General features: G+C 51.6%; 49 protein-coding genes and 4 pseudogenes. 29 read left to right on the plus strand and 24 right to left on the minus strand.

Going from position 1 to position 57,671, the window contains the following annotated elements; translation table 11 throughout:
• The 9 genes from ETV65_RS13435 to tssG form a co-directional block, all read left to right on the plus strand.
• The coding region (locus ETV65_RS13435) for a type VI secretion system Vgr family protein (RefSeq protein ID WP_129953335.1) at positions 1 to 1,304 on the plus strand (1,304 nt) is incomplete at its 5' end.
• An 18-nt stretch (positions 1,305 to 1,322) separates the two neighbouring features.
• A complete protein-coding gene (locus ETV65_RS13440; RefSeq protein ID WP_129953336.1) occupies positions 1,323 to 2,273 on the plus strand; it encodes a hypothetical protein in 951 nt (316 codons plus the stop codon).
• Positions 2,274 to 2,275: 2 nt separating this feature from the next.
• Positions 2,276 to 3,142: a hypothetical protein gene (locus tag ETV65_RS13445; protein ID WP_129953337.1), complete on the plus strand. Its 867-nt coding sequence runs from the start codon at positions 2,276 to 2,278 to the stop codon at positions 3,140 to 3,142.
• Positions 3,143 to 3,145: 3 nt separating this feature from the next.
• Entirely contained in the window at positions 3,146 to 5,173 is a 2,028-nt protein-coding gene (locus tag ETV65_RS13450) for a hypothetical protein (RefSeq protein WP_129953338.1), read from the plus strand.
• Positions 5,170 to 5,427 (plus strand): PAAR domain-containing protein, encoded by a 258-nt coding sequence (locus tag ETV65_RS13455; protein ID WP_129953339.1) that lies wholly within the window; start codon positions 5,170 to 5,172, stop codon positions 5,425 to 5,427. The genes ETV65_RS13450 and ETV65_RS13455 overlap by 4 nt, the downstream gene beginning before the upstream one ends.
• Positions 5,427 to 6,866, plus strand: a complete 1,440-nt coding sequence (locus tag ETV65_RS13460; protein WP_129953340.1) for a hypothetical protein — start codon at positions 5,427 to 5,429, stop codon at positions 6,864 to 6,866. Before ETV65_RS13455 ends, ETV65_RS13460 begins: the two co-directional genes overlap by 1 nt.
• Before the next feature lie 2 nt (positions 6,867 to 6,868).
• Entirely contained in the window at positions 6,869 to 9,967 is a 3,099-nt protein-coding gene (locus ETV65_RS13465) for an ImcF-related family protein (protein WP_129953341.1), read from the plus strand.
• 13 nt (positions 9,968 to 9,980) lie between these two features.
• On the plus strand, positions 9,981 to 11,756 hold the full coding sequence (tssF, locus tag ETV65_RS13470) for a type VI secretion system baseplate subunit TssF (protein WP_129953342.1): 1,776 nt from the start codon (positions 9,981 to 9,983) through the stop codon (positions 11,754 to 11,756).
• The gene (gene tssG, locus ETV65_RS13475) at positions 11,756 to 12,790 is read left to right on the plus strand and encodes a type VI secretion system baseplate subunit TssG (protein ID WP_129953343.1); all 1,035 of its coding nucleotides are present in this window, start codon (positions 11,756 to 11,758) and stop codon (positions 12,788 to 12,790) included. Before tssF ends, tssG begins: the two co-directional genes overlap by 1 nt.
• Before the next feature lie 105 nt (positions 12,791 to 12,895).
• Here the strand turns inward: tssG and ETV65_RS13480 are convergent, their stop codons facing one another.
• The 7 genes from ETV65_RS13480 to ETV65_RS13510 form a co-directional block, all read right to left on the minus strand.
• A complete protein-coding gene (locus ETV65_RS13480) occupies positions 12,896 to 13,147 on the minus strand; it encodes a hypothetical protein (RefSeq protein WP_129953344.1) in 252 nt (83 codons plus the stop codon).
• A 444-nt stretch (positions 13,148 to 13,591) separates the two neighbouring features.
• Positions 13,592 to 14,362 carry an ABC transporter ATP-binding protein gene (locus ETV65_RS13485; protein ID WP_129953727.1) on the minus strand — a complete coding sequence of 257 codons (771 nt, stop codon included), beginning with the start codon at positions 14,360 to 14,362 and terminating at the stop codon, positions 13,592 to 13,594.
• Between the two features lie 24 nt (positions 14,363 to 14,386).
• The gene (locus tag ETV65_RS13490; RefSeq protein ID WP_129953728.1) at positions 14,387 to 15,253 is read right to left on the minus strand and encodes an ABC transporter ATP-binding protein; all 867 of its coding nucleotides are present in this window, start codon (positions 15,251 to 15,253) and stop codon (positions 14,387 to 14,389) included.
• Positions 15,225 to 16,130, minus strand: coding sequence for an ABC transporter permease (locus ETV65_RS13495; RefSeq protein WP_129953345.1), 906 nt, complete (start codon positions 16,128 to 16,130; stop codon positions 15,225 to 15,227). The genes ETV65_RS13490 and ETV65_RS13495 overlap by 29 nt, the downstream gene beginning before the upstream one ends.
• The gene (locus ETV65_RS13500) at positions 16,127 to 17,143 is read right to left on the minus strand and encodes an ABC transporter permease (protein ID WP_129953729.1); all 1,017 of its coding nucleotides are present in this window, start codon (positions 17,141 to 17,143) and stop codon (positions 16,127 to 16,129) included. Before ETV65_RS13500 ends, ETV65_RS13495 begins: the two co-directional genes overlap by 4 nt.
• Positions 17,144 to 17,184: 41 nt before the next feature.
• A complete protein-coding gene (locus ETV65_RS13505; protein ID WP_129953730.1) occupies positions 17,185 to 18,780 on the minus strand; it encodes an ABC transporter substrate-binding protein in 1,596 nt (531 codons plus the stop codon).
• 99 nt (positions 18,781 to 18,879) lie between these two features.
• Positions 18,880 to 20,034: a mandelate racemase family protein gene (locus ETV65_RS13510; protein WP_129953346.1), complete on the minus strand. Its 1,155-nt coding sequence runs from the start codon at positions 20,032 to 20,034 to the stop codon at positions 18,880 to 18,882.
• A gap of 388 nt (positions 20,035 to 20,422) precedes the next feature.
• On the opposite strand from ETV65_RS13510, the gene exoX reads away from it, so the two are divergent.
• On the plus strand, positions 20,423 to 21,085 hold the full coding sequence (gene exoX / locus ETV65_RS13515; protein ID WP_129953347.1) for an exodeoxyribonuclease X: 663 nt from the start codon (positions 20,423 to 20,425) through the stop codon (positions 21,083 to 21,085).
• Positions 21,086 to 21,247: 162 nt separating this feature from the next.
• Positions 21,248 to 22,321, plus strand: a complete 1,074-nt coding sequence (locus ETV65_RS13520; RefSeq protein ID WP_129953348.1) for a hypothetical protein — start codon at positions 21,248 to 21,250, stop codon at positions 22,319 to 22,321.
• A 78-nt stretch (positions 22,322 to 22,399) separates the two neighbouring features.
• On the opposite strand, the gene ETV65_RS13525 is transcribed toward ETV65_RS13520, so the two are convergent.
• Positions 22,400 to 23,308, minus strand: a complete 909-nt coding sequence (locus ETV65_RS13525) for a LysR family transcriptional regulator (RefSeq protein WP_129953349.1) — start codon at positions 23,306 to 23,308, stop codon at positions 22,400 to 22,402.
• Positions 23,309 to 23,442: 134 nt separating this feature from the next.
• Between ETV65_RS13525 and ETV65_RS13530 the strand changes: the two genes are divergently transcribed.
• Positions 23,443 to 24,861 carry an MFS transporter gene (locus tag ETV65_RS13530; RefSeq protein ID WP_129953350.1) on the plus strand — a complete coding sequence of 473 codons (1,419 nt, stop codon included), beginning with the start codon at positions 23,443 to 23,445 and terminating at the stop codon, positions 24,859 to 24,861.
• Positions 24,862 to 24,891: 30 nt separating this feature from the next.
• Positions 24,892 to 25,131 carry a DUF1272 domain-containing protein gene (locus tag ETV65_RS13535; protein WP_129953351.1) on the plus strand — a complete coding sequence of 80 codons (240 nt, stop codon included), beginning with the start codon at positions 24,892 to 24,894 and terminating at the stop codon, positions 25,129 to 25,131.
• 6 nt (positions 25,132 to 25,137) lie between these two features.
• Here the strand turns inward: ETV65_RS13535 and ETV65_RS13540 are convergent, their stop codons facing one another.
• Positions 25,138 to 25,518 (minus strand): DUF4440 domain-containing protein, encoded by a 381-nt coding sequence (locus tag ETV65_RS13540; protein ID WP_129953352.1) that lies wholly within the window; start codon positions 25,516 to 25,518, stop codon positions 25,138 to 25,140.
• A gap of 137 nt (positions 25,519 to 25,655) precedes the next feature.
• Here ETV65_RS13540 and ETV65_RS13545 point away from each other — a divergent pair, with 137 nt between their 5' ends.
• Complete coding sequence (locus ETV65_RS13545) at positions 25,656 to 26,300, plus strand: hypothetical protein (RefSeq protein WP_129953353.1); 645 nt, start codon at positions 25,656 to 25,658, stop codon at positions 26,298 to 26,300.
• A gap of 6 nt (positions 26,301 to 26,306) precedes the next feature.
• Here ETV65_RS13545 and ETV65_RS13550 read toward each other — a convergent pair whose 3' ends face one another.
• Complete coding sequence (locus tag ETV65_RS13550; protein WP_129953354.1) at positions 26,307 to 26,669, minus strand: DUF596 domain-containing protein; 363 nt, start codon at positions 26,667 to 26,669, stop codon at positions 26,307 to 26,309.
• A gap of 214 nt (positions 26,670 to 26,883) precedes the next feature.
• On the opposite strand from ETV65_RS13550, the gene ETV65_RS13555 reads away from it, so the two are divergent.
• Complete coding sequence (locus tag ETV65_RS13555) at positions 26,884 to 27,342, plus strand: acyltransferase (RefSeq protein WP_129953355.1); 459 nt, start codon at positions 26,884 to 26,886, stop codon at positions 27,340 to 27,342.
• A gap of 8 nt (positions 27,343 to 27,350) precedes the next feature.
• Positions 27,351 to 27,512, plus strand: coding sequence for an SH3 domain-containing protein (locus ETV65_RS13560; protein ID WP_240782853.1), 162 nt, complete (start codon positions 27,351 to 27,353; stop codon positions 27,510 to 27,512).
• Between the two features lie 79 nt (positions 27,513 to 27,591).
• Here the strand turns inward: ETV65_RS13560 and ETV65_RS13565 are convergent, their stop codons facing one another.
• Both ETV65_RS13565 and pqqU read right to left on the minus strand, forming a co-directional pair.
• Positions 27,592 to 29,991: a glucose/quinate/shikimate family membrane-bound PQQ-dependent dehydrogenase gene (locus ETV65_RS13565; RefSeq protein WP_129953356.1), complete on the minus strand. Its 2,400-nt coding sequence runs from the start codon at positions 29,989 to 29,991 to the stop codon at positions 27,592 to 27,594.
• Positions 29,992 to 30,190: 199 nt separating this feature from the next.
• Positions 30,191 to 32,344, minus strand: coding sequence for a TonB-dependent receptor PqqU (gene pqqU, locus ETV65_RS13570; protein ID WP_129953357.1), 2,154 nt, complete (start codon positions 32,342 to 32,344; stop codon positions 30,191 to 30,193).
• 787 nt (positions 32,345 to 33,131) lie between these two features.
• Here pqqU and ETV65_RS13575 point away from each other — a divergent pair.
• Positions 33,132 to 33,890 carry an alpha/beta hydrolase gene (locus ETV65_RS13575; RefSeq protein WP_129953358.1) on the plus strand — a complete coding sequence of 253 codons (759 nt, stop codon included), beginning with the start codon at positions 33,132 to 33,134 and terminating at the stop codon, positions 33,888 to 33,890.
• A 19-nt stretch (positions 33,891 to 33,909) separates the two neighbouring features.
• Here the strand turns inward: ETV65_RS13575 and ETV65_RS13580 are convergent, their stop codons facing one another.
• The 4 genes from ETV65_RS13580 to rhaS (ETV65_RS13595) form a co-directional block, all read right to left on the minus strand.
• Positions 33,910 to 34,986: a hypothetical protein gene (locus ETV65_RS13580; RefSeq protein WP_129953359.1), complete on the minus strand. Its 1,077-nt coding sequence runs from the start codon at positions 34,984 to 34,986 to the stop codon at positions 33,910 to 33,912.
• Positions 34,987 to 35,126: 140 nt separating this feature from the next.
• Positions 35,127 to 35,708: an LUD domain-containing protein gene (locus ETV65_RS13585; RefSeq protein ID WP_129953360.1), complete on the minus strand. Its 582-nt coding sequence runs from the start codon at positions 35,706 to 35,708 to the stop codon at positions 35,127 to 35,129.
• A gap of 72 nt (positions 35,709 to 35,780) precedes the next feature.
• Positions 35,781 to 37,220 carry an aldehyde dehydrogenase gene (gene aldA, locus ETV65_RS13590; protein WP_129953361.1) on the minus strand — a complete coding sequence of 480 codons (1,440 nt, stop codon included), beginning with the start codon at positions 37,218 to 37,220 and terminating at the stop codon, positions 35,781 to 35,783.
• A gap of 187 nt (positions 37,221 to 37,407) precedes the next feature.
• The gene (gene rhaS / locus ETV65_RS13595) at positions 37,408 to 38,226 is read right to left on the minus strand and encodes an HTH-type transcriptional activator RhaS (protein ID WP_129953362.1); all 819 of its coding nucleotides are present in this window, start codon (positions 38,224 to 38,226) and stop codon (positions 37,408 to 37,410) included.
• A 391-nt stretch (positions 38,227 to 38,617) separates the two neighbouring features.
• Between rhaS (ETV65_RS13595) and rhaS (ETV65_RS13600) the strand changes: the two genes are divergently transcribed.
• The 4 genes from rhaS (ETV65_RS13600) to ETV65_RS13615 all read left to right on the plus strand — a co-directional run bounded on the left by rhaS (ETV65_RS13600) (position 38,618) and on the right by ETV65_RS13615 (position 43,222).
• Positions 38,618 to 39,610, plus strand: a complete 993-nt coding sequence (gene rhaS / locus ETV65_RS13600; RefSeq protein ID WP_129953363.1) for a rhamnose ABC transporter substrate-binding protein — start codon at positions 38,618 to 38,620, stop codon at positions 39,608 to 39,610.
• A 68-nt stretch (positions 39,611 to 39,678) separates the two neighbouring features.
• Entirely contained in the window at positions 39,679 to 41,193 is a 1,515-nt protein-coding gene (locus tag ETV65_RS13605; protein ID WP_129953364.1) for a sugar ABC transporter ATP-binding protein, read from the plus strand.
• A complete protein-coding gene (locus ETV65_RS13610) occupies positions 41,190 to 42,203 on the plus strand; it encodes an ABC transporter permease (RefSeq protein ID WP_129953365.1) in 1,014 nt (337 codons plus the stop codon). The genes ETV65_RS13605 and ETV65_RS13610 overlap by 4 nt, the downstream gene beginning before the upstream one ends.
• A gap of 56 nt (positions 42,204 to 42,259) precedes the next feature.
• Positions 42,260 to 43,222: an ABC transporter permease gene (locus ETV65_RS13615; protein ID WP_129953731.1), complete on the plus strand. Its 963-nt coding sequence runs from the start codon at positions 42,260 to 42,262 to the stop codon at positions 43,220 to 43,222.
• A 192-nt stretch (positions 43,223 to 43,414) separates the two neighbouring features.
• On the opposite strand, the pseudogene ETV65_RS25180 reads toward ETV65_RS13615, so the two are convergent.
• A pseudogene (locus ETV65_RS25180) lies at positions 43,415 to 43,522 on the minus strand (Fic family protein); the annotation flags it as partial.
• 82 nt (positions 43,523 to 43,604) lie between these two features.
• On the opposite strand from ETV65_RS25180, the gene panE reads away from it, so the two are divergent.
• Together panE and ETV65_RS13630 are read left to right on the plus strand one after the other, a co-directional pair.
• Entirely contained in the window at positions 43,605 to 44,528 is a 924-nt protein-coding gene (gene panE / locus ETV65_RS13625) for a 2-dehydropantoate 2-reductase (RefSeq protein WP_129953366.1), read from the plus strand.
• A 301-nt stretch (positions 44,529 to 44,829) separates the two neighbouring features.
• A pseudogene (locus ETV65_RS13630) lies at positions 44,830 to 45,000 on the plus strand (type VI secretion system tube protein Hcp); the annotation flags it as partial.
• A gap of 21 nt (positions 45,001 to 45,021) precedes the next feature.
• On the opposite strand, the gene ETV65_RS13635 reads toward ETV65_RS13630, so the two are convergent.
• From ETV65_RS13635 to ETV65_RS13655, 5 genes and pseudogenes are all read right to left on the minus strand, one after another.
• Positions 45,022 to 45,366, minus strand: a complete 345-nt coding sequence (locus tag ETV65_RS13635; RefSeq protein WP_129953367.1) for a DUF1493 family protein — start codon at positions 45,364 to 45,366, stop codon at positions 45,022 to 45,024.
• Positions 45,351 to 45,811 (minus strand): annotated as a pseudogene (locus ETV65_RS13640) (STM2901 family protein). The gene ETV65_RS13635 and the pseudogene ETV65_RS13640 overlap by 16 nt, the downstream one beginning before the upstream one ends.
• A 161-nt stretch (positions 45,812 to 45,972) precedes the next feature.
• Entirely contained in the window at positions 45,973 to 46,506 is a 534-nt protein-coding gene (cybB, locus tag ETV65_RS13645) for a cytochrome b561 (RefSeq protein ID WP_129953368.1), read from the minus strand.
• Between the two features lie 209 nt (positions 46,507 to 46,715).
• A complete protein-coding gene (locus tag ETV65_RS13650) occupies positions 46,716 to 47,123 on the minus strand; it encodes an H-NS family nucleoid-associated regulatory protein (protein ID WP_129953369.1) in 408 nt (135 codons plus the stop codon).
• A gap of 558 nt (positions 47,124 to 47,681) precedes the next feature.
• Positions 47,682 to 48,055: pseudogene (locus tag ETV65_RS13655) on the minus strand (LysR substrate-binding domain-containing protein); the annotation flags it as partial.
• 294 nt (positions 48,056 to 48,349) lie between these two features.
• Between ETV65_RS13655 and ETV65_RS13660 the strand changes: the two are divergent.
• The 3 genes from ETV65_RS13660 (at position 48,350) to ETV65_RS13670 (ending at position 50,116) form a co-directional block, all read left to right on the plus strand.
• Entirely contained in the window at positions 48,350 to 48,655 is a 306-nt protein-coding gene (locus ETV65_RS13660) for a DUF1471 domain-containing protein (RefSeq protein WP_129953370.1), read from the plus strand.
• 574 nt (positions 48,656 to 49,229) lie between these two features.
• Entirely contained in the window at positions 49,230 to 49,490 is a 261-nt protein-coding gene (locus ETV65_RS13665; protein ID WP_129953371.1) for a helix-turn-helix transcriptional regulator, read from the plus strand.
• Between the two features lie 323 nt (positions 49,491 to 49,813).
• On the plus strand, positions 49,814 to 50,116 hold the full coding sequence (locus ETV65_RS13670; protein WP_129953372.1) for a TM2 domain-containing protein: 303 nt from the start codon (positions 49,814 to 49,816) through the stop codon (positions 50,114 to 50,116).
• A 140-nt stretch (positions 50,117 to 50,256) separates the two neighbouring features.
• Here ETV65_RS13670 and fabV read toward each other — a convergent pair whose 3' ends face one another.
• The gene (gene fabV / locus ETV65_RS13675; RefSeq protein WP_129953373.1) at positions 50,257 to 51,453 is read right to left on the minus strand and encodes an enoyl-ACP reductase FabV; all 1,197 of its coding nucleotides are present in this window, start codon (positions 51,451 to 51,453) and stop codon (positions 50,257 to 50,259) included.
• 352 nt (positions 51,454 to 51,805) lie between these two features.
• Between fabV and ETV65_RS13680 the strand changes: the two genes are divergently transcribed.
• The gene (locus ETV65_RS13680; RefSeq protein ID WP_129953374.1) at positions 51,806 to 53,263 is read left to right on the plus strand and encodes a sugar porter family MFS transporter; all 1,458 of its coding nucleotides are present in this window, start codon (positions 51,806 to 51,808) and stop codon (positions 53,261 to 53,263) included.
• 240 nt (positions 53,264 to 53,503) lie between these two features.
• Here the strand turns inward: ETV65_RS13680 and ETV65_RS13685 are convergent, their stop codons facing one another.
• Positions 53,504 to 54,772: a 4-aminobutyrate--2-oxoglutarate transaminase gene (locus ETV65_RS13685; RefSeq protein WP_129953375.1), complete on the minus strand. Its 1,269-nt coding sequence runs from the start codon at positions 54,770 to 54,772 to the stop codon at positions 53,504 to 53,506.
• 1,817 nt (positions 54,773 to 56,589) lie between these two features.
• On the opposite strand from ETV65_RS13685, the gene parA reads away from it, so the two are divergent.
• Together parA and ETV65_RS13695 are read left to right on the plus strand one after the other, a co-directional pair.
• Entirely contained in the window at positions 56,590 to 57,216 is a 627-nt protein-coding gene (gene parA, locus ETV65_RS13690) for a ParA family partition ATPase (RefSeq protein WP_120164068.1), read from the plus strand.
• On the plus strand, positions 57,213 to 57,422 hold the full coding sequence (locus tag ETV65_RS13695) for a plasmid partition protein ParG (RefSeq protein ID WP_014341719.1): 210 nt from the start codon (positions 57,213 to 57,215) through the stop codon (positions 57,420 to 57,422). Before parA ends, ETV65_RS13695 begins: the two co-directional genes overlap by 4 nt.
• Positions 57,423 to 57,671 lie beyond the last annotated feature (249 nt).

The raw sequence follows: 57,671 nt of genomic DNA on the forward strand, positions 1-57,671 counted from the left end.
ATCCGGATGAACCTTACGCCCATATCAGCGCCGACGGTTTGTACCGCGCCCGGTTTGGTTTCGACCGCACCGAATGGCAGAAAGGCTTTGAGAGCTGCTGGCTGCGTCTGGCAAAACCCTATTCCGGGGATACCTGCGGCTTCCATATGCCGCTGCTGGATTCCACCGGCGTGGCGATTGCCTTCGAGAACGGCGACGTTGACCGGCCGTACATTGCTTATGCGCTGCACGATTCACGGCATCCGGACCCTGTGGCGCTGCCGAACTACAAGCGGAACGTTATCCGCACGCCTTCTGGAAATAAGTTAAGACTTGATGATTCACGAGGCAAAGAACACATCAAGCTTTCCACACCGGCCAGCGGCAAAAGCCAGCTGAACCTGGGTGCGCTGGTCGATGACAAGCGTAAAGATCGCGGTCACGGCGCCGAGCTGCGCACCGACGACTGGGTGGCCGTTCGTGGCGGCAAGGGTGTGTTTATTTCCGCCGATGTGCAGGCTTGTGCCGGAGGTCAGCAACTGGACATGCAACAGGCCAAAGCACTTCTTTCCAGTGCGATGGTAGAAATGCAGAGCCTGTCGGCCAGTGCTCAACAGGCCCAGGCATTAGCCGCAGACATCGACCGGCAACAGACGCTGTTACAGCAGAAACTCGACAAACTTCAGCAGGCCGTTTTGCTTTTAAGCGCACCAAAAGGCGTCGGTATTGTCAGCGGGGACAGTATGCAATTGTACGCGCAAGACAGCCTGACGCTGACCGCCGGTAAGCAGGTGGATATCGGCGCGACGAAGAAATTCACCGTCGCCGCCGGTGAGCAAATCAGCCTCTACAGCCGTCAGGGAACCAAAATGTTTGCCGCCAAAGGCGACATTGACGTTCAGGCGCAGGGCGGGAAATTCACCACCTGGTCAACGGACGATACGCATATTGCCAGTGGCAAAAAAATGACGGTGACAGCACAGGACGAGCTGGTTCTGGTCTGCGGCGGAGCCTACATCAAGCTGAAAGGCGGTAACGTTGAAATTGGCGGGCCGGGGAAAATGCTGGTGAAAAATGGCGGCATCGTCAAGCAGGGCTCGGCCAGCATGCAGAGCGCGATGAAATCGTTCGAGCCGGAACAGTTCAATGAAGGGTTTGTCGTTACTCATCCGCTCAACGGCAAACCACTGGCTTCCCAGAAATATAAAATCACGCTGGATGACGGACAGATCATTGAAGGGCTGACTGATGAAAAAGGCATGACCTCTCTCACTCAATCACAAGCCGTGCAGGATATGGTCATTTCGTTACTGGATGGCGAATAAGGACTTCAAGGACCGAATATGAAAAAAATAACTAAATTAATCGTCAGCGCGCTCAGTCTTTCTGCGGTGATAAGTATGACAGGTTGTGCTGTTGGCCCCTGGGGAGGGCTGGCTATAGGTAACCCTTTTTCCGGAATAGCGGAAGCTCGTCAGGCTCGAGAATATAATGAAAGGCAAGAAGCTTTAAAAATTGAGGCTACTAAGAAGCAACAATTGGCTGCAACAATCTATAACCCGCCGCAGGTGATTTATCGTATCGATAAAAATCGCTATCTCACGCTGGAGGATTATTCGAACTGCGATGACGGGTCTATTTATTATCACAATGATAACAAGAAGATAAAAACGAAGCTTTGGTTCCTCTCTAAGGGAACAATGAACTATAAGGGCAAGTTTATCTGGGCAGCGAAAAACGACGACATGCTGGCGATTCCATTTGTTCGTGGTGATAACGATGCATGCGGGGACTCGCTAAGAGGTTGTGCTTACAGCATCTTGTCAGCCAGTAATGATGGTGGGAAAAAATTCAGTGATATTAAATTTGGTGCAAGTAATAGCTCAGATTCTGAAGAGTACACAATAGTTATGACTGACGATGCTATATATATCAAAAGTGACAGATACCCCACTGATAAATATGAAATTAATGACTCCGGCGAGTTTTATAATGTGAGGCAAGCCTGGATTCAGGATGAATTTTATGAAGAAATGTTGAAGTTAGGTGTTCCGGAGGATGTTTTGGATAAAGCCCATCCTTTAGGATTCTCATTCCTTTGGCTAAAAGATAAATATCATTACTCTGATGCCCAAGTGGATGCGCTGGGTATAAAAGCCGGCATTCTGTTTGATAAATACAATGATTCACCGCATACAGAAAAACTCCCCGATATAAAGAAAAATAATGAAGCCAGCAATCAATTTACCTGCAATGCCGCAATGGTCCCTTCTCAGCTAACAAATCAAGGATGACCATGAAAAAGCTAACTTTACTCGCAGGTGCATTAGTATTCTCGCTGACCAGCCTGAATGGCTGTGCGGTGACACCGCCTCCGGTGCAAACATCCACGCAGCCAGGAAAGGTGGCAGTACAACCCATCCATAACCCGCCACAGGTGATTTATCGTATCGATAAAAATCGGTATCTCACGCTAGAGGATTATTCGAATTGTGATGATGGTTCAATTTATTATCACAATGATAACAAGAAGATAAAAACGAAGCTTTGGTTCCTCTCTAAGGGAACAATGAACTATAAGGGCAAGTTTATCTGGGCAGCGAAAAACGACGACATGCTGGCGCTACCGTTAGTGAGTGGAGATAACGATGCATGCGGGGACCCGCTCCGGGGTTGTGCTTACAGTATCTTGTCAGCCAGTAATAATGGCGGAAAAAATTTTAGTGATATTAAGTTTGGGGCAATTAATAGCTCAATCTCTAAAAATTATACCATCGTTGTGACTGATGACGCTATCTATATCAAAAATGAAGGATATACCGCTGATAAATACATGGTCAATAGCACAGATGCATTCATACAGCCACGAGAGATTTTAATAAACGATATTTTTTACAAAAAAATGCTGACGATAGGTATCCCTCAAGATGTATTAGATAAGGAAAACCCTTTAGGAATAAGTGGTAGATTGTTATCAACAAAATATTCTTATACGGCCGAACAACTTTCTGAACTTGGTAGTAAAATAAGCATAATATATTATGACATAAGAAATAAAACACCCGAGGATGTAATTCCTAGCTTGGAGTTATCTTCTCAGATTACAACTCACTTTAGTTGTAATCTCGATTTACTTCCCCGCCAATCTGAAAATCAAGGATGATTTATGTCTGAAGCCTATCAACACGATCAACCTACTCGCTTACTGAACAGTGAAACGACACCTAATGGTATTCAACAAGCCAGAAGTACTATGAGTCCGCAAAATGTTTGTGTTCGGGGGGAGATCAGAAAAGGGATCCAACTTCCCGGCTTGGTTATCTTTGTTCACGGCGTAAACTCGGAAGGTGAATGGTACACACCAGCGGAAGAAAACCTTTGTGAAGGGCTTAATCAGCGTCTTGGCCTGAAAGGCACAAATTTTGCCCTAAAACCCAATGCATATAATGAAGGCGGCATCTTTCCGGCAAAGATTACTAAAAGTGAACGTTCTCCAATTATTCGGTTTTACTGGGGATACTGCGCAAAACCAGGTACCGAAAAAGATTTCGCCATTCCGCTCAGAACAGAAAAAGGGATTAGCTATAATGATCTCAATGATGAACAGATAAAAAACAATAAATATCCATTTTTCTGGGGCGGTGGCCCTTTTCAAAACGGTTGTACTTCCCTGTATTCATTGTGGAGCAAGTACGGTTTCAGCAAATGGGTCAAAAAAATCCCTATCCCCTTCAGTACGCAGTTTATCAATGAAGAAACAGACCGTCTTTTGGCAAACGCACCGCCGCGTGAATATTACGCCCATGCAGCGGAACGACTGGCAAATTTAGTGAAGAAAATTCGCGAACTCAGCCCGACGGATACCGTCACCGTTATATCTCACAGTCAGGGCACCATGATTGCTACTGCCGCAGCGGCAATGGAGGGTGCCGCACCCGATGCGCTCTTTGTGATGAATTCACCGCTCTGTCTGGAAAGCAAAGGGATGGACTATCTCTCCTATCCATTAGCGGAATGTATCTCTGACGTCGCCAGACGTGTCACCTTTGCTGATATTGTCGGCAAAGTGGCTGAAAATAAGGACCGGCTTAAGAACGCCAACCCGAAGAAACTGGTCTGTGGTGTTGATGGTGCGTGCGAGAACTGGCAACCGGATGGGAAAACCTCCAATCCGGATGTTCCTGAGCGGGACAATCACGGACGCACGTATATTTATTGCAGCCCACATGACCGGGTAATGGGGTCGTCACCCTTATTGAGTATTGGCTGGCAAGGGCTTCCCAATACGAAAGCCAGCAACTATACCCAGCCGCACCCTGTTTTTGCGATGGTGCCGGAAAACTCACTTTTTGTGCGCATGCTCGCCCGTAATATGGCCTGTGGCGAAGCACCGAATCCGCAAACGCCGTTCGGTACGTTGCCGGATATGAGCAGGGACTGGAAACCAAATGGCGGTAAAACATTCTGGGACAGCAATGATTCTGTGTTTAGTCGCCAGGCATGGCCTGATCCGGACCCAAACCAAAAGCTGTTTATCAATGCCGAACAGGTCCCTCTGCCAATAACTGCGGAGCAGCTGGCTGATTTCGATAAAGACCGCAAACATATTGAAGACTTACCCGCCGATAAAGCAGCACATTCAATCTATCTGGCTGATAAAAATTATGACAGCTATGGTTATAGCTGGAGCACCAATGCCCCGGAAACAGGGAAGCCCAACGACAATACCTACAAATACTACATCAAACTCTATGGCTTCAATGAGCGCAAAACCTTCCCTGTGCCGCCAGGCTCTGGTTCTCCCTATGACAAACGGAATGTTGACAGGGAAAGCGTTGAGCATATGCGTTCGCGCATAAGCCAGTATATTTCCCGGCCTGCCGACCACAGTGATTTACCTCAAAACCCGTTATTCCTTCAGCAGGTGATGGCCTACGACTTGCCAATTGGTTTCTGCAATATCGGTCAGAACGAAACGCAGATGCAGATGCTGCGCGATATGGCTGACTGGACACATATTGGCTCAGATGATTACTACCAAACTGGCACTTTCACGCCACCTCCGCTGCCGCCTATTATCCGTAAAGACGTAGATGCTGATGCCCGGCAGCGCTATGACGCCGCAGTGAAAAAGGCCGAGGCTGACAATATCGCATTAGTCCGGGCACAGAAACCGCAGGGAGAGCTCGCATGAAAAATGTCGTAGTTCTTGGGGATAAAACCTCCCACGGCGGCACGGTGATTTCTGCTTCATCGACGTTTGAGATTGAGGGCAAAAATGCGGCGTTGCTACATGACATGGTGAGCTGCGAGGAACATGGCCCGAACCGCATTATCGAATGTGAGCCGGGTTATGAGGAGCAGGGAAAAGGGATTGTGGTACATCTGTGCAAAACTGAATGTGGGTCGGTAGTGTATGCCAGCTTCCCTGATGCAGGGTTCGAATAATGGGCTGGTCAGTTCCTCAGGCTGAACCTCAGCAAAAGCCACCTGCGTGGTCACCGTGGGTGTGCGTGTTTATCTTCCTGACGGCTTTTGCACTGGCTTTGGTCTGGGTAGTGCTCGATACGCCATCAACCGGGTTGTATCCGTTGTCTTCAGGTCATTATCTGCCGCTGACCGGCTTCACGCTGGTGGGGATATTGTCGTGTCTGTCGCTTTATCTCCTGACATGGGAAACCGGTGCGCTGATGTATTACAGCTGGACATACTGGCAGGCAAACACCAATGCAGCATGGCAAAACTGGACACATCAGCATCTGCATATCGTTGATAGCGTGAACTTCACCACCAGGCTGGATTTATACCCGCAGGTCGCGGGCCTCTCCCGTCCAGAAGGCGATAACGAGGAGCCTGCCGTGTTGCTGTTTCCTGACGATGACGTGCCGCCGGGGATTTATCGCTTTGAAATCATCTGCCGCCATATCCTGACGTCGTTTGAAGACGCAATCAAAACGCTGAATCTGCTCAGGGAGGGAACGTTCAGACTCTATGTGCAGACGCAAACGGAGGTGACTGAAACACACATTCTCTACCTCGAAGAGCTCTGGCAAACGCTTTATCCCGGTTACTCGTTACAGGTAAACCCTGTCGGCCCGCAGGCGTCTCTGGAAACTGTGGGAACCTGCTTAGACGCACGCACTCCCTCTCTCGTTATTGCGATGCAGTACTACGACGGGGTGGAGGAAAAGCCTCTCAGCGAAATCGCGACCGGCCTGCTGCTCTCCCCCGCCAACTTGCTTAGACCCGATGCCGTGCAAAATGCCCCGCAGCTCTTCAGAGCCATGCCGTTAAACCTGAAAAAACTGCCGGAAGATTTGCGGGAACTGCGCGATATATCGCAACAACCGGCAGAGTCTCTTCGTCTGGTGTGGTTCTCCGGGCTGACCGACATCCTGCGTCAAAAGCTTAATGCCGTTGTTCATGAGCTGAAATTACCGCTGCGCCAGGAAGCCCCTATGGGTGGGCAACTGGATTTCGACAAAGGTTGTGGAGGGTATGGTTCTCTTTCGGGCTGGCTGATGTTGGGGGCCGCTGCCGACATGATTAAGCGCGGGCAGGGCAGTCAGTGGGTATTGGCCGCCGCAGAAGAGTCAGCCTGGGCGGTGGTTGTCGGGACTCAAGCGCCGGTTCAGGCTGACTATCACAGCCAGTTACCCCGCGATGTCTACCCTGCCGGATGCCTGGTCGCTTCACTGCTGTTCAATCTGGTGTTGTTCTGGTCCCTCGGCCATGCCTTCCCGGACTGGCTGTTTTCTTTCCGGGGCACAATCACGCTGATCCTGACGCTGGTCGTCACGATGATTGGCAGCGCCGTGGGCCTGCGGATCATATTGAATCGCCTGCTTGAACCGCACTTTATCCGTTCTGCGCAGCAAGGAAGCTGATTGTGAAGAAAATCATTACACGTCTGGGAATATTGTTCCTGCTGCTGGCCGTTGCAGTTGCGGTTATCAGTGTGATCAGGCAATACGGCGTGTTTTCTTCGTCCTCAAAGCACTCCGGCATTTTAATGACCGTTCTGATCATCACGCTGATTGTCGCGCTTATTGCCCTGTCATTTACCCTCGTCACCACGTCGGCCAGCTGGCGGGTCCCTGTGCGCCCCAAATTCGCACCGGCAGGTACAGAATCGGAGCGGCCTGTTCAGCCGTCCATTGATGTTGGGCGATTAAAATCAGCCCTCCGGCATCGCTACGGCCTGCGCTGGAAGCGCAAACTCCCCTGGCTGCTGGTGATGGGTGAACCGACCGATATTGAAGCGGTCGCGCCGGGGCTGACAGAATCCGGCTGGATGACGGTCGGCAATACCCTGCTGCTATGGGGCGGAGCGCTGGCGGCGGGCGGCAATCCTGCAGACCTTCATGCATTGCGCCGTCTGCGCCCTCACGCCCCTGCCGATGTGCTGATTTGGGTCAGTCATGAGGCGCACTATACCCAGGCGGAGCAGGCAGACGCGGTACTTCGCGGTTATAAAATCGTCCGCCACCGGCTGCGCTGGGAACTGCCGGTGTATCTGCTGGACCGGCGTGAACTGAGCTGGCCGCAGCCTGAACGTGCGGTAAAGCTGATCGGTGTATTGGAGCACAAAAGGCTGACGCCGGCGTCTTTATCGTCTTCCGTGGAGTCCCTGCTCCCGGATCTGCGCGCGCAGGGCATGGCACAAATCAGTGAAAATATGCGTCATACGTTTTTGCTGCAACTGGTCAGTGATTTACAAGCCCGCCTGTCCGGTTGGGCAGATGCATTCAAACCGCTGCTCAGTGGCTATTTTCAGCTGCCGCTGTACGGCGTGGCGTTTTCACCGGCGCTGACGCTACGGGCGTACAGCCCGCATGAGCGCGCGGATTCTCCGGTCTGGCGGGAGTTGTCTGCAGGCATTCATCGCCGCGCCGGTCATCCGGTCGGCGTAACGGCGCGAACAGTAGCGCAGTGGAGTAGCGCCGCCGCGATGCTGGTTCTGGCCATCGGTACGACAGTATCCGGCATCAGCAACTACCGGCTGGTGACCGGCAGTGCGGAGCAGGTTAAGCAGGCGAAAACCTCTCCCTCACCTGCCGTGCTCTCTGCGTTGCAACACACCATGCAAACCCTGCTGGCTCAGCAACAGGAAGGGACGCCGTTGTACCGCCGTTTTGGACTGGATGTTACGTACCGCTTACTGCCCGCACTCTGGCCGCAATATAACACGCTGGCTCAGCGGCTTATTGTGCAACCGGCACAGCATCAACTTAGCGCATTGCTCACGTCAGCAACCCCTGACTATGACCAGCTGAAAACCTACCTGATGCTGGCTCATCCCGATAAAACCGCAGACAGTGACGCGCAGCGTTATTTTGCGCAGCAGCTGAAGCCGTTGTTGAAGAACATCGAACCGCAGGATATCGCCTTCTTTGCCGCGCAGTTCGCCGGGCATCCTGACTGGAAAATCCAGCCTGACAACGCGGTGGTCGCGCAGGCGCGGGCGGCCTTGCTGAACGCCATGAGCGGCGCGGACGCGGAGCAAAAACTTTATGGTTCCCTGATTTACCGCACCTCCCGCAACTTCGCGGATTTGTCGCTGACACAGCTGCTTAACGGTCAGGACTCGGGCGGAATGTTTACCCTAGACGCCGACGTACCAGGCAGCTTTACCCGCCAGGCGTATGAAGGGGCAATCGCGCCGGAGATTGCCGCGCTGGTCACCCGGCGGGAGGAACAGGTCGGCTGGGTGCTGGCCGGGCCGGGACAGCCGGTGGAAGCCTCGCGCTCACCTGCCGCGCTTGGGGAACGGTTGACGGCACGCTATTTTGCCGAATACGGCACCACATGGCAGAAAACGCTCAACCAGATGAAGGCGCATACGACAGCTAATCAGGTGGAGCAACTGACGCTGGCCGCCGACGTCAGCCGGTCGCCACAGATAGCGCTGATGAAACAGCTGGCGTGGCAGGGGCTGGCGGGCAGCCCGAACGAGCGACGCCATGCGCTGAACCCGGCCCTGAAGCCGGTATTTGGCGGCATCGTCTCGATGACAACCGGTGCCGGTAAAGGGGCCGGCATTACGCTGTCAGGCTGGCGGTCACAAACGGCCGCACTGCGCGACAAGATGCGCAACCTGTCGGCGGCCACCGGCGGCACGGCGGCACTCTCGCAGTCGGTATTTCGCGGTACGCAGATTGATAACACGGTTTCTGAGTTACCCGCCCGTCTGCACGTTCAGTTGGGCAACGGCTGGCAGCCGATGGCGCAGGCGCTGTTTTTAGCGCCGCTCAGCCAGACCTGGAAAGAGGTGATGACCGCCGGCGTAATAGGTATGGATGCGCAGTGGCAGCAGGAGATTGTCGCGGCCTGGCATAAAGAGTTTGATAATACCTTCCCGTTCGCCGACAGCCCGAACGACGCCTCGCTGGCCGCACTGAACGATTTTATCAATCCGCAGACCGGCCTGATTGCCGGTTTTATCCGTGAACACCTGAACGGCGTGCTGGAGTACAAAGACAACCGCTGGCAGAAGGCGGATAAGCTGCCGCCGGGGCTGTCGGTGAATTCATCCTTTGTGAACAAGCTGAATCAACTCGACCGCTTAGGTCACATGCTTAACGATACGGGCTGGGGTTTTCGTTTCAGGCTGGAGGCGGGCACAGCCAGAGACGTGGTGCAGACCGAGCTGATTATCGACGGCCAGAAGCTGGTGTATTTCAATCAGATGCCGTTCTGGCAGGATATTCAGTGGCCTGGCGATACCTGGGCTCCCGGTGCATCGCTGATGTGGACCAGCGTCCGTGCCGGTGCGCGGCTCTGTTTTGACACGACGGGCACCTGGGCGTTTTACCGGTTACTTAAGATGGCCAAGATTATGCCGGTGGACGACACGCATTATCAGGTGGTCTGGACCGCCGGTGACGGCCTGCCTCTTAACTACCGCCTGGCCTTTACCACCGGTAACGACCCGGTCAGTCTGCTGAACCTCAACGGCTTCAGGTTACCCAATACTATTTTCCGATAACACAGGCACCGACATGGAAGACGATTTCTTAAAATATTTTGACGGCGAAATGCGCTATCTGAAGGACGCCGGGCTGGAGTTTGCGAAAGAATTCCCGGAACTGGGGCGCGCACTGGGGTTAGACGGCAGTCCGGTTCCGCGCGATGACTCCGTCGAGCGGTTGTTTCAGGGCTTTTCGCTGATGATGGCCAAACTGCGGCAGAAGATTGATGATGATATTCCCGAACTGACCGAGCCGCTGCTCTCGCACCTGCTGCCGGTGATCAACCGCACCCTGCCCTCCACCGCGATTGTCGAACTGACACCGGCAGAGCCGGAGCTGCACCTGCGTAAGGAGGTATTGCCTGCTGAAAGCGAAGTGCTTACCCGGCAGCCGGGTAATGACCGTCAGCGCTGCGTCTACCGCACGACCCGCGACCTGACAGTGCATCCGTTTGCCCTTGATAACGTCTCGTTATTCACCCTGCCAGAAGGCCAGCAGGCGCTGAAACTGCGCTTCACCCTGCCCGCCCTCACTGAAATCCGCCGCGCCGACTGGCAGAACATCAGCCTGTACCTGAACGGCGACCGTGTGCTGCAGTCGGCTTTGTATCTGGCTCTCAGCCGTCAGGTGAAACGGGTGAGTGTGAGGTTCTGGCAGGAATCGACCGGGCTGACGCCGGTGGACGTGCAGTTTATACCACGCTGGCAGACAGAAAATGATGCTTCACAGTGGCCGGAGAGCGACAGCCCGGCACTCTGCGGCGAAGTGCGCCCGTGGCTGGAGTATTTCACTTCACCCGGGCGATATTTCTTTATGCAGCTGCGCGGACTGGAAACCCTGACCTTTCCGGCGGACACCACCTCGTTTGATATCGAGGTAACGCTCAGCGAACGCTGGCCGTACGATTTGGCCGTCCCTCCGGACGCTATCCGCCTGCACTGCGTACCGGTGAACAACCTGTTCCGCCTGCTGGCCCAACCGCTGACCGTGACCACCGCGGTCAGTGATTACCGTCTGCGGCCGCACCGGCTCAGCGACGGACACACCGAAATCTATGCGGTCAATGATGTCGCACAAGTGACCGAGGACAACACAGAATTCAGCTACGTGCCTTACAGCCAGTTCCGTGAGAAAGGCGGCATGCTCCAGTATGCAAAAAACTGGCCCGACCGTTATTACCACACCCGCATGTACCGGGGAACGTCCGGGCTTTTTGAGACCATTTTAATGCTCGGAGGCCGTACGCACGAGGCGCAGAACGGCCTGAAAATGCGCCTGAACATGACCTGCACCAACGGTGCCTGGCCGCGCATGGCGTTGCAGGAAAGCGTCTTCGACGGCGAAACTGCGCTGGGCAACCTTGAGTTGAAGTGTGCCACCCGCTCGCGTCCTTCCATGCCGTATTACCCGCCAACCGCTGAACTTTATCAGTGGCAGGTGTTATCGCTGCTGCATCCGCAGGCCATCGCCGGTCTGATGGAAATCGACACGCTGCGTCACGCGCTCAGCCTGCTGGACTGGACGCATGACCCGGACAACGCGCGCCGCATTACGGGTATTACGCGCGTAGAGTATACGCCCTCTCACTATCCTGCCGAAGGCTGGCACGGCGTGGCTATCCGCGTAACGTTGGATGAACATCAGTTCTGTGGCCAGGGCGATGCCCTGCTGTTTTGCGAGATACTCGAGCAGTTCTACACCCAGTACGCCGATATCCGAAGATTCATTCAGCTGACGGTGACGCTCAGTCAGTCCGGGAAGCAATGGATATGGCCTGAACGACGACTGACACGGGTTTTATTCTGATGAAAACGGAAGATAACGAAAAACGTCTGGAAGAATTCTGGCGGGACGAAGACGGTAACGACCGGGCGCACGCCTTTAATTTCTACCGTTTTTGCCAGTTGCTGGAAAAACAGCTATCGGATAATAAACCTCTTGGCAGCACCTTCTCGCCGAAAAACGACGCGGTGCGTTTTCGTCCGCATCCGGGCATGGGTTTTCCGGTCAGCGAGCTTAAAGCAGTGGACACGAGTGCGGAACGCCCGGACGCGCCGCCGTCGGCGCGCACTACCTTCATGGGGCTGTACGGCGTGGACTCGCCGCTGCCAACCGGCTACATCGATGACATCGCCCAAAAGCGCGAAGGCCATGAGGCGCTGGAGGCCTTTTTAGATATCTTCAACCACCGGATGATGACGCAGTTTTACCGCATCTGGCGAAAGTACAGCTACCCCGCCACCTTTGAGGACGGCGGTACCGACAAAACCTCGCGCAGCCTGATGGCCCTGACCGGTATCACCGACAGTAACGACGTACCCGCCTCGCGATTGCTGGCGTTACTGCAGCCGCTGGTCAGAACCACCCGCACGGCGGAAGGGATTGTCAGTGTGATCCGCTCGCAGGCACCCAACACTCACGTAATCGTGAAGCCTCACAAGGTCACGCGGATGCCCGCCGGAAAACGGGCAAGGTTCTCTTTTTCAGAACAACAACGGCTGGGCGATCATCTGGTCCTCGGCAGTGAAACCTCCGATGCCAACTACTGCATCGGTGTGGAGATGTTTACTGAAGACCCCATTGAGGCCAAAGGCTGGCTGCCCGGCGGACAACTGCGTGAAGATGTGTTCACCCTGCTACGTGTCTATCTGGGGTGTGATTATGATGTCAGCCTGGCACTGACTATCCCGATAAAACTCGCCCCATTACCACGCCTGGGCGATCCCATGCTAATGGCGGGCTACAACGTGGTGATGGGGTTGCGGGAAGATAATCTGGATAAAATGCCGAAAGAGGTGACGATGAAGCTGGGCAGGATCAGGAATGAAAGAAGGTGTTAATGGTTTAATCGCTTTGCGAAAAGTGAATGGTTCGCTGTTTAACTGGCCGGTAAAGTTAAGCATTAAAACACCGCCGCAGGTAGCCCGTTGAAATAAAGATTTTCTCTAACGAACAATACCGAAGAGCCGGGCCCATTCTTCTACCTGCGATCGGTATATAAATTGAAAAAACTGTGGATAATTACCGGACTCATCTTCTACAAGTTGCACAAGGCACGGAAATTCTTTTGGTGCATGCCGCAAAATATCTATTTCAATCTCGTCAGGTTCGAAAATCGAGGGGAATGTATCATCAAGATGCAGATAGTCTTTAATCATCCAGTCACGGTATTCATATACATTTTTCAGCAGTTTCATGCCTTCGCCCCAACAGTTTTTTTAACTAAGATAGCAGGCATCTGGCAAACGTACGATGATGATAATTATGATTTTTTATACCAACCCATCCCTTTCTAAAGCAAAACTCAAAGACACATTTTTATTTTCTGGTACATTAAGCATTATCTTAGTACAGAAGTTCCTTTCATTGCATTGAATTCATTTTACTTTAAAAAGAATGAATACCCGATGATTAAGACCATTCTTAATAATTTTTGCCCCCTCTTTGCTAATGTGAATTTCTCATTTACGCGGATAAATTACATCTTGAAACAAATTTTGCTGACGTGAGTGGCGCAACTCCTGCACCGTGAAACTGACGCACCGTTTATGGCCGGGAATTACGTTGGGCAGGATCAGGAATAAAAAGTAAAAAGGCCGCTGCACCATTGGCGTTACAGCGACCTTTATCCTCACCCCACCTTATAACATCACTTTCGCTGCCATTTCGCGGCTGTAATCACGGCTGGCATCGACCAGCGTGCGGGTGTAATCATCACGGATATCGCCGCGCAGCAGGGCGCCAGTGTCCAGCGTTTCGCGGATTTTTCCGTATTTCATCACCGCGACACGCTGGCATAGATGGGCGATAACGCCCAGATCATGCGTCACCATCAGATACGTCAACCCTTCCTCTTTTTGAAGATCGAACAGTAAATTAAGGATTTCCGCCTGTACGGAGACATCCAGCGCAGAAGTCGGTTCGTCGAGCAATAATACGCGGGGTTTAAGGATCAGCGCCCGCGCAATCGCCACCCGCTGGCGCTGACCGCCGGAAAGCTGATGCGGATAACGGCTGCGGAAAGCGCGGTTCAGACCGACTTTTTCCAGTATGGTATTGATCCGCTGCTCCCGCTGATCGATGCGGTGGATTTGCAGCGGCTCTTCCAGAATGTCGCCGATGGTGTGACGCGGATGAAGTGAACCGTACGGATCCTGAAATACCATCTGCACCAGTTTGCAGCGCTCCCGGCCAATGCGGTGTTCAAGCTGCTGACCGTCGATTTCCAATTCCCCCTTCCAGTGAGTAAACAACCCTGCCAGACATTTCAGCACCGTTGTTTTGCCCGAACCGGATTCACCCACCAGCCCGAAAATCTCACCCTCGCGCACGGCAATGTCCACATCTGTCAGCACCTGCGCGCTTTTCGCACCTTCACCAAAAGTCAGGTTCAGGTTGCGCACGTCGATCATGATTTTCTGTTGCATTGGTGCTCCTTAATCGGTCAGCCAGCTGGCCTGACGCTGCATCACCGGCAGCGGGTAACGGCGGTTATCCATGTCCGGCAGCGCGTCAAGCAGGCCACGGGTGTACGGATGCTGCGCGTTATCCAGATCGGTGGCGGCAATGGATTCGACAATACGTCCGGCATACATCACCAGCACGCGGTCGCAGAAACTGCGCACCAGATTGATATCATGACTGATAAATATCAGTCCCAGCCCCCGGGTATTCACCAGGTCATCAAGCAGCGCCAGCACCTGTAAACGCACGGAGACATCAAGCGCCGAGGTCGGTTCATCGGCAATCACCATTTCAGGGTCTGTGATCAGTATCATCGCGATCATGATACGTTGTCCCTGACCGCCGGAAATCTCGTGCGGATACAAGCCGTACACGCGTTCCGGGTCGCGGATACGCACCACGTCGAGCATGTTCAGTACTTTGTTTTTGGCATCGTTATAGGAGCATTTGTGGTGCGAACGCCACGCCTCGGCAATCTGGTCACCCACGCGCAACACTGGATTCAGCGAGTATTTCGGATCCTGCATAATCATTGAAATCCGCTTGCCGCGTACCTGCCGCATCTGCGACGGGCTGGCGTGCAGTAAATCCACATCGGCAAACTGCATTTTATTGGCGGTAATACGGGCTTTAGACGGATGCAGATGCAGCAACGCACGACCAATGGTGGATTTACCCGAGCCGGATTCACCGACAATCGCCAGTTTTTCGCGCCCGAGCTGGAAGGAAACACCGCGTACCGCCTGCGTGATCTGACGGCCATTCACAAAGCTGACGTGCAGGTCCTGCACGTCGAGTAACGCCGGAGCGTCAGTCATTTCGGGGATCGAGAATGTCACGTAAGCCATCTCCTAAAAAGTTGAACGCCAGGCTGTTAATCAGGATCGCCAGACCGGGGATCGTCGCTACCCACCAGCACTCCATCATGTAAGCACGGCCACTGGAAATCATAGCGCCCCACTCCGGATCCGGCGGCTGTGCACCGAGGCCGAGGAAGCCCAGACCCGCAGCGGTCAGGATAATCCCCGCCATATTCATAGTGATACGGATAATCACAGACGGCAGGCACAGCGGCACAATGTGACGCCACAACACCCGCACCGGGCTCGCGCCCTGCAAACGCACCGCCGAAATAAAATCGGCTTGCCGAAGAGAGAGCGTTTCGGCTCGCGCCAGACGGGCAATCGGCGGCCAGGCGGTAAGCGTAATGGCGATCACCACATGTTCCAGCCCCGGCCCGAGGGCGGCGACAAACGCCAGTGCCAGTACCAGACTCGGAAAGGAGATAAAGATGTCGGTAACGCGCATCAGTACCATGTCGGTTTTGCCACCAAAATACCCGGCGGTGACGCCCAGCAGCAAACCAAGCGGCCCGACGGTGACCGACACCAGCAGCACGATATACAGCGTGATGCGCGAGCCATACACCAGACGGCTGAAGATATCGCGACCAAACTCATCTGTGCCAAACCAGTGCACCGCCGACGGCGGGCTGAGCGCATTGTTTAAATCCTGTACCAGCGGATGAAACGATACAATCCACGGTGCGAAAACCGCCACAATCATCAGCATCAGTATTATCGCACCACCGATAGCAGTCAGCGGATTACGCGCCATCTGCCACAGGAAATGGCCTGCGCGGCCAAGCGTCCGTTTCACACGCTGGCGTTTTTCGTCGCCCGCGCTGAGCGTGACGGAATCGAGGGAAATCGTCATACTTTTGTCCTCGGATCAAAGACCTGATATAGCAGGTCGGAGAGCAAATTCAGCACCACGAAAATCATGCCCACCACCAGTACGCAACCCATCACCGCATTCATGTCGCCCAGCATCAGGCTGCTGGTGAGATACGAACCAAAACCTGGCCAGGAGAACACGGTTTCGATCAGCACTGCGCCTTCGAGCAGCGAGCCGTATGCCAGCGCAACCACGGTTAACAGCTGAACCAGGATGTTGCGAAACGCATGGTTCCACAGCACATGCCATTCGCTCAGTCCTTTCACACGGGCGGTGATAATGAATTCCTGCGAAAGCTGCGCCAGCATAAAGCTACGGGTCATGCGGCTGATGTAGGCTAACGAGTGAAAACCGAGCAGTGACGCCGGCAGAATCAGGTGATTGAGCGCGTTGCGAAACACTTCCCAGTTTCCGGCGATCAGCGCGTCGATCAGCATAAAGCCGCTGTGGCGCGTGACCTGTCCGTCAAGGCTGAAATCTACCCGTCCGGCACCGCCGACCCAGCCCAGCCAGGCGTAAAACACCAGTAAGCCCATCATGCCGACCCAGAATATCGGGGTGGAATAACCGGCCAGACTGATGATACGCACCCCATAATCCGCGAGGCTGTTACGTTTTGCCGCCGCCAGCACACCGAGCGGAATACCCACACCCGCGCCGAGAAGGATCGCCAGCGTCGCCAGTTCCATGGTGGCCGGGAAGACCCGCAGAATGTCCTGGGTCACGGGTTTACCGGTCAGTAGCGCATTCCCTAAATCACCGTGCGCCAGCCCGGAAAGGTAAATGCCGAACTGCGTCCATAACGGTTTATCAAAACCAAGCTGATGATAAACCTGCTGATAGGTACTGTGGTCAGCGTCCGGTCCGACAATTGCCAGTACCGGATCCACTGGCATTACGCGACCAATAAAAAACGTCAGCAGCAGCAGGCCGAACAACGTGACTGCCACCTGCACCAGCCGCTTACCGATGCGTCCGGCGGGAAAGGTCATCCGCACCGTTGGCTTTGAAACAGGAGCAGGAATTTGCATGGTCATAACTTTTTACCTCCGGCTGGCGGAACATCGGTGGCATTGTCTTTATAAACGTCACGCAGGAACGTGGTCGCGGAAGGATGGGGCAGATAGTTTTTCACGTCCCTGCGCACCACGATGGAGTCGACCATCTGTGAGAGCGGCACCAGCGCCGGGATCAGCGCGTCGTAACGTTCCTGAATGGCGAAGTAATCCTGTTTCTGTTTCTCAGGGTCACGTTCAAGCAGCGCCTGATCGATATCCGTATTCAGCTGTTTGTCATAGAAACCGGTGCGCCAGCCCTGAAAATTGGTCAGCCGCGCGGCATCATTGTTATCCGGGTTGTAGACCAGCGCACGCAGGCTGGAATGCGGATGCGGTTCCACGCCGCTGCCGCCGCGCCCGACCAGCATGTCGAACTTGCGCTCACGCATCGCGCCGTAAATCTGGTTGCCGGTCCCGGTAACGATTTTGGCGCGGATCCCCGCCTGCATCAGCGTAGACTGCACCGCAATCGCGATATTAAGGAACGGCTGATCGGCCAGCACCCGCAGCGTGGTGTCAAAACCGTCAGGATAACCGGCTTCCGCCAGCAAGGTTTTGGCGCGCGGGATATCCAGCGTATAGCCCGGATCCGGCAGTGTTGCAGGCATACCGACCTGAATCGGACGCTGATGCACAATGCCATAACCGTTCATCAGCGCCTTGCCGATACCCTGATAATCAATCAGATAGCGCACCGCTTCGCGCACTTTCGGGTTAGCGAAATGCGGCTCTTTCATGCTCATCGCCACGTAATAAATAGTGCCTTTTTTCACCTGATCGACCTGCATGGCCGGGTCGTGGCTCAGCGCTTTCACATCGGATACCGCCATGTTATTGGCAATATCCAGATCGCCTTTTTCAATCATCAGGCGCAGGGTTTGGGATTCCTGAAAATGACGGAATACCACACGCGACAGTTTCGGTTCACCGCGCCAGTAGTGCGGATTACGGCTCATGTTCAGCACGTCTTTTGCCTGCCAGTTATCGAGGCGGAACGGGCCGGAACCGGCTTCGTTAGTGGTCAGCCAGCGGTTGCCCCAGTCGCCGTTCACTTCATGCGCCTGCACGGTTTTGCTGTCCAGCGCTACCACGCTGCCGAGCGCCGCCAGTGAGTAAATCACCAGTTTCGGGTCATTGGGTTTAGGTAACTGAATTTCGACGACACCGGGAGACGGCGAACGCACCATCTCATCGACATTCTTTTTACTGAAGCCGTAGGATTTCCACACCGAGGCCTGTGCCAGATTGAGATGCAAAATGCGGCGCATCGACCACACCACATCGTTCGCGGTGACCGGATTGCCGGAGTGGAATTTCACTCCATCGCGCAGATGAAACGTGATGAGGTTGCGGGCGTCGTTGACCTCCCACGAGGTCGCCAGCGCCGGTCGTACGTTGGTGAGTTCTTGCGGATCAAGCTCAATCAACGGGTCGTAGAGATTGACCACGATGCCGACAATGTCATTGCCGGTCATCGCAGCCGGATCGAGCGTTAACAGGTTATTCATGTTCATGCCGATGATCAGTTGGTCGGGCGGCGTTTTTGCCTGCGCCGTCCAGCCAGACGTCATCAGCAGGAGCGCGAAAAGCCACGCGCCCCACGGTTTGCCAGAGTTCATGATGTACCTTCCGGGTAGAGTCAGAGGTTTATTATTTTTTCTGCCCGCAGGTCAGTCGCGGCTGACGGTATGGGTTTCTATGTAATCAAAATTAATGTCCTCCCCGAGGCCGGGGCGATCAGAAAGATGCACAAAGCCCTGTTCATCCATCGGATCAACAATGCTGTTGAGATACGCTGCCGGTTCGTCGTACTCCAGGAACGGGTGCAGCAGACCGCGTTCGTACCAGCGACAGTTACGGATGGCACCGACCACCGCCAGACTGGCTGCGCCGTTGCCGTGCACTTCGCAATCCATACCGAACGCTTCCGCCAGACTGGCGACTTTCATGCACGGCGATATGCCACCGACGCCGTTGGCACCGGCACGTAAGATGTCGCAGGCACCGGCTTTCACCCAGTCCGCACGGCTGTGATGCTTACCACCCAGACTTTCCGGCCCGATCACATCAATAGACAGATTTTCTGCAAGCCACGCGTAGGACGCCATGCTCTCTTCTTCCATCGGCTCTTCGAACCACGCGAAGTTGAGTTTTTCCAGCGCCTTACCGATGGTCAGCGCCTGACTGCGACTGTACCAATGGTAACCGTCGAGCATCAGTTCGATATCCGGCCCGACCGCCTCACGCACGGCGGCGCAGGCTTTGATGTCCATTTTCGGATCCGGTGCAAACGCCACCGGCGGCATCCAGGTGTGCAGTTTGATGGCCTGATAACCGCGCGCCACCAGTTTTTCGGCAAACTGCCCGAATTCATCCGGCGTCGACAGCCCGCCCTTCAGTTCATCGCCACACATAGTACTGCCGTACGCCGGGACTTTTTCGCGGAATCCGCCCAGCAGTTTATGCACCGGCATATTCAGTTTGCGACCGATAAGATCCCACAACGCCTGCTCGACAAACGACAGCGCCCGCTCGGTCAGCTGATGTGCACTGCCGCGCTGCCAGTGCACCAGATCTTGCCAGAGCCGTTCGCGGTCGAACGGGTTCTGACCCACCAGCACTTTTCTGAAAAAGGCATTCACCACGTGCGGACGCACCACTTCCGGCGGCGCGAACGAATACCCACAATCGCCTTCGTCAGTGGTGATCGTTAACATGGCCATTTTCGCCTGACTTTCTTCACCCGGATGAGAATGACCCGCACTGTCAGAAACGCGACGGGTCGGATAAGTAAAAACAGAGACTTCAACAGAACTTATTTTCACAGCGATACCTGCCATTACTGAGAGAGTTGACGCTCTTCCGAGCGCTCCGTTATTGCGCGTTCATTGAGCAGCGTGAGCGCACTCACCCTGCTTTAAAATCGCAATCCAACAATAATAAAATGGTGTTTCATTATCGAAGTTAGCCACTTTACGGACGCATTTCCACGGCTAAAAGCCGAAAATTTCCGGGTAAGTTTGGGCATATGCACGGGAGACTGTGAGCATTTTCACGAAAGTAAGGTAAAATGTGATCTGTACAGGAAATAGTCGGATGGGGTGTAGGGGAATATCCCGGTCTTCACTTTGTGAGGAGAAAAGTGGGCACAATGAAGCCAATCCGTTAGGCTAGTGTTTTTAGAAAGTGCTTGGTGAACAGCCGGAGTGGGATATGTTGCGCGTTATTGATACCGAAACTTGTGGATTACAAGGCGGCGTCGTGGAGGTGGCCTCGGTCGATATTGAAGACGGAAAAATCGTCAACCCGATGAGTGATCTGGTGAGGCCCGACCGTCCTATCAGCCATCAGGCGATGGCCATCCACAAAATTACCGAGGCCATGGTGGCCGATAAACCGTGGATTGAGGAGATCATTCCACGTTATCACGGCAGCCAATATTATGTGGCCCACAACGCCAGTTTTGACCAACGCATGTTGCCTGAAATGCAGGGCGACTGGATCTGCACCGTGAAACTGGCGCGCCGTTTATGGCCGGGAATTAAATACAGCAACATGGCGCTCTACAAATCTCTCAAGTTGCAAGTGGCAACGCCTGCGGATCTGCATCATCACCGCGCGCTGTTTGACTGCTACATCACCGCCGCGTTACTTATCCGCATCATGGATGAATCAGGCTGGACACCGGAAGAAATGGTGACCATTACCGGGCGCCCTGCTTTAGTCAGCACCATGATGTTCGGCAAATATCGCGGCAGGAAAATTGCCGAAATCGCCGAAGACGACCCGATGTATTTGCGCTGGATGCTGAATAACATCAAAGAACTCACCCCTGATTTACGCATGACACTAAAGCATTATCTGGAAGGGCAATAACCTCTGAATTTATGATATTTCCCGGCATCTGCTCACGGCCGGTTACCCGAACCTGAGGTAGCCGGTTGATAGCGGTCAAAACCGCCGCTGAACGATTGAATTTAGCAAATTCTGCCGTAAACCTTAACCCGGCACAAACTATAGAGGGAGTTAATCCGTTCAATGCAAAAATCCAAAGAATCGCTTTTAACTTTAGCTTTTCGTTTGCAAGTCATTCTTATTTATCTTTCTGTTTTAGTCATAACACCGAAAAATAATTATTTATTCAATATCATTGCAATAACAGGTGTTCTGGCTTGTTTAGCTTATCTTTTTTGGGAAAAAATTTCAGGACCTAAGATCCGGGCGTTATTTACCAGAAAGTTTGTTAAAAAACAGCCACGGAAGGCCAGGTTTTTCTATACTCAAAATGAAACAATCAGTTTATTGAGCCTCAGCTCAATGTGCTTTTTTTTCATCACTTGCGTCGTAATAAAATTTTGGCATTCAGCATCCGCGACAACGATAGGGACACTCAGTGTCGTGACGTTGTTGAACATGTACTTTTCACTTTATTATCTGATATCACATCTCGACGAAAGATATAAATTAATCATAAAATTTTCCACAAACGTTTTGAAATTTTCCTGGATATTGATTTCCACCTATTGTTATTTTCTGGCCAGAAGTATAATGATGGAGACAAGTGATATACCCTATGAGCAAACAGTCAATAAAGTCAGTGTATTAGGTTACGCCGCCCTACTCTACAGCCTCATGTTTAGCGCACTTTTTGTATTCATTACTTTACCTCTCATGTCGTTGAATCTCAAAGAAAAACGGCAGCGTTTTGGAAGGTATATTGTACCGAAGCAACAAACATCCACTATATTTCTGACATGCTTTAGTATCGGTTACATATTTTTCATTGCGTATACTGTTAACACTAACATTGTCATGAAATATGTATTCCACAGAACAATGCCTCTCGATTCGCGGACAACGTTCTATTGCAACAAACATTACATGATAATCCCAGGCAGGCCAGATGCTCTATTTATGACTGTGGGACCAGGTGATTACAGAATGGCCATACCCCGGAATTATGAATACGCCTTTTCACGACTCAAATGCACCGACACGCCCCCTTATTACATGCTTGTAGCAGTAAAAAGTGCCGAAGACCTTATGAAGGAAAGTCTTTTGTCTAAAGGGGAGGCTTTCCAAAATGATATTAAGGCTGCTGTAAAAAACTGATATTTCATCCGGGAATCTTCTGTTAACGGAAACCGGAGCATTCATGGCTGCATCCTGTTCATTGGCAGGGTAGATTTTTTATTCCTTTTTCATGCTCGCCCGGCATACACTCAGCACCAGTTGCCGCAGCCAGCGGTGCGCCGGATCAACATCTGAGCGGGGATGCCACATCTGGGAAATGGTGATTTCGCGGGTTTTTAACGGCAACTCGAAAGCATACAGCCCGTCAGGTTCGGAAATTAGAAATGAGGCGGGGATCAGCGCCACCAGATCGGAATTTCGCGCAATCGCCAGAGCGGCGGAGAAACCCGGCACCACAGCGGCAATTTTACGTGTCAGGCCAACCTCGGCCAGCGCGTCATCTACCGGGCCAAATGTGTTGTTACGGCGTGAAACGACAACGTGTCCGAACGACACATACGCCTGGGCGGTAATCCCCTTCCCTGCTGCCAGCGGGTGGTCTTTTCTGACCACCCCCATAAACCTGTCGCGGAATAACGTCTGTAAAAGAATTTCCGGCCCCATTTCGCCTAAAACGCCGATCTCAAGATCGACCCGTCCTTCCCGCAATGCATTTGAGTTTTTTTCCGGTTTGGACATAAATCGTAAACATACGGAAGGGGCAGCCTGCGCAGCGGCGCTGATCATCGCGGCACCAAACGACACCACAAAACCATCGTTGGAGCGGATCAGGAAAGTACGCTCAAGCCGGGATACGTTGAAATCAGCGGAAGAAGGCCGCAACAGGGCGCGCGCCTCAAAGGCCGCATTTTGCGTACGCTGGCGTATTTCTTCAGCATAAGGCGTCAGTACCATATTTCGCCCGGCGCGCACCAGCAGTGGATCGCCGGTGGTAGCCCGCAGGCGGCTCAATGTGCGGCTCATCGCCGACGCACTTAATCCCAAACGGCGGGCAGCACCGACGACACTTCCTTCAGTCAGGAGCACATCGAGGGCAATAAGTAAGTTCAGATCGGGTTCATTCATCCCGCCATACTAGCGCAGCGATAAAAATGAGAGAAGGCGTTTGGTGCAGGTATTTAATGCAGATGCTGCGTCTTCCGCACTTTATTACCTGCCGGTATAGTTGCAAAACTCAATATCAATAAGGCGAATGCGTAATGGAATTATTTTCCGATAAACCAGGCGATGAAGGATTACCGGGCCGCGAACGCGGATTCGCGATGGCCGCTGTGATGATCATGGCAACGATGGCAGTATTCGACGGCTCAATGGTCAACATCGCGCTGCCGCAAATCGCACGGGCACTGGATATTTCAGCAGGCGCAGCGGTGTGGGTGTCGAACGGTTATCTGCTGTCGGCGTCCATGACGCTGGCAATCTTCGCCGCGCTGGCCAGCCACATCGGCTTTCGCCGGCAGTTTGCCGCCGGGCTGACAGTATTTACCCTGTCCTCTCTGGGCTGTGTGCTGTCAACATCCCCCGATATGCTGATTATCATGCGGGTGCTTCAGGGCATCGGTGCGGCAGCCACACTGAGTATCGGCCCGGCGATTTTCCGTTCCGTGTTCCCCAACCGTCTGCTCGGGCGAATACTGGGGCTGAATGCCCTGATAATTGCCACCAGCACCGCCGTCGCGCCGGTTCTGGGCGGCACAATACTTTCCGCGATGAGCTGGCAATGGCTGTTCGCCATTAATATCCCACTCGGCATTATTGCCGTCGTTATTGCGCTGCGCGTGGTGCCATCAAATCCGTCCGGCACGCCACAGCCGTTTGATACGGCGGGTGCAATTTTATCGGCGGTGGCCCTGGGCGCGCTGATTATGGCCGCTGAATCCTTTGCGCGTCCGGGAAATGACGAACTTGCTACCGCCATAACCTATGGCCTGACAGCGATCATCACAGGCGTGGCCTTTGTCTGGCGTCAGCGCCGCGCGCCGAAACCGCTGCTGCCGCTCGGCATGTTTGCCTCTGCACGGTTCACGCTGGCGGCGTTTACCTCTTTGGCCTCTTTCGTCAGCCAGGGGATTACTTTTGTCGCGCTGCCGTTCCTGTTCCAGAGCGTGTACGGTTACAGCGCCTTTGTTTCCGCATTGCTTTTCACGCCCTGGCCGCTGGGGATCATTCTGGCGGCACCGCATGCAGGACGCCTCGCCGACCGCTATCCCGCAGCCATTATTTCTACTGTGGGTCTGGCAGTATTTGCGGTGGGGTTATTGTTACTTGCGCAACTCCCCGCACATCCACAGGTCTGGGATATCGGTCTGAGAAGCTTTATCTGCGGACTGGGCTTCGGCTGTTTCCAGAGCCCGAATAACCGTGAAATGCTTTCCAATGCGTCGCGGGAAAACAGCGGTTATGCCTCCGGCGTACTGGCCATTATGCGCACCTTCGGCCAGTGTCTCGGTGCCGCCTGCGTCGGCGTTATCCTGACAATTTATTCAGCCAGGAGTGTGTTGCAGGAAGCCCAGGCAGTACAGGTCAGTTTATGGGTGGCGGTGATGGCAACCGTTCTGGCAAGTGTGATCAGCATCAGCCGCTTGCGAAATGCTGCCGGTCACCCGCAGAATGGCTGAACGTAAATATACTGTTGAAGGATAAATTCTATGCTGGAACTGAGACCTAACTGTGAGTGTTGTAACACCGACCTGCTGCCTTCCGCCGACGCAAGGATTTGCTCATTCGAATGCACATTCTGTGTATCCTGTGCCGAAGACAAACTTCACGGGATATGCCCCAACTGCGGCGGAGAACTGGTTGCCCGTCCGCGCAGACCGGCGAACAAACTGGCAAATAATCCGGCCTCCACCACGCGGGTCTTTAAGCCTGAGGGCTGTGCTTCTTAGTGAACGTTATCCGCACGCCAGCGTTTCAGCTGCTGGCGTGCCCTGATGAAAAATCATCTGCCAGCCAGTTCCTCCGGCATTCGTCCAGCAAGATGCGCGTAACGTGTAACGGCGGTTTTCGTTGCCTCTGTTCAGAAAGGTTTTATACGTCAGGATCACACAACTTTCATTAAGCGTCTGTAGCTGAAAACCCTCTGCTTCAAGCCTTAAATCCTGCGTTTCAGCAGTCAGCGCCGCCACTGTTTGTTGCCGGTCAACCATCACCCCCGAACGCGTGATTTCCCTGAAATCCGGATGCAAAACCTTTTCCAGCCATAATTTGTCTTTCCGCCGGACACCATGGAGACTGCATTCCAGTGCCTTAATTTCATCCAAAACAACGGTCATCGGTCTTCTCCTTACTTCAGGATATATATAAACGCGTCTGTTTCCTGAAACTGAACTAAAGTTATCCTTCTCCTGCTACTCCCGCCGCATAGAGGGAGTTAAAGAATTCCATGACATTATTATTAAAAAGGATTTTTATGCCCCGCACCACTTCTCTGGTTTCGTTATCTGCGCTGATCGCCTCGGTTTTTCTGCTCACCGGCTGTCCGCCTCCACCTGATTTAACCCAGTGGCAGCGCCCTGGCAGCACCATAGATGACGCGCGTGTTGCGATGGGACAATGTGGCGTTCCGCTGCCGGGACCGGAACCTGATTTTACCGCTAATGAAACGGTGCTGTATTACCAGTGCATGGAGGGGAAAGGCTTTACCTATAAGCATGATTTTCATATCTGTGATGTCCACAAAAGCACACCGGCGTGCATTGAAAAACAACAGGGACATCCGCTCAGCCAGAAACAACTTGATGCTTTGCCTTTTCTTGCTGATAAAGGATTTTATCCGATTAAACCGGGTTCAGGCGTCGTAGAATCCCAGCGAATCAGCTGGCGTAAAGCGGGCGCTTCGTTGCATTTTTCACATGAACTTGAAAATGATCGCCTCGCCATCAGCGTCATGTACGAATGTGGTTACCCGGAACCTCTGGGCTCCCGCCCTTTCGAGCCGACGCTAATGCAGGCTGCAAAAATCCAGCAATGCATGTTAGACAGAGATTTCGAGCCGAAAGATAAACTCATGCTGGTTTGCCGCAATTATCCGCAAGTGACAAGCTGCCGGAAATAGCGAAACCTATGTCCAGATTTCCCTGCCATCGGGCATGATCCAGACAATTCCTGCCGGTGATCGGGCTAAAAACCAGTAACCGGTATCATCGAGATCGTCAAATTCATCCTCTGAATTCTCCCGGGGCCACGCGTCTTTTAACTGCTGTAATTGCCAGGCATGGGTTCCGCTAAGAAATTCACCGTTACAAGCCAGTCTGATTTCCCCTTCATTCATCAATCTTTCCAGCAAGGTAAAAAACACCTCAACCCGAAAGGCATCGTTGTCAGGAATGTGCGCGCATTCGACACTGATATGTTGCCAAACGGCCCCCATTGAAAGCCCGCAGGCACTTTCTGAAACAGCATCACAGACTGTTTTAATTTCCATTACCAGAGCCTTTATTATTCAAATAATTTGGATATTAACAGCAAAACACTCCGCTATTCATCCTGCGGCCAGGGTCCATACCTGTCATAACGCGTTTTCCTTGCTATTTTATGATGAACAATACTTCCCAATATCTAAAAACTAAAGACTCATCGGTCTATCACCCGCAATATTCATCGAAATTGTTCGGGTAACTTCAGACAGGAGAAATAAAATGCATTACGCCTCACGCAACGTGCAAATCCGTAATATAAAAGCAGGCCAGAATGTGGTGATTTACGAACCCGCTAATGTGTATGACTGCACTTTGCATGACGACGTTTTTGTCGGACCCTTTGTGGAAATTCAGGCCAACACCAGCATCGGACGGGGGACAAAAATCCAGTCGCATACCTTTATTTGTGAATATGTCACTGTCGGGGAAAACTGCTTTATCGGCCACGGTGTGATGTTTGCTAATGATATGTTTAAAACCGGCAGGCCTGATGCGGAACGAAACTCATGGGCCAGAATTCACGTGGGTAACGATGTTTCCATTGGCAGCGGTGCGACCATTCTGGGCGTCACAATCTGCGATGGTACAGTGATTGGTGCAGGAAGCGTAGTGACGAAAGACATCACGGTGAAAGGCGTTTACGCGGGAAATCCGGCACGGTGGTTGCGGGCGTTGTAGCTCGTCTGGTGGCAATTTGCACTGAAAAATATACGGCATATGAATTATCGGTTGTTCCGGGGGAAATCCTCACGCTGGAGAAAAAGCTCAATGGCTGGTTCTGGGCATGTAAAAAATCCGGGGAATCAGGCTGGGTGCCTGAAGAAAACGTAAGGAACATCATCGCGTGAAGGCTAAAGTTACCCGCGCGGTCGTGACAAAAAAGGCCGCTTTCGCGGCCTTTCAAATTTCAGATCTTATGACACCTGATTACTTAGCGTCAGCATCTGGCAGTGCGTAAGCGATGATGTAATCGCCCAGTTTGGTGCCGAACGAACCGTGACCGCCTGCTGCGATAACAACGTACTGTTTGCCATTCACAGAGTAAGTCATCGGGGTCGCCTGGCCGCCTGCTGGCAGACGTGCTTCCCACAGTTTGTCACCGTTGCTCATGTTGAACGCGCGCAGGTAGTTGTCTGCAGTTGCCGCGATGAAGAACACGTTACCGGCGGTAGAAACCGGTGCGCCCAGCATTGGCATACCCATTTTGAACGGCAGCGGTAATGGTGAGCTGTCGCGCACGGTACCGATACGTTTTTTCCACACGATATCGTTGGTTTTCAGGTCAACACCGGAAATGTAACCCCATGCAGGCTGTTTACATGGGAAGCCCAGCGGAGACAGGAACGGATTCAGCGTCACGCCAAATGGCACGCCGTACTGCGGCTGAATACCCGTCTCGGTACCGGAACCGCCTTTATCGTTCGCATCTGGCTCGATAGGGTTGCCCGGACCGCGTGGGATCAGTTTAGACACGAATGGCAACGCAATCGGGTTAGCGATAGCCACCTGACGATCTGTATCCACAGAAATACCGCCCCACTCGAACATACCGAGGTTACCCGGGAATACCAGGGTGCCCTGCTCGGATGGCGGTGTGAAGGTGCCTTCATAACGCAGTTTGTGGAAGATCACACGACACATCAGCTGGTCGTAGATCGTCGCACCCCACATGTCTTTGCCAGTCAGCTTAGCTTCAGGACGGAAGGTCAGTTTCGAGAATGGCTGAGTCGGAGACACATGGTCACCTTTCGCTGCACCTTGCGGAACAGGTTTCTCAGGGGCATCGACAATCAGTTTACCGTCACGGCGGTCCAGCACGAAGATGTTACCGGTTTTGGTCGGGACATAAATCGCAGGAACTTTGTTGCCGTTCTTGTCAGTAATATCAGCCAGAGTTGGCTGCGCCGGAACATCCATATCCCACAAGTCGTGGTGAACAGTCTGATAGAACCAGGCCAGTTTACCGGTGGTCGCATTCAGCGCCAGCAGGCCGCTCGCATAACGTTCCATCTCCGGTGTGCGGTTACCGCCCCAGATATCCGGCGTTGCCACGCCAATTGGCAGGTAAACCAGATCCAGTTTGTCATCATAAGCCGCAGGTGCCCATGAGTTCGGGGAGTTTGGTGTGAAATGCTGGCCATCAGCCGGCAATTTATTCGGTTCAGCAGCACCCGGATCGAAAGCCCACAGCAGTTTACCGGTTTCAACATCAAAGCCACGGATCACGCCGGAAGGCTCGCGGTTTGAGTAGTTATCGGTCACCGCACCGGCCACGATAATCACTGATTTGGTGATGATTGGCGGTGAAGTTGGCTCATAGTGGCCTGGTGTCGCATAAGGCATGTTGCCTTGCAGGTTCAGTTCACCATTGTTACCAAATGCCGGGCAACGTGCGCCGGTTTCGGCATCCAGCGCGAACAGACGACCATCGTTGACAGGCAGAATGATACGACGGGAACAGACAGCAGGCGCGGCGCCGTTAGTCGCGTTACCTTCTGCTGCTGGCGTGGTCTCATGGTAAGACACACCGCGACAGGTGACGTGCTGGAAGGTTGGGTTTGGTTTCAGCTCAGGATCGAACTTCCATTTCTCCTTACCCGTCGCGGCATCCAGAGCAAACAGCTTCTGGTGCGGTGTACACAGGTAAAGCATGTCGCCGATTTTGATTGGCGTCACTTCGTCAGTGATTTCGCCCGGATCGTTCGGGGTCTTCAGATCACCGGTACGGAAAGTCCAGGCTACATCAAGCTTGCTGACGTTTTTATCATTGATCTGGCTCAGTGGCGAGTAACGGGTACCGCCCTGAGTACGACCATACGCCGGCCAGTCGCCATCCGGAATGCCGGAATCAGATTTTGCCGGAGCAGAATCCGCCGCTTTGAGGGTGCCGTTAATAACCTGCGGGTCGTTGAAGATGGAGTAACCCAGCACAATAACCGTGAACAGCAGAGAAACGGCCAGCGCGCCACGGGCGAAGCCATTCTTCGCCAGCATCTGGTTATATACGACAGGCAACAGGATCCACAGCCCCAGGAAGAAGGTGACGTCCAGACGCGGCGTCAGTGCCCAGAAATCGGTGCCCACTTCCCATACAGCCCAGACAGTGGTGCCGAACAGGAAGATTGCATAGAGCAATAATGCAGACGAGCGGCGGCGGTAGAGCAGCCACGCAGTCACCAGCGAAATAACACCGGCGATAATGTAATAAAGAGAACCCCCTAATTTTGCCAGCCAGATACCGCCGACAAGAAGATAAATCCCGCTTAACGCGGCGAACAAAGCGGTAATTATGACGACGATGCGTGATAACGAGGCTTTCGTTTCCATAGTTGATGACCTTACTGATTTTTTATAATCGTCGATTCAGGGACGACCTGAATCTTCAAGAACATCCGGTTCTCACCGGGTGTCATTCCTTGCAGGTGCTGCCTGCGTCAGGAATTGCAGGTAACAGGCAACACTGCGTGGTTCGTGTTGTTACTGACTGAACGTTCTTACTGTTCGTAAAACGCTTGCGGACTGTAAATTATTCGAAACTATAAGAAAGCGTAGCGCCGCCACCGTAATTCCTGCCAGGCGCAGGTTCGTAATAACGCCCATTGCCTTCATTGACGATCACAGAACCGACATAATTTCTGTCAAACAGATTGTCGACGCGGGTAAACAGATCAAGCGTCACGTTACTCCAGTTGAAGCGGTACCCCGCATTCACGCTGGCGACGGTATAAGCCGGTGCCTGTTCACTGTTTTCGTCGTTCACTTCGATGTCGCTCATGTAGCGCACATCGGCACCCGCATGCCAACCTTCCGGCGGCGCCCACTCAAGGGAAGCGTAGCCCATGTTGCGCGCAATTCCAGGCAGACGGTTGCCTGCGGGTGTGCAATCGCCCGCACCACAGGTCTCGTTGCGGAAGGTCGCATCGAGTAGCGTCCAGGCCATTTTCACGCGCCAGTTCTCTTCAATTTGCTGATCTAACGACAATTCCAGACCACGGCGACGGGTCTTACCCGCGTTGGTGTAGCTCGAACGTCCACCGACACTTTTTGCCACAATCAGCTCATCATCGGTATCAGTCTGAAATACGGCTGCGGTCACTAAACCGTTACCCACGCGCCATTTGCTGCCCAGCTCCACGGTGTTACTGGTGGAAGGCTCCAGCCCCAGATTCAGGCCAGACTGGCCGTCACTACGGTAAGACAGTTCATTAATGGTCGGCGTTTCAAAACCACGACCGGCAGAAATATAGGTGTTCAGTGCCGGCGTTACGGCATAGTTCAGGGACGCCATCGGCAGCAGTTTATGATAACGGCGCGAACCGCTGTCATCAGGATTGCGGCCGGTAATGTAATAATCCTGCGAGTCGAAACTGACCGTGCTGTAACGCGCACCGGCATCCAGCGTCCAGCGCGATGTCAGGTTCCACGTGGTTTGCAGATAAGGATCGAGGTTCCACATGACGTTCTTTTCGTTACGACGCTCGTCACCTTTTACGCCCAGATCGCCTTCGCTGTTGAAATTTTCATAACCGAAACGACGTTCAGTCATGGTTTCATAATCCAGACCGCCGGTGACCGAGAACGGCACAGAACCTAGTTGATCGTCATGTTTCCAGCGGGTATCCACACCCGAATATTTACGTTCTAGAACAATCACCCCGCCCGCGTTCAGCGGATTTTTCTGCGATGCCGCAGGAATCGTCTGGTATTGCGTTGTGTGACGCTCGCCGTGATAGGTCATCAGGCTGAACTCGTCGTTTTCGCTCATCTGTCGCTGATAGCGTAATCCGACCTGGGTCTGATCCAGACTCTTACGGGCATTGTACTGATCGGCGCGTTTAGCCTGCTTCGGGTCATCGTGCCATTCAGATTCTGTCAGGCCGCCCGGATCATTGGCATCTACGGACACGCTGTTAAACATCAGCGTCAGGGTACTGGCATCATCAATACGCACGCCCAGTTTGCCATTGCCGAGATTTTTCTGCGTACCACTGTGGTCGCGGTAACCGTCAGTGGTGAAACGGGAACCGGAAATCAGATAATTCACATCACCGGCATGCGTGCCGTCTCCGGTTGCGCCGCTGGCTTTAATGCTGTTACGAAACGATCCATAGCTGCCGAAATACGTACCCGCTTCCAGTTTGGCAGGCTGTGAACCCGTTTGGGTATCGACATTAACCACGCCGCCTGAAGAATTGCCATACAGTGCCGAAAACGGCCCGCGCAACACTTCAACGCGGTCTACGGAATTGAGATCAATATTAGACGTTTGCCCCTGTCCGTCCGGCATGGTGGCCGGAATACCATCAACGTAAATACGCACGCCGCGCACGCCATACATGGAACGGCTACCGAATCCGCGAACAGAAAGTTGCAAATCCTGTGCATAGTTCTGGCGGTTTTGAACCTGTAAACCGGGGACGCTGCCGAGACTTTCAGAAAGATTGACCTGGGCTTTGCTGTTTCTGAAATCGTCGCCATCAATGACGCTGACCGCAGCCGGCGTATCGAGTTCGGAGAGTTTCCCGGTACTTTCACGCTTGATGACCATCAGTGTTGATGAACCGGAACTGTCACCGGCATCCTCTTTCGGTAACGCCGTCGAAGACTGGGCATAACTGACAGATACCGGGTTAAAAAATGACAGAAACGTGATGATAAAAGCAGAGGTTTTGGTGTTCACTTTATGATTTCTTTTGTTTTACGTTAAAAGGTTGAGTCAAAAAAATACGACGCATCTCTCAATTTTGGACATAAGAAGTAGACATAAATCGACCAATCTGATTGAGAGCCGTGAAGGGGCTCACTATAGATTTTTTCTTCCTGTTAGTACATACGCAACTTTACAAATATAACTTTTTAACAAAATACCGCACGCAGTGTACATCTGGGCCCGATTTCACATTCCATCTCCGCGCAAAATACGGGGTTTTATTCGCCTGTACCCGTTTTTATTACCACAAAAAATAAGAATCTGCTTTCATTCGAAAAATCGCCCTACCCTCGCCTGTTATTTATCCGCGCCCCGGTGGTAACGATTACATAATATATAACCACTTGATTATTATCATATCTGTGAAAAACGAAAAAGACACCAGACACGTATTTATCAGAGAAGACTTTCAGTGGGCTAATTCCGCTTCGTCTTTCGAAACCCACGCGAAAATGCAGGCTACAGAATAAATATAGACCATTCTTTTAAGACGGCGACATATTCATCGCCGTTTTTTCAGACGATCCGTTTCGCATAATGAAACCCGACCTCTTTACAAAACATATAAAATGGAAAATTCCCGCCACGCCTAAAATACCCGCAAATAATGCCGGGGAAACGTTTTCACAGCGCCTGCGGGGCCTGCGGCTTTATGACGTTTTTGTCATCCGCACGTCACTCCCCTGTCAGAGCACCGCGCTCAAAGTGGCCTCACACACTGAGTTTCATTTCTGATCACAGTAAAAGAGGTCATGCCATGCGTTTACGTTTAGTTTCAACATTGTTGTTTGCCGCCACAGCGGCGTTCGGTTCTCAGGCAGCCAACGCTGCGCCGGTGAAAAATATTGTGCTGGTTCACGGCGCGTTTGTCGGCGGTTCAGGCTGGCGTCCGGTGTACGACATCCTGACGCATGACGGCTATAAAGTGACACTGGTGCAGGAGCCATTGACGTCTTTCCCGGATGACGTCGCCGCCACCAAACGTATTCTGGACAGGCAAAACGGTCCGGCGATCCTGGTCGGTCACAGCTACGGCGGCGCTATCATTACGGAAGCAGGGAATGATCCGCACGTCGCGGGGCTGGTTTACATCGCAGCACATGCGCTGGATAACGGTGAAACGGAAGCGATTAACGGCAAGAAATACCCGAACTCTGCGCATCCGTTTGTGAAAACGCCAGACGGTTTCCTGTACATCAATCCGGCCAATTTCCCGTCTGATTTCGCCGCAGACCTGCCGCGCAAACAGGCTGAATTTGAAGCGCAGGCACAGATGCTGACGTCCGCCAGCGTATTCACGGCAAACATTCCTGATCCGGCATGGAAAGTGAAACCAAGCTGGTACATGGTGGCGAAGTCCGACAAGATCATTAATCCTGATTTAGAACGTATGTACGCCAAACGCGCGCACAGCCACACCGTCGAAATCGCAGGTGCCAGCCATTCGGTTTATGAATCACATCCAAAAGAAGTGGCCGCACTGATTGAGCAGGCGGCAACAGGGGCGGTGAAGTAAAGGCAGGAAACGTGCTCCTCTACGCCCTGCGGGTAAACGCGATCATCAGGGATAGGGCATAGACCACACAGCCCAGAAATGCAGCGGGGGCGAGGCTGTCAAACAGATGTCCGGGTTGGGCATCTGAATACAATACCAGTGCCACGACGGAAATTCCCATCATGGCACCCGGTACGTGGATCCAGCGGGTCAGGCGTTCCTTTTGCGCCTTGTAGGCGGCAAATTCCTGATTTGTCCGGTCAAGCGCGTCGCTGAGACGCTCACAGTCTTCTTCGTTGTCACGCAAACGCTCGGCCAGACAGCTGTTTTCCTCTTCCAGTTCCGCGATTTGCTTCTTCAGTTTTGCCTTTTCGTTTTTCGCACTCTGCCCTTCATACTCTTCGAGTTTCAGGCTGGCACGAAGCTGTGTGATTTTACGGTTCGCCTCAGCCGTCAGTTCTTTCTGTTGCCCGAGCAGGGCGTAATTCCCGTCGGCACGACGGTTAGCAGCGTGGCGTTTATCCTCTTCTTCACGCATCTGGCGTTCCGACTCGGTTTCCAGCTGGCTTAAACGCTGTTGCAGCGTATCGCGCGCTGCCGCCATCGCAGCCATCTGACTGCCGGTATAAGCAATCAGCCGGTTTGCGGCGTCCAGTTCTGCGGAGGTGGAATTGCCAGTCGCCCGCTGGCGTGAGCGCAACAAGGTCAGTTCATCGGCGTGCTGCTTTTTCTGTATATCGGCCTGGCGCAGCAGTTCGCTGATTCGCGTATTAAGACGTGATAATTCCCCTTTCATCCGCTCAACGTCTTCTGTATTGCCGCCATGTGTTTGGTTGCGTGCAACGGCCAGTTCATGCGTCAGGCTGCGGACCTGTTTTTCCAGTGAAAGGAGTTTTTCGAGCGTGACGGCGGTGTCTTTGTAAACAGTTTTTACTTTTGTTTTCTCTGACTCGGCGCGGCTGAAACTGACGCCTCTGAGTGCGCTCTCTACTTCACGGGCAATGGTCATTTTATCCATGGCCTTCATACGGTTGCACGCGCTGGCCAGGAAAGTGGCCGCTTCGTTGCCGTTACCGGTTCCAAATGCTTGTTTGATAAGGCTCTGTATCACGCTCATGGTTAACGCACTCACTTGCCGTAAAAGTCAGGACACGCCCGTTGTGCACCTGTTTACTCATTGTATCAGATAGGATTTATTTTATTTACAGGAGTTATTTTACGCGAGGTGAGTACAGCAGGATCCGTGGATTTTCTGACTTAAATCGCGATCACCCGCAGGCTTTTGACACCTTTCGCGCCGAGCATCAGCGCACTTTCGCTGTCGGCCATCGCCGCCGGGCCGGTGACCAGGATCGCGTAGCGGGCGTTGAATGGCTGCGGCTGGCGGTGGGCAAGGTGCAGGTGTTCGATGATGTGATTAATGTCGAGCAGCACCACCAGATTTTTAGCCATCGCACTGAGGGAATTCACACAAAGTTGCGGATCACTGAGAAATACAGCGCCGGTTTCTGCGACACCAAAACAGGCGCGGACCACGCCGACATCGACATCTTTCAGCGATGCGGCCTGCATCCGGGCGTCAAGATTCCTCTCTGCGATAATCTCCGGCGTAGCGGAACAAAACAGAGAATCTGCCGGATATAACCCGCGCAGATAGGCGTTGAGGGTCATATAACCGTGTGGCGACGTCCGCAGGAAAGTGTCATCCCAAATCCCCCCCATCAGGGTCAGCGCACGTCCAAAATCTTCTGACGGAGTAGATTTTTCAGCGGGCGACGGGAACAGCGTTTGCATAAATTTATGCTGACGAATGCCGGTCAGGAAATCATTGCGGCTCACGGGGTTTCCTTGTCAGATGAAAGTCAGCCAGCCGGAGAGAGAGGTTACCCTGCTCCGGCCACAGTGTGTTCATTAATGGAACTGCAGGTATGCAACATGTGTTTGCAGATATTCCTGCAAACCGTGTTTTCCGTCGGCGCCACCGACACCTGACTTACGCCAGCCCGCGTGGAAGCCCTGCATGGCTTCGAAGTTTTCGCGGTTGATGTACGTTTCGCCAAATTTCAGCTGCTTAAGCGCCTTCATCGCCGTATTGATGTTGCTGGTGTAAATCGATGACGTCAGCCCGTATTCACTGTCGTTTGCCATGGCAATCGCCTCATCCAGCGTTTTGAACGTGGCAACCGGCAGTACAGGGCCAAACACTTCTTCATGCATAATCGGCATATCCTGCTTTACATCCACCAGCACTGTCGGCTGATAGAAGAAACCTTTATCACCATGACGCTTTCCACCCAGCAATACTTTTGCGCCCTGTGACACGGCTTTCGCCACTTTTTCTTCCACACGCTGCAATGCTGCACCGCTGATCAATGGCCCCATATCCAGCTCTTTTTGCTCAGCGGTATTGCCGAAGGTGACTTTCTTCATCGCTTCGCTGATGCGGGAAATAAATTCGTCATACACCCCTTCCTGCACGTAAACGCGTTCCGCGCAGTTACACACCTGCCCGGTATTGATGACGCGCGAACTGACGATGGCTTTCACCGCCAGATCCAAGTCTGCGTCATTCATTACGATAGCCGGGGCTTTGCCGCCCAGTTCCAGCGAGACTTTGGTGACATTCTGCGCCGCTGCGGTCATGGTGGCGATGCCTGCTGCTACGCTGCCGGTCAGGCTGACCATGCCGACTTTCGGATTCGCCGCCAGTTCCTGCCCGACTGTCGGACCGTAGCCGGTGACAATATTCAGCACACCTTTTGGCAGACCAATTTTGTGAATAATTTCCGCGAAGATCACCGCATTGTTTGGCGTGATTTCACTCGGTTTGATCACGATGGTGTTACCCGTGATCAGCGCCGGTGCTGCTTTACGGGCGATCAGGAAGAACGGGAAGTTCCACGGCAAAATACCGGTGGTCACGCCGATGGCTTTGCGGAACACAAAGATGTTTTCATTTGGCCGGTCGCTCTGAATGATTTCCCCTTCATAGCGACGGGCCCATTCCGCCATGTAGTCAAGATAATCGGCGGTGAACAGCACTTCGGTTTGCGCCAGGCCGTAGGTTTTACCGCCCTCCGCAATAATGGTTTCAGTCAGTTCGGCTTCGCGCTCACGGATACCGTCGGCGATTTTATGCAGCCATACGCCGCGTTCTACTGCAGGCAAGGCTTCCCAGCCCGGTTGCGCCGCTTCGGCCGCATCAATGGCTTTTTTAGCATCTTCAGCCGACCCTTCGGGGATCTGCGAAATCACGTGTTCTGTCGCCGGATTCACAACGTCAATCCATTTACCGCCCGTGTTTTCGACGAACTCGCCGTTGATGTACATACGTTTCTGAACTGTGCTCATGTAGCGTCTCCAAATACGGATAGAGGTGATGAACGAATTGTTAATAAAAAAGCTCTTTTTTGTGAAGTTTTAACAGCCTGTTCTATCCGGGGAGTCATTACCTTTCCGTGGTTGCCATTTAATTTTGAGAAATGGCAAAAATGTCATGGTCGGACTGACTGACATAACATTTTTGCAAATTACGGGGCTACTGGCGCACACTTCGGGGGGCATAACCAAATTCGCGTTTAAACAATGTGGAGAAATAATTGCTATCACAGAAACCGCAGTTGTGCGCAATCTCGGTTATCGGGCTGTCGCTGAAACGCAGCATGTTACGCGCATTGAGCAGACGCAGGCGGTTGAGGTAATTGAGCGGTGTGCAGCCGGTTTGCTGTTTCATCTGGCGATGCAAGGTGCGCAGCGACATTGAGAACCGCGCAGCCAGTTCAGGCCAGTCGACGTCCTCGTTGTAATGCTCATTCAACCAGTCCAGCAGATTGTTCAGATCACCGCCCTGCCCGCGATAACCCACCTCACGGCTGCCTTTGCGCAGTAACAATAACAGCTGCATAAAATATAATTCCTGCTGCGCCTGCGATTGCGGAGATTGCATAGCAGGGGATCGCGCCAGCAAATCAATCAGCATTTTAGCCTGGATTATCTGATTCGGACTGATGCGCCAGTGCGCAGGATAGACCCCGTCCACTTCCTGCGGCAGTAAATCACCGACGCCGTTGAGAAAACGAAACGCATTCGGGCTGCGATACAGCACGTTGGTCAGATGCAGGTGGTCGGTATCTTCATAGAGATGATGGTCGCAGTGGCGTACAAAACACACACTGCCCGAACTCAGGATCAGCGGCTGATCATTAAAAACGTGCGTGCCGGTGCCATGCTCAACCAGCACAATTTCATTGAAATCCTGATGATGATGTTCAGGAAAGGTTTCCTGCGGATAACGGGGTTCAATAGCGACCGGGAAATCTCCTGAGAGAAAATACTCACTACTGCGTAACACGGTCATTTCCGACTCCTTATTAACATTATCGTAATATCTTAGTCGGCGCCGGAGTGTCCATCGGGTTGAAACTGTGATCCGCCAGCCGCTTTTGAACAAAACATTCCCTTCCTTATTAAATCCTTTGCAATCCGGCACCCTGCGTAGCTTTATGCCCAATTTCAGTGCGGTTTTCTAAGACCGGTAATGTGTGTTTTTCTGACCGTTTGGCATGACCGAAACAAGATTGTTATCAAATTGTGAGGTTGTTCGCTTAAACCTTTGCATCTTTGCCATAGTTCGCGCTGAACTGGCACTCGCGGAAAGGTGAGCCTGTCAGCAACCTCCTAGAGTCGTGATCATGCGCCTGGCGCGTCGGCAATTTTTTAGTCGTTAAACTTTATGCGGAGTACAAACAATGAAATTAAAACACGTACTGAGCCTCACCCTGATGGCGGGCAGTATTCTGCTGGCAGGCGCGGCATCGGCAGAAGTGAAAATTGCACTGGTGGCAAAGTCGCTGGGCAACGGTTTTTTTGAAGCAGCAAACGTCGGCGCTCAGCAGGCTGCCAAAGAACTGGGTGATGTAAAAGTAATCTATACCGGCCCGACAACGACCACCGCCGAAGCGCAAATCGAAGTGCTAAATGGCCTGATTGCGCAGGGCGTCGACGCCATCGCCGTCTCGGCCAATGACCCCGATGCACTGGTGCCGGTGCTGAAAAAAGCCATGCAGCGCGGCATTAAAGTGGTGTCCTGGGATTCCGGTGTCGCCAAAGATGGCCGCCAGATCCATCTCAATCCCTCCAACAATGCATTGATTGGTGAAACCAACGTCAAACTGGCTGCCGACGCGCTGAAAGCGCTGAATGTGGAGAAAGGTGATGTCGCGATCCTGAGCGCAACCCCTACCTCCACCAACCAGAATCTGTGGATTGCGGAAATGAAAAAAGTGCTGCCGAAATACCCTTCGGTGAATCTGGTGACCGTCGCTTATGGTGATGATTTGTCAGATAAAAGCTACCGCGAAACCATTGGTCTGTTGAAATCCTATCCGGATCTGAAAGTGATTATTTCCCCTTCATCCGTGGGTATCGTGGCAGCGGCGCAGGCGGTCAAAGATCAGGGCAAAATCGGTAAGGTTTACGTTACAGGACTCGGGCTGCCGTCTGAAATGGCAGGCGCAGTGAAATCCGGTGCAACGAAAAGTTTTGCCATCTGGAACCCGATAGATCTGGGTTACGCCGCTACCTATCTGGCTGATGATTTGGTGAAAGGCACCGCCACTAAGACGGAAGCCAGCATGGGCCGTTTAGGTAAAGTGAAACTTGATGCAGACGGCAGCGGTGCAATGGCTGAACCTTTTGTCTACGACGCCAGTAATATCGATAAATTCTCTAAAATCTTCTGATCCTGAACGCGGCTGGCCGGATTACCGGTCAGCCGTTTTGTTGTACTTAGTCAGACTGGGGAAACAACATGAGTGATTCAGCGACACCGCTGTTGTCATTGCAGGGCATCAGCAAAGTCTTTCCGGGTGTCAGGGCGTTAAATAACGTTCACGTGGATTTGTATCCGGGTAAAGTAACCGCCCTGATTGGCGAAAACGGCGCGGGAAAATCAACGCTGGTGAAAGTCATGACCGGCATTTATCAGCCGGAGGAAGGGGAGTTGCACTATAAAGCTATTCCGATAAAACTGCCGAATCCCGAATCCGCCCACAAAGTTGGCATCACCGCTATCCATCAGGAAACCGTACTGTTTGACGAACTTTCTGTCACCGAGAATATCTTTGTCGGCCACTATCTTTATCACGGCATTTTCAAGCGTCTGAACTGGCAGGCGATGCATCAGCAGGCGCGTGATATCCTGACGCGACTTGAAGTGAATATTGACCCTCACGCTATCCTCAAAGAACTGAGTATCGCGCAACGCCACATGGTGGCGATCGCCCGCGCACTGTCGTTTGATGCCCAGGTGGTGATTCTCGACGAACCCACCGCCGCCCTTTCTCAGCATGAAATTATTGAGTTTTATCAGATTGTCGAACGCCTGAAACATGAGGGTAAAGCTATTTTGTTTATCTCACACAAGTTCGACGAGATTTTCACCCTCTCCGATTACTACACCGTTTTGCGCGATGGCAGCTATGTCGGCTCCGGCAAAATCAGTGACATCAGCGAGCAGCAGATGGTGACCATGATGGTGGGCCGTGAAGTCAGTCAGGCATACCCGAAAGTGAACTGCGAGCCTGGGGAAACCGTGCTTGAAGTGCAAAACCTGAGCCATCCGACCGAATTTGCGGGCATTAATTTCTCGCTGCGCAAAGGCGAAATCCTCGGCTTTTACGGGCTGGTGGGGGCGGGACGTACCGAGCTGATGCAGGCGCTATTTGGTGTCACACAGCCAAACGGCGGAAAAATCCTCATCAACGGCAAAGAACAGCATTTCTCCCGCCCGTCGCAGGCCATCCGCGCCGGGATTGTGTACGTGCCGGAAGAAAGGCAGAAACAGGGAGCGATCATTGATTTGCCGATCAGCCAGAATATCAGTTTGCCGCAACTCAGCCAGCTTAATCCGCGCGGCGTCCTCAATGATAAAAAAGAGTGGGCGCTGGCCGATGATTACGCCAGACGGTTGCAGGTGAAAGCGTCCAGCTGGAAACAGGCCGTGGGCACGCTGTCCGGCGGTAATCAGCAAAAGGTGGTCATCGCGAAATGGCTGGCGACCAAACCGGATATCATCATTCTCGATGAGCCAACAAAGGGCATTGATATCGGATCGAAAGCGGCGGTACATCAGTTTATGTCTGAGCTGGTCGGGCGCGGGCTGGCGGTAATTATGGTGTCTTCCGAATTACCGGAAGTCATGGGCATGGCCGATCGCATTATCGTCATGCATGAAGGGCTGATGGTCGCAGAATTCAATGCCGGCGAAGCCACCGCAGAAAGGATTGTCAGCGCGGCCAGCGGCGCGGGCGAGGAGGCAGCATGATCAGAAACCTGCTGAAATATCGCGAGCTGTTGCTGGCGGTGGTGATAGTGCTGATGGTGCTCAGCGTCGGCGCGCGTTCGCCGGAGTTTGTCGGTGCCGGAAACCTGCTTGAGATGTTTAACGACACCTCGATTTTAATCATCCTCGCGCTCGGGCAGATGATGGTGCTGCTGACCAAAGGTATCGATTTATCGATGGCCGCCAATCTGGCGCTGACCGGCATGATTGTCGCACTGATTAACTTCCACCATCCGGATATCCCGGTGTGGTCACTGGTGTTACTGGCCACTGTTCTGGGACTGGTGATGGGCGCGATTAATGGTCTGCTGGTGTGGAAAGTCGGTATTCCGCCGATTGTGGTAACGCTCGGAACCATGAGCATTTATCGCGGCATTATCTTTCTGCTCTCCAACGGTGGCTGGATCAACGCTCACCAGATGAGCCCTGACTTTCTCAGTCTGCCACGCACCACCTTTATCGGCCTGCCGCTACTGGGCTGGTGTGCGATTGCCGCACTGATTCTGGTGGCATACTTTCTGCGTTACAGCCGTACCGGACGTGCGCTATACACAGCTGGCGGCAATGCCACCGCAGCGTATTACACCGGCATCAACGCGGGCAAAATGCAATTCGTCAGCTTCTGTCTCTCCGGTGCGCTGGCGGGTTTCTGCGGCTATCTGTGGATCTCACGCTTTGCCGTGGCTTACGTGGATGTCGCCAACGGTTTTGAATTACAAATTGTCGCGGCATGCGTTATTGGCGGAATCAGCACCATGGGGGGTATCGGTTCGGTGATCGGTTGCCTGCTGGGCGCACTATTCCTCGGCGTCATCAACAATGCCCTGCCGGTGATTGAAGTGTCGCCGTTCTGGCAGATGGCGATTTCCGGCGGCGTGATTGTGATTGCCGTCATCCTCAATGAACGTGCCAATAAACGTAAAGGACGGCTGATTCTGCGCCACTCGCCTGCCGTCCGGCCTGTGCGAACTGAAACCGGGGTAAGCTCATGAACAAAACCTTAACGTCACGCAACACGCCACATTCCGCCTCCGGCGAAAAAACCACCATGGCCGTCACGCCGTTTTTCCGCCGCCTGATGGGCTGGGAAGGTTTTTTACTGCTGGTGACGCTGCTGGTGTTTGTGGTGAATGCGTTCGCTTCACCCTATTTCCTCAATATATGGAACCTGTCGGACGCAACATTTAACTTCACCGAAAAAGCCATCATTGTGCTCCCCATGGCGATGCTGATTATCGCCCGCGAGATCGACCTGTCGGTCGCTTCCACCATGGCACTGAGTTCCACCATCATGGGATTCTGCGCTCAGGCTGGTTTACCCACACCGGCGCTGGTGGGTGTGGGGCTCAGCGTGGGTTTATTGTGCGGGCTGATCAACGGACTGCTGGTGACACGGCTGAATCTGTCTTCTATCGTGATTACCATCGGGACCATGAGTCTGTTCCGTGGTATTACCTATGTACTGCTGGGTGATCAGTCGCTGAATAAATATCCCGCCAGTTTTGCGTGGTTTGGTCAGGGTTATGTCTGGGGGCCGTTGTCGTTTGAATTCGCGTTGTTCCTGGTACTGGGCGCGGTATTTTATTTCCTGCTGCACAAAACTAACTTTGGCCGCCGCACTTATGCAATCGGTAATAATCCGGTTGCCGCCTGGTATTCCGGTATCAACGTCAAGCGACACAACCTGACGTTGTTCGTGCTGGTGGGCGTGATGTCCGGGCTGGCGGCAGTTCTGCTGACATCGCGCCTCGGCAGTACGCGACCGACACTGGCGCTCGGCTGGGAGCTGAGCGTGATTACCATGGCTGTACTCGGTGGTGTCAGTGTACTCGGCGGTTCCGGCAGCATGACCGGCGTGATTATTGCCGCGTTCCTGATGGGACTGCTGACATTCGGCCTCAGCCTGCTGAATGTGCCGGGGATTGTGATGTCAGTGATTGTCGGTGCGATGTTGATCGTGGTGATTTCACTGCCGGTGCTTTACCGCAAGGTTCTGGCGCGGGGGAAATAACCCGGTTATATCCTCTGTTATGGCTCCCTGGCGGCGGGCGGGGAGCCACAGTATTTTCCAGGATCCTTTCTTGGTTGGCCCCGCCCTTTCAATCCGATGGCTATCCTGAAGTTGTTTACTATTACGTTCGATAGATCTGCGACTGACCATCAATTTTTCAGCCAGTATTGGAATGGTAATAAAGGCGTCTTTATGAATAAGCTGATTATCTCGATAAACGCCCACATCGCCGCTGCGCAATTGTCCGGGTGCATCAACCAGTCCCGCCATCAGCAACCGGTGTGCTTTTAATACATTATCCCCTCTTGCTTCCTGTTGCCCTCTTCCCGTAGTTTAAAACCCACTGGTTGATTTCTGAATGTCTTGAACGATGGGGAAAAAAATGCGGATTTTAGTCGTGGGCGCTGGCGCGACCGGCGGATATTTCGGGGCACGGCTGGCGCAGGCCGGGCAGGACGTGACATTTCTTTTACGTGAAAAACGTGCGCGCGCGGTACAACAGGACGGGCTCACTATCCACAGCCCGCACGGTGATTTCCATGTGCAGCCCAATGTAATACAGGCATCTCAGCTGACCGGCCCGTATGATCTGATTTTGCTGACAGTAAAAAGCTTCGGACTGGAAGCCGCAATGAAAGATATCGCACCGGTAGTGGGTGAAAATACGATGGTCATGCCGGTACTTAACGGGATGAAACATATGGAGACACTGAGTCTGCGTTTCGGTGAACATGCGTTAATCGGTGGTCTGTGCAAGATCAACGCGACGCTGGATGCTGAAGGACATATTCATCAGATGACGCCTTTGCACCAGATTATTTATGGCGAACTCTCCGGCGAAAAAACCGAACGTATTCTGAAAGTCGATCAGGCATTCCAGAGTGCGGGTATCGACGCGGTGCTTTCTGAAACCATTATCAGCGATTTGTGGGAAAAGTGGCTGCTGCTGTCGAGCTTTGGCGCGATCACCTGCACCATGCGCGGAAACATCGGCCAGGTGGCTTCTGCACCCGGCGGAACAGAGTTCGCGCAGGCTATTGTCACCGAGGCACTGACCACCATGAAAGCCTTTGGCTACGCGGAACGCGCGGCGGCCGTGGCAAAAGTCAGGGAAGCGGTCACTGATAAAAACTCGCCACAAACCTCTTCCATGTACCGCGATATGACGCAGGGATATCCGATTGAAGCCGACCAGATTATTGGTGATTTGGTCGGGCGCGCGACGCGTGTGGGGATAAATATTCCGCTGTTACAGGCGGCGTATACACACCTTTGTGTGTATCAGAAAAACCGAGAATTAAACTAATTACCATCCGCCTGTTCGCGCATTTTTTACATGCAGAACGGGCGTATTCAAAATCTGTGATTTCCCATTATTGCGCAGCATCACTCCTACGATTGCCCCCAAAATGCACCAAGAGCAGAAATGCTCAAGCTGCCACACATTGCCTTATCTATGGCGCAGACAATCTGTCATCCATTAAAACAAAAAAACCGCCATCATGTGGGGAGGTGATCAATTCTGGACTGTTTGAAAGCTCGGGGAAATGGGCGCGGGGCCGATCATGTATGACGTCAAATCTCAGTACGGGGAAAAGCGGAACCACCTGGAAGTGGTGAAGGTGATTTCCGTTTCTCCTATGATGCACGATACCCGCAACTGTCCCGGCACGGGCCATCTTGAGAGCGTTGATTTACGCTACGAGAAAATTACCTGGAAGCATAATGATGGGAACATTATATTTGCTGATTCGTGGAATGATCGCCAAACTGCATGATTAAAAAGGGGCAAAAGCCCCTTAATCATAAAGCCATTTACCCGCCTTCGCCGATTCTGCGAACATTCTTACCGTTAAGGGCTTTCTGGTCTTTTCTATGTCCTTACGCTTAACCTTAAACCAGCGAGTGAAAAACGGAAGGTTTTCCCAAGGAAAGTAGAAGGACCAATTTACAACTGACAGATCCACTTTAAAGGTTTTTTCATAGGCTTCGAGGGCATATACGAAATCATCACCCGGAGCAAAATCTTGTAGCTCTGTATCAAACTCAAGCGGCACTTCCCTTTTCAAATCGAAATCGTAGTAACCAGGTATTTCCTCGCGGAACATTAATAAGACTTTTTCTTCCATTAAAAGTACGTCCATGCAATACGATCTTCTGGACGTGCTATTAAATTATATTTTGATCTGGTTTCGGCGGCCACCTGCTGAATTAATATGACTGCCATTGCATATCCAACAAAGGGGACATATCTATCAGTGCAGCCCATTTCGTGGTTTTTCGCATAGTCAAGGTATTGAACGACTTACCAACCGGCGTCCACGCTCTAAGGCCAAAGGGCAGTTTGGCTTGCTTTAAAAGGGCCCCCGATAGCTTTGACGCTACGCTGGTTCCCGGTATTGCAGTTACCATCTTGCCCGGAACCGGAATGTAAGGCTGCCCTGTAATAATGAGAACTGTAGCCGTAGTATCCAACCCAAGGTGGTTTGATAAGCTTTCAATAAAAATTAGACCAAATAACTCTTGGTTACTCAGATTGGCATGCCCGTGATAAAAGTACGTTCCGCTCAGCTCTTCAGTCGTATCCATTTCAATATCCTTTTGATTAGAGGGGTTTTAGAATACCGCCGCTTTCATACGCAGACAATTGTTCCCTGACACCGAATCCCCTTTCTGCCCGGCGCGTCACTTTAATCACATCGTCTGACTTAACATCTCGTAACGGTTTTTCATGTCCGTCATTACGTGCGCTATTTTCTCCCCGGTAGCATCCGCACCAGTGTATTGTCACGCAGACGATAATGATGCCAGAGCGCCGCCAGAGCGTGTAAACCAATCAGGTAATAACCCGTATTGGCCAGCCACATATGCACTGTTTTAAGCTGCCTTTGCAATTCCATATCCGGGAAAACACTTTTTGGCATCATGATGTTAAACATTGTCCAGTCATGACCGGCGTAATATTTCGATAAAATACCCAATACGGGTAATCCGATAAACATCAGATAAATCACCGTGTGCGTTAGCACCGCAAGATTATGTTGCCAGCGGGGTGGCGCAGGTTTAACAGGCGGCGTGCTATACATTGCACGCACAAACACCCGTACACACATCAGAAATAATACGCAAAAACCCAGACTGTAATGCGTCAGTGTTAATAGTTCGCGTACCTGAGAGCCCCTGGCGAACGCCCCCTTGATATCCATCGTAGTATAAGTAAAAACGACTAAAACCAGCACCAGCCAGTGAATCACAATTTGCACAGAGGAGTATCGGCTACGCATAGAAGTTCCGGTAAACGAAGATACGTTAACCTTACTTCCCAAGACTTAAGCTTACATTAAGAACAATGCGGGATAGCAATGAAAGGGGAAAAAAACAGAACAGTGAAACGTTTAAGAGAGGAAATAAGAAAATAAAAACTGACAGTGAACCGCATTTCCTGCCCGGCTAAAAAGCAGGGCAGAAGAAACTCAGCACATCAACCGTTCGGTTAGCGCGCGATCAGGAAACTTTCCAGTGTAGCGCCAGAATCCAGTGCTGCTTTAATGGCAGAAGGTGTACGACCCTGACCAGTCCAGGTTTTTTTAGAACCGTCAGTGTCGGTGTACTCATAAAGAGCAGGACGTGGCTTGCGTTTGGCTTTGGTAGTGACTTTCGCACTCTGATGACCCAGAAGATCATCAATCGCGATGCCGTCGTTTGCCAGCATTTCGCGATATTTCAGTAATTTTTCGTCGCGCTCTTGTTGCTGTGCACTGCGCGCTTTTGCATTTTCGCGAGTTTCTTCCACAATGGCGGTCAGTTTTTCAAGGATTTCTTCCAGGGTACTCAAAGGCATTTCGCGAGCCTGAGCCCGAAGTGTACGGATATTATTCAAAACGTTTAATGCATTGTCCATGATGTGCTCACTTTAGAGGCGTTTCATTAAATTAGTCACTCTGATTCTACACAAACAAATAATGATATCAATTGCGTCAGGATAATATTACACCTTATTACACAATTCCTGTGTGAGTCGCTTCGGTTTATTGAATTTTAATGCATTATTTTATAAGAACAGATGATGGATTAATAAATCTCCCCACACAAACCTCCCTGAGCAGCCCAAAATAAGCAGAAAAAAATTGTTAAGCTAAATTTTCCCCTCTTTATAATAGTATCGCTGCGTGAATAACATGCGGTGCTATTATGTACAAACAGGGTCACTTCTTTTCTTTTGGCGCGGCCCTTAGTACCTGGCTTATTCATTTCGCTAAATAACGCCTTGCCATAAACCCTAACTCCCTGCCGAAACCGCCAAAAAGCATTTTCTGCACAAAAAATGAAATGAAGTTTATGCTGCGGCCCATTAAAATGTGATTTACATCACATAGGGATTTTATTGACTCCATGTTTAAGACAATTTTTGTTGTTTGCGCGGCGTGCGTGGTACTGAAACTCGCGCTGGACTGGCAGATTATTTTGCAGGTTGCGGAAGGTTAACCGTCAGCTGACGGGCCAGAGCCGCAAATTCTGTCAGATTGCGGGTTAACACGCCGCGTCGCCATATCAGCCATGTGGTCAAAAACGATAATTATCGGCCAGCGGCCAGATGCTCACCGTGCTGCTGCCCGGCATACTTTCCAGCATACTACGTGGCATCAGCGCCAGACCGCCTCCGGCTATCACACAAGCCAGCATGCCGTGATAGGACTCCATTTCGTAAATTTTCCCCGGTGCAGCGCCATCATCCGCAAACCAGCTTTCGAAATGACGGCGATAAGAGCAGTTCGACCGGAATGCATAGAGAATCTCCCCGTTAACATCCTGACCGCGTGTCACAGGACCGTGGATGAAAAGTGAAGTGCACATTCCGCAGACATGGGGGGTGACATGTGCCCCTTTTTGTACTCATTTCAAAAATACCTAACCTGTAACCAGGTGAAAATATCCTCTTTTACTTTCGCGTTAATTGTGGCAGGAGATTAATTAACAAAGAATTAGCAATTAAAGCTAAAGGTGATTACATGAAAAGGTATTTATTAGCATTGCCCGCTGAATATTTCAGGTGCGTTAACCTCTTTATTCATTAACGGTGCAACTCAAGATCCGATTTAGAAAAATGACCTGATGAGGGGTAAATCCATGAAAGGCTTAGTGAATGATGTCTTGTCTATATTCTCACCCAAAGCGGTTAAGCCTGTTTTGGTCCGCCCGGGGTTATCACATCGCGAGATTGCCTCGCTGCAGGCCGTCGGTGTGACCACGGTGTCCTGGGCTACCTCCATGGAAGAACTCAATAACGCATTTGTTAAAAAAGCGTTGGATGCCGGTGCCGTCGGCTACCACATTACCCATGTGGAATCGCACAAACCAGGTAAAGAGCAGCAACACGTCATGGCTGCCACCGCGACCTTTTACCATATCAATCACAAAGTGGCTTATGGCTGATGTGTATGGAAGGGCGCTATAAAAATGCCGTGTGCATGCGGCGTTTAGACATTAATAATCCCCCACCCACCTTTCGGCGGATGGGGTTTTCTGCAACCTCTTGGCATGAAACCGAATTACATCTGGGTCAATCATGTAACCCGCTGCAACGCCCGAAATTTCTCTGGAAAGCACCCGTCATTTCCGCAGTTAACCCGTTGGTTTAGCTCACTCAATTACGCTATAGTGCGTGCGCCGCGGCAAAATCCGCTGCCGGGTTTCGCAGCCTGAATACCACACCAGAAACACATATGTCATAATTATGTGTTGGGCTCCCTTGCACCTGCAAACTCAGAGATATCGTGTTTGTACATCCAATGGTGGCTCAGGCAGGGCAACCTTCGGGTTGGCCGGGTTTCTGGTTTGTGCCGGTACTGCGAACCTTGTCTGAGCTACCACCAATAAGAGTTTCGCAGCTCTGGTGGTGGTTAAATTCACAAACCAGAGAATCCAAAGATGAAACTATCACATAGCCCTACGTTTCTGCCCTTCTGCCCTGCTGTTCCTGCGCTGTCAAAAACAGGAGTAACCCGTCATGAATAATCACGACTGGCATCAGGCTGATATCATTGCCGCATTGCGTAAGAAAGGCACCACACTGGCCGCCGTTTCCCGTGCTGCCGGTCTGAGTTCCTCGACGCTGTCTAACGCACTTTCAAGACCCTGGCCGAAAGGCGAGCTCCTGATTGCCCAGGCACTGGAAATACACCCAAGCACCATCTGGCCAAGCCGGTATTTTGATCCCAAGACCCGTGAACGTATTCAGCGGACGGTGAGATCGTCGCACAGAATATAGAAATTGATATCAGGGTGCGGAATGCGCCCTTTTTAGTGGCCGTTTTAAAAATTTGCTAATCTGCCACCGCGACCTTTTACCATATCAATCACAAAGTAGCTTATGGCTAATGTGCATGGGAGGTAGTTCTGACATAAAAACGCTGCGGCCCGTGGAGTTTGCGGCGTTATTTATTGATAATAAAGCGTATTGAAGACCATTCATTGCCCGCGCGGTAAGCTGGCAGAACGCATCCCCTTCTCGCTGAGGCATCATCATTCTCTTTTTCTTAATGATAATTACGGGTAAGATTAGTCCGAATAATAACATGTAAGGAAATAGAAATGGGATCTATGGTTTTTTGTAGAGGATGCGGAAAGGAGATCCATGAGTCGGCTAAATCATGCCCTCATTGTGGAGCAACTCAAAACGTTAATCCTCAGGGAACTAAAAGCAGGGTTGCTGCAGCTTTGTTGGCTTTCTTCCTGGGTGGTTTTGGTGTTCATAAGTTTTATCTGGGTAAAATCGGGCAAGGATTCTTATACCTCATCTTCTGCTGGACGTTTATTCCTTCAATAATTGCCTTCATTGAATTCATTATTTATCTGTGTGATTCAGATGAAAACTTCGCCAAAAAATACGGTTGAGTGAATTATTTGATTATAAAAGCCGCTTTCAAAAGTGGCTTTTTAGAATCAACTAAACACTGCGTGAAGTGTTGATAAAAAAACCCACACCCACCTTTCGGCGAATGCGGGTTTCAGTCATCTCTGTATGTTAAATCACATTACATCTGGATCAGATGTTTGATTTTCACGTCCGGATTGGTATCGGCAGCGTAATCAACACCGTTCAGGCCAAAGCCGAACAGACGCATGAACTCGCTTTTATAACCCGCAAAATCAGTCAGTTCAGCGATGTTGTCGTTAGTGACTTCATTCCACAGTTTACCGACTTCTTCCTGCACTTCCGGCGCGATCTCTTTGAGGTCAGCGCGCAGACGCCCTTCGTTATCGACCAGCGGCTCAGCGCCGTACAGGCTGTCTTTGTACAGACCGTAAACCTGCTCGATACATCCTTCGTGGGTGCCCTTTTCTTTCATCACTTTGAACAGCAGTGAAAGGTACAGCGGCATCACCGGAATAGCAGAACTCGCCTGCGTCACAACGGCTTTCAGTACGGAAACGCGTGCATCACCGCCCTGTTCTGCCAGTGTGCTGCGGATATCCAGAACACGTTTGTCCAGATCCTTCTTCGCTTCACCGATAGAACCGTTCCAGTAAATGTCCTGCGTCACTTCTTCACCCAGGTAGGTGAATGCCGTGGTTTTCGCGCCTTCAGCCAGCACACCGGCAGCTTTCAGGTCGTCGATCCACATCTGCCAGTCTTCGCCCCCCATCACTGCCACGGTGCCCGCGATTTCTTCCGGGGTTGCCGGTTCCAGCGTGGTTTCGTTGATGGTTTCTTTGTCGGTATTGATGCCGCGAATAGTGACTTGTTTACCGATTGGTTTCAGGGTGGAGTTGAACACTTCACCGGTTTTAGGATGGGTGCGGCGCGGTGCAGCCAGGCTGTAAACCACCAGATCAACCTGACCCAAATCTTGTTTGATCAGCTCAATAGTCTTTTGCTTCACTTCATCGGAGAACGCATCGCCGTTGATGCTTTTTGCGTACAGGCCTTTCGCATCGGCAAATTCTTCGAATGCGGCTGAGTTGTACCAGCCTGCAGTGGCGGTTTTAGACTCATCGCCCGGACGTTCGAAGAAGATGCCCAGCGTGGAAGCGTCAGAACCGAAAGCAGCAGAGATGCGGGCAGCGAGGCCGTAACCGGTCGAAGCGCCGATCACCAGGACTTTTTTAGGACCGCCTGCGATTTTGCCTTGTGCGGTAACATAGTCGATTTGTTCTTTAACATTCGCCTTGCAACCTTCCGGATGGGCAGTAACACAGATAAAGCCACGAATGCGTGGTTTGATAATCATATAGACCTCATTGCAACTGTCTCAGTAAATTGGCCGATAGAATATAGGTTTGCGCCGTTTCAGGCAAAACCTGACGCTTTATCGCCGCGTAAACAGACTTCTCTGACCCGTGAATGGGGGTCGTTTGCTCAGAAAGCGGAAAAAACAGACAAAAAATTGCTCTGCTGAGTGTAATTCAGTTGTGACCGCGTGCCTGCGGCAGGTTACCTATTTTCTGAAAATTCAGCACCAGAAGCCTTGTTTCCCCTTCATTTCTCCCGTCTCCTTTCAAAATCCGGATTATGCGTTAGATTTATAACGTGTGATCTGAATCACACAAAAACCATAATAAAGTCATGATTAGGGAGCATCTGTGAGTAAGAAAATAAACAGTGGCGGTCAGGATGAGGCGGCGAAAGCCCCGCAACCGACTGAACCGCTGGTAAAAGTCATTGCCTTTATAGCCACCCTGGGTGGCTTACTTTTTGGCTACGATACCGGGGTTATTGCCGGTGCTTTGCTGTTCATGAAGCACGATCTGCATCTGACATCCCTAACAACCGGGATGGTCACCAGTTTTCTGATACTGGGCTCAGCCGTTGGTGCAGTGTGCGCGGGTCGCGTGGCCGACCGTTTCGGGCGTAAAAAAGTCATTCTGGTAATGGCGCTGATCTTTATGGCCGGTTCACTCGGCTGTGCCACAGCGCCCAACGTCGTGATAATGATTGTCTGCCGGTTTATTCTGGGGCTGGCAGTCGGTGGGGCGGCAGCGATTGTGCCCATCTATATCGCGGAAATCGTGCCCTCTCATCGCCGCTGGCAGTTCGTGACGTTGCAGGAACTGATGATTGTTTCCGGTCAGCTGATTGCATATACGAGTAATGCGGCCATCAATGAAGTCTGGGGTGGCGAAACCACCTGGCGCTGGATGCTGGGTGTCGCCTGCGTTCCGGCTGTCGTGTTATGGGTCGGGATGCTTTTCCTGCCTGATACCCCACGCTGGTATGCCATGCACGGTCGCTATCGCGAAGCGCGTGACGTGCTGGAACGTACCCGCAAAGCCAGTAAAGTGGAGAAAGAACTAAGCGAAATCCGCAGTTCCATGAGCTCCAGAAGCGAGAAACATTCCCGCCGTCAGAAAACCATCTCTGTCTGGATGAAACGCCTGGTCTTTCTGGGAATTGGTATTGCCATGCTGCAGCAGCTTTCCGGCGTCAACACCATCATGTTCTATGCGCCAACGATGTTACAGGCCACCGGACTGAGCACCAATGCCTCCCTGCTCGCCACCATCGCTAACGGTGTGATCTCAGTACTGATGACGTTTGTCGGCATTATGTTACTGAGCCGCTTTGGTCGTCGTCCGCTGTTACTGACCGGGCAAATTGGCTGTACCTGTACGTTGCTGGCAATAGGGCTGATCACCTGGCTGATGCCGGAAACGGTGAACGGGCATCCGGATACCGTGCGCAGTTATCTGGTCTTAGGCGGCATGCTGGTTTTCCTATGCTTCCAGCAAGGTGCGCTATCGCCTGTTACCTGGCTGTTATTATCGGAAATTTTTCCGATGCGCATCCGCGGCATGGCAAATGGCGTATCGGTATTTGCCATGCAAATGACCAATTTCTCCATCGCCTTTATGTTCCCGATTATGCTGGAATCTATCGGGCTGACGATGTCATTCTTCTGCTTTGCCGCCATCGGCGTCGCAGGCGGGATATTTGCCATTATTTTTGCGCCCGAAACGCAGGGCAAAACGTTAGAGCAGATTGAAAAACACTTTAAAAAGCACTTACAGGATGACCCAGCTCCGCAGGAAGCGGGAAGTTAAGTTTGTGATGTTAATCCCTGTCCGGCCGGCATGTTACCTGGCCGGACAGTGGCGCCAAAGGTCAGAGAAGCCTCCCCTGCCCCTATATTTGATGCACCCTATTGTATGATCGTTTCTGCAGCCTGTTCCCTGTCCGGGGTGTAGGCACTTTGTTGCTATGCTTAAAGATAATCACCTGCCGCAACGTGAAGAACATCAATACCAGATGGTAGTGGCGTAACAGGTTTTATATCAGTGTTCTCAGTCAGCCAGCACCCGGGACAAAATGGCCAGCGCCTTTTTGAACTGCATATCAGGTATGGTCAGCGGATAGAGGAAACGGATCACATTACCGTTCACACCACAGCTGAGCATCAGCAATCCTGCGTCCAGTGCTTTATGCAAATACTGTCTTGTCAGTTCAGCCGATGGCTTGCCGGTGACCGGATCGTTAAATTCAGCCGCCACCATTGACCCCTGACCACGGACATCCACCAACGCTGCGCAACCCGCTTTGGCTCTCTTCAGCACTTCGGTGAGCTCAGCGCCCAGACGGTTAGCACGCTGGCACAGTTTTTCTTCTTCAATGATATCCAGGACTGCTAGCGCAGAAGCTACAGCCAGTGGATTCCCCGCATAAGTGCCACCAAGTCCCCCCGGTTCCGGCGCGTCCATCAGTGCGGCGCGCCCCGTTACACCCGAGATGGGCAAACCACCACCAAGACTTTTCGCGATGGTGACGATGTCCGGTTTGGCATCCGGATAATATTCTGAGGCGAACATTTTGCCGGTGCGGGCAAACCCGCTTTGCACTTCATCCGCAATCATCACGATGCCATGACGGTCACAGATTTCGCGGAGACCTCTCACAAACTCTTCCGGTGCGATATTGAAACCGCCCTCACCTTGTACCGGTTCATACAAGATCGCGGCAATCTGCTGCGGCGCGATATCGCTGCGGAAAATGCGCTCAATACTTTCAAGTGCCATTTCAGTGGTAACCCCCTGAACGGCGTTTGGATATTGGGCATGGAAGACCGAAGCAGGGAACGGCCCGAAGCCCGCTTTGTAGGGTATCACTTTGCCGGTCAGTGCCAGGGTCAGCAGCGTGCGACCATGAAATGCACCGGAGAAAGTAATGATACCGGGACGGCCGGTGGCGGAACGGGCAATTTTCACCGCGTTTTCGACGGCTTCCGCGCCGGTACTGAAGAATGTTGTTTTCGCTTTGCCGCTTACCGGTGAAATTGCATTGATGCGTTCAGCCAGTTTCACAAAACTGGCGTAAGGCACAATCTGGTAGGCTGTGTGTGTGAACAGGTCAAGCTGGTTACGGATGGCTTCTACGATTTTCGGGTGACGATGCCCCGTGTTCAGTACCGCGATCCCGGCGGTGAAATCGATGTATTCACGCCCGTGCTCATCCCATAATGTGGCGTTTTCCGCCTTCGCCGCATAGAAATCACACATTACACCGACACCCCGGGGTGTCGCTTCTTGACGGCGTTTTTCCAGTTCACTGTGATTCATCTTTTGCTCCTGCCTGCAGGTTGATGATTTTTAGATTGCCGGTTACACGTTGAACAACTTGTCTGAATAGCAGCCTGTTCTTGTTTTTTATCCCATCAGCGGCCCCATAATCCAGAACCCGTTCTATTTATTTTGAGGATCCACTTTTGCGCTCATTGCTTTCTGGCCTCATTATGCAGCGTCTCACTGAGTTTTCTGATGCCTGGTCCGGCACACTGAGCAAAAAGATTTATCAGGTATGACAACAGGCTATATTTTTGATGACAGTATTTCAGCCGGCAACGTTTACCCTTGTCATAGGGCTGGATTAGCCGCCCGGTCCGGTGATGCACCTCGCGGCCTGAATATTTCAGGGTGCCAGATATTGCGACACATTAATCATTGGATCTTAAAATCCTGTAATCACTGAATCACTGAATCACTGAATGGTGGGTTCTCAGAATCCTGTTATCATAGAATCTCGGAATTCCCCTCCTCCATGCATGCATCCTTTCCCTGTATAATCTTATAATCCTGAAATCATATAATCCTTGAATTCTGTAAACTATCATTCTCGCAATAGCGTAATCCTGACCAACTTCAATCTTATAAACCTGTGATACTTATAACGCATTATTGTAATCTCGGGATTCAAGAATCCTGTTAGTCTCAGGATACTATCCTGTAATCCCAGCACTGCTCGTACCGGCTGTTGCAATCCCATCACTCTGGTTAAAAATCCTGTAATCATATAATCCCAAATGAAATCCCAGGATACTATCATCCCAATATAATCCCATAATCACTGAATCATTTAACTTTCTCGCATTTATACATTCATAGCAATGCACTGAAAATTATAATAAAATCTTTGAATCCTGTAATCCTTGACTTGATAATAATCATGGGATTTTGTAATCATACTTACATATTAGGATTCCAGGATTCCGTGACTGAGAGTTGTTATCGTCACACTATCTCAGTATCGCCCATCTATATAATCCTGCAATCCTATAATCTTTGAAAAGATTACAGCATCCTGTAATCATAGAATACAACTGAACAAATGTTTCGGCACCCAGGCGTGACATCGTTTTTAATGATTTCATCTCATGATTCTTAGATTCCAGGATTCAAGTATAACGATGCACTCACATCCTATAATCACAAGATTCCAAACGTTCAGCATCCCATACATTATGATGAACAACCTGAAATCCCGTAATCTTACAATCTCGAAATCCCACAATCCCAGAAGCACAGGTATCCCAAACCGCGAAAACTGAGATGTTGAGATGTTGAGATGTTGAGATGTTGAGATGTTGAGATGGTGAGATGGTGAGATGGTGAGATGGTGAGATTTTATCTCAGGAGTATCTTACGTCCAGCGTGAAGATGGAGAAGTTTAAAACATGTCACATCACAGAATCCCATACTCCTAAGATTACAAAATCCTGCAATCCAGATGTATCTCTTAATCTCCATGGTTATTAAGCAATTCACGTCAATTTTAGAAATGCGCCTTGATGGGATCATAGAATCACCTAATCACCTAATCACCTAATCACGGGATTATTTCATCCTGAAATCAATTGGTGAATACTGACGAAGACAAGATAGAAATCTTGTAATCCTGTGATTTTAAAATCATGGGATATGATAATTCGATAATCCTAAAAGGTTGAAATCCCCGGATGCAAACTTTATAGTAGTCATCTAATCCTGTGATTCATGGATTTAAAAATCTCATAATCCTATGATTACATCATTATAAGATTACAAAATCTTAGGGTTTCAGAATCTTATAATCTTCATTGAACGCTTCATCAGAGGTTGTCATGGCAGCGAAAATTATTTCTTTCCTGAACGGGAAGGGCGGAGTAGGGAAAACCACAACGTCTATAAACATAGCGACCTGTCTTGCCCGGCAAGGACATAAAGTCGTAATGGTAGATACCGACCCGCAGGGAAGTATCAGTAACTGGTATGACGAAAGCAAATGCCAGTTCGACCTTGCAGAGGCGGCTTCAGAAAAAGAAGTCTATACCGTTCGCAAACAATTAAAAGAATACGATTACGTGGTAATAGATGGCGCTGCTGCCATATCAGCAATTTCTTCCGCTGCTGTGATGGTGAGTGATCTGGTGTTGATTCCTGTGACACCGTCACCTTTAGATTTTGCTGCCTGTGGCGCTATTCTGGCCGTCGTGGAAGCTCGCGAAAATTTACAGCCGGTGATTGCCCGTTTTCTAATCACCAAAAAAGTCGCTTCAGCTAAAATGCTTGAAGTGCTGAAAGAATCCATTGCCGATACCGGTGTTCCCGCATTGCGTACTGGTACGACGCAGCGCCAGGTTTACATCCGCACAATGATGGATGGCGGTACTGTTTTCGATACGACAGACGGAAACGCGAAAGGGGAAATTGAAATTATGACTAAAGAAATCAAGGAGTTGCTGAAATGAAAATGAAACTTGGCCAGCACAGACAACTGACGACAGCACTGGAAGCAGTCTCTAAACCACCTGCATCAGTAAAAAAATTGCAGACCAACATCGATGAAGAGCTGCATCGTCGTTTTAAAACCAGCTGCTTCCTGCAAGATCGAGAAATGAAAGACGTCCTGACCGAGTTGATCGAGGCCTGGCTTATCACCAACGAACGCACGTAATGTACTGAACACTGGCTGGACCGGGTCTTTCAGGGCCCGTTTCCGACGACCACCTGCTTACATTCCTGACTCTGTCTGCTTTCAGTGCGAACTTATCCCTTCGTCAACTCTCTTCTTCTGTGTGATCAGATCTTAAGATCAAATAATGTTTTGTTTATTTTCTAAGTTTAGATCTTTCTCTTTAGAGAGGTATTTTACTTTTTATTATCAGCAGCTTATGAAGGGTATTGTGGAGATATTTCCTGCGTC

The organism is Rahnella sp. RFA10(1/100) (assembly GCF_004195115.1).
Taxonomy (GTDB): Bacteria; Pseudomonadota; Gammaproteobacteria; order Enterobacterales; family Enterobacteriaceae; genus Rahnella; species Rahnella perminowiae.

What these genes read in the sequence shown, in the direction of transcription:
- ETV65_RS13685 (WP_129953375.1), bottom strand. Translation starts at nt 54,772, where the DNA reads ATGAATCACAGTGAACTGGAAAAACGCCGTCAAGAAGCGACACCCCGG.
- ETV65_RS13535 (WP_129953351.1), top strand. Translation starts at nt 24,892, where the DNA reads ATGCTGGAACTGAGACCTAACTGTGAGTGTTGTAACACCGACCTGCTG.
- ETV65_RS13540 (WP_129953352.1), bottom strand. Translation starts at nt 25,518, where the DNA reads ATGACCGTTGTTTTGGATGAAATTAAGGCACTGGAATGCAGTCTCCAT.
- ETV65_RS13440 (WP_129953336.1), top strand. Translation starts at nt 1,323, where the DNA reads ATGAAAAAAATAACTAAATTAATCGTCAGCGCGCTCAGTCTTTCTGCG.
- ETV65_RS13555 (WP_129953355.1), top strand. Translation starts at nt 26,884, where the DNA reads ATGCATTACGCCTCACGCAACGTGCAAATCCGTAATATAAAAGCAGGC.
- ETV65_RS13525 (WP_129953349.1), bottom strand. Translation starts at nt 23,308, where the DNA reads ATGAATGAACCCGATCTGAACTTACTTATTGCCCTCGATGTGCTCCTG.
- exoX (WP_129953347.1), top strand. Translation starts at nt 20,423, where the DNA reads ATGTTGCGCGTTATTGATACCGAAACTTGTGGATTACAAGGCGGCGTC.
- ETV65_RS13485 (WP_129953727.1), bottom strand. Translation starts at nt 14,362, where the DNA reads ATGATCGACGTGCGCAACCTGAACCTGACTTTTGGTGAAGGTGCGAAA.
- ETV65_RS13505 (WP_129953730.1), bottom strand. Translation starts at nt 18,780, where the DNA reads ATGACGTCTGGCTGGACGGCGCAGGCAAAAACGCCGCCCGACCAACTG.
- ETV65_RS13650 (WP_129953369.1), bottom strand. Translation starts at nt 47,123, where the DNA reads ATGGACAATGCATTAAACGTTTTGAATAATATCCGTACACTTCGGGCT.
- ETV65_RS13495 (WP_129953345.1), bottom strand. Translation starts at nt 16,130, where the DNA reads ATGACGATTTCCCTCGATTCCGTCACGCTCAGCGCGGGCGACGAAAAA.
- tssG (WP_129953343.1), top strand. Translation starts at nt 11,756, where the DNA reads ATGAAAACGGAAGATAACGAAAAACGTCTGGAAGAATTCTGGCGGGAC.
- ETV65_RS13565 (WP_129953356.1), bottom strand. Translation starts at nt 29,991, where the DNA reads ATGGAAACGAAAGCCTCGTTATCACGCATCGTCGTCATAATTACCGCT.
- ETV65_RS13445 (WP_129953337.1), top strand. Translation starts at nt 2,276, where the DNA reads ATGAAAAAGCTAACTTTACTCGCAGGTGCATTAGTATTCTCGCTGACC.
- ETV65_RS13605 (WP_129953364.1), top strand. Translation starts at nt 39,679, where the DNA reads ATGAGTGATTCAGCGACACCGCTGTTGTCATTGCAGGGCATCAGCAAA.
- ETV65_RS13480 (WP_129953344.1), bottom strand. Translation starts at nt 13,147, where the DNA reads ATGAAACTGCTGAAAAATGTATATGAATACCGTGACTGGATGATTAAA.
- ETV65_RS13545 (WP_129953353.1), top strand. Translation starts at nt 25,656, where the DNA reads ATGCCCCGCACCACTTCTCTGGTTTCGTTATCTGCGCTGATCGCCTCG.
- rhaS (WP_129953362.1), bottom strand. Translation starts at nt 38,226, where the DNA reads ATGACCGTGTTACGCAGTAGTGAGTATTTTCTCTCAGGAGATTTCCCG.
- parA (WP_120164068.1), top strand. Translation starts at nt 56,590, where the DNA reads ATGGCAGCGAAAATTATTTCTTTCCTGAACGGGAAGGGCGGAGTAGGG.
- ETV65_RS13610 (WP_129953365.1), top strand. Translation starts at nt 41,190, where the DNA reads ATGATCAGAAACCTGCTGAAATATCGCGAGCTGTTGCTGGCGGTGGTG.
- ETV65_RS13695 (WP_014341719.1), top strand. Translation starts at nt 57,213, where the DNA reads ATGAAAATGAAACTTGGCCAGCACAGACAACTGACGACAGCACTGGAA.
- ETV65_RS13635 (WP_129953367.1), bottom strand. Translation starts at nt 45,366, where the DNA reads ATGGACGTACTTTTAATGGAAGAAAAAGTCTTATTAATGTTCCGCGAG.
- ETV65_RS13530 (WP_129953350.1), top strand. Translation starts at nt 23,443, where the DNA reads ATGGAATTATTTTCCGATAAACCAGGCGATGAAGGATTACCGGGCCGC.
- ETV65_RS13670 (WP_129953372.1), top strand. Translation starts at nt 49,814, where the DNA reads ATGGGATCTATGGTTTTTTGTAGAGGATGCGGAAAGGAGATCCATGAG.
- ETV65_RS13580 (WP_129953359.1), bottom strand. Translation starts at nt 34,986, where the DNA reads ATGAGCGTGATACAGAGCCTTATCAAACAAGCATTTGGAACCGGTAAC.
- ETV65_RS13520 (WP_129953348.1), top strand. Translation starts at nt 21,248, where the DNA reads ATGCAAAAATCCAAAGAATCGCTTTTAACTTTAGCTTTTCGTTTGCAA.
- ETV65_RS13455 (WP_129953339.1), top strand. Translation starts at nt 5,170, where the DNA reads ATGAAAAATGTCGTAGTTCTTGGGGATAAAACCTCCCACGGCGGCACG.
- ETV65_RS13575 (WP_129953358.1), top strand. Translation starts at nt 33,132, where the DNA reads ATGCGTTTACGTTTAGTTTCAACATTGTTGTTTGCCGCCACAGCGGCG.
- ETV65_RS13550 (WP_129953354.1), bottom strand. Translation starts at nt 26,669, where the DNA reads ATGGAAATTAAAACAGTCTGTGATGCTGTTTCAGAAAGTGCCTGCGGG.
- cybB (WP_129953368.1), bottom strand. Translation starts at nt 46,506, where the DNA reads ATGCGTAGCCGATACTCCTCTGTGCAAATTGTGATTCACTGGCTGGTG.
- ETV65_RS13615 (WP_129953731.1), top strand. Translation starts at nt 42,260, where the DNA reads ATGGCCGTCACGCCGTTTTTCCGCCGCCTGATGGGCTGGGAAGGTTTT.
- rhaS (WP_129953363.1), top strand. Translation starts at nt 38,618, where the DNA reads ATGAAATTAAAACACGTACTGAGCCTCACCCTGATGGCGGGCAGTATT.
- fabV (WP_129953373.1), bottom strand. Translation starts at nt 51,453, where the DNA reads ATGATTATCAAACCACGCATTCGTGGCTTTATCTGTGTTACTGCCCAT.
- ETV65_RS13450 (WP_129953338.1), top strand. Translation starts at nt 3,146, where the DNA reads ATGTCTGAAGCCTATCAACACGATCAACCTACTCGCTTACTGAACAGT.
- ETV65_RS13460 (WP_129953340.1), top strand. Translation starts at nt 5,427, where the DNA reads ATGGGCTGGTCAGTTCCTCAGGCTGAACCTCAGCAAAAGCCACCTGCG.
- panE (WP_129953366.1), top strand. Translation starts at nt 43,605, where the DNA reads ATGCGGATTTTAGTCGTGGGCGCTGGCGCGACCGGCGGATATTTCGGG.
- ETV65_RS13500 (WP_129953729.1), bottom strand. Translation starts at nt 17,143, where the DNA reads ATGACCTTTCCCGCCGGACGCATCGGTAAGCGGCTGGTGCAGGTGGCA.
- ETV65_RS13660 (WP_129953370.1), top strand. Translation starts at nt 48,350, where the DNA reads ATGAAAGGCTTAGTGAATGATGTCTTGTCTATATTCTCACCCAAAGCG.
- ETV65_RS13665 (WP_129953371.1), top strand. Translation starts at nt 49,230, where the DNA reads ATGAATAATCACGACTGGCATCAGGCTGATATCATTGCCGCATTGCGT.
- tssF (WP_129953342.1), top strand. Translation starts at nt 9,981, where the DNA reads ATGGAAGACGATTTCTTAAAATATTTTGACGGCGAAATGCGCTATCTG.
- aldA (WP_129953361.1), bottom strand. Translation starts at nt 37,220, where the DNA reads ATGAGCACAGTTCAGAAACGTATGTACATCAACGGCGAGTTCGTCGAA.